Here is a 56,514-nt window from a genome sequence, read left to right as displayed (position 1 = left end):
GGGTCGGAGGTGTGCAGCGGGTTCCACAGGGCGTCCGCAGCCACTTCGAGCCGGATGGTGTCCCAGGGGCGGAAGGAGGCCAACGTCATGTAGGAGATCGGGTACTTGCCCGAGAGCAGGGCGGTGAGCACCTGGCTGGTGGGGATCTTGTCGATCTTGACCTTGATCCCGATGTCCTCCAGCTGCTGGGTCATGGCCGCCTGCTGGTCGGGGAAGAAGGTGGAGAAGTCGGGCATGGTGACCGAGAAGCCGTTCGGGTAACCGGCCTGCGCGAGCAGCTTCTTGGCCTTGGCCGGGTCGTACGTGTACTTCGAGTCCAGCGAGCTGTCGAAGGCCGGGCCGGCCGGGTTGAAGACCTGGGTGGTGGACTGCCCCATGCCCTGCTTGGCGGTCTTGACGATGGCGGACCGGTCGAAGGCGTAGTTGAGGGCCTGCCGGACCCGGACATCGCCGAGCGCCTTGACCTGCTTGCCCTCGCGGTCCCAGATGTAGACGCCTTCGACGTCGCCCGAGGTGTACTTGGTGATCCTGAGTCCGCTGCTCTGGGCCGGTGCGATGTTCTTGGCGCTGGTCAGCAGGGCGCCGCTGAGCTGGCCCGAGCGCAGCGCGTTGAGGGTCGCGGTGGGGTCGGTCATCGGCTTGAGGACGATCTTGTCGAACGGGAACGCCGACTTGTTCCAGTAGCTCGGGTTGCGGACGAAGGTGTACGTACTGCCGGCGACGGTGGCGGACTTGTCCAGGGTGTAGGGCCCGGAGCCGACCGGGCCGGACTTGAGGGCGCCGGAGGTGATGGCCTTGGGGCTGGCGATCATGCCAGCCACGTTGCCGAGGTTGGCGAGCAGCGAGGGGTCGGGGGCCGAGAGCGTGATCGCGACCGTGGACGCGTCCACCGCGTCGACGCTCTTGATGCCCTTGAGCTGGCCTGCGGCCTCGTTGGTACCGCCCTTGGTGTGCAGGAGGTTGGTCTTGACGGCGGCGGCGTCGAGGGCGGTGCCGTCGGTGAACTTGACGCCGGTGCGCAGGGTGAGGGTGAGGACGGTCCGGTCGGCGTTGTACGACCACTTGGTGGCCAGGTTGGGCTTGACCTCGGCGCTGGGCGAGAGCCGCAGCAGGGAGTCGTATACAGGCTGGTAGTACTGCGTGTTGTTGCCGAGTCCGGCGTCGGCCAGGTCCCACGGCTGGGCCTCGACCACGGGGGCCAGGGTGAGGGTGCCACCGGCGGCTGAGCCGCCCGAACCCGCCCCTGAGGCCGAACTGCACCCGGCCACGGACAGCATCAGGGCTGCAGACGCGGCCGTCAGCGTGATTCTTCGCATGTCGTGCTCCGCTGGTGAGTGGATGACCGGGCGGCGTGAAGTCGATGCCGCCTTCGCGGGAACGGGGAGGGGGAGAGGAGAGGCGAGGAGAGGGCCAGGGCCGGTAGCGGCCTGGACCGTTCGTGTCGGTCGGGCGCTTCCTGGCGGGTCTCTCGGGTCGGCGGGCTCGTCAGGTTCGCGGGCCTGTCACGTTTCAGCCACTTCGATTCGGTGGCCGAGATCAGGTACTGATACGTACAAGTGAAACGTATGCGTAACGTAGGCCGACTTCAGCGGGACGACAAGACCCCGGCAGCGGATATTTCTCCGGAGGGGGCTTCGGACCGGGGGAGGGCGGACGTGTCAGGCGGATTCGCGGACCACGAGACTCACCGGGACCGACTGCGGCGCGGCGGAGACGGTGTCGTCGGCGATACTGCCGACGATCAGGCGCGCCACGCGGCCGGCGAGGATGTCCAGGTTGTTGTCGATCGTGGTGAGCGGCGGTACGGCGAACGGCGCCAGTTTGTCGTTGTCGACGCCGATGACGGCCAGGTCGCCGGGGGCGCTCAGGCCGACGCGGCGCATGCCGGCGAGGAGCGCGAAGGCGGTCTCGTCGTTGTACGCGCAGACCCCGGTGACGGCGGGGACGGCCGAGTGCCACTGGTCGGCCGCGGCGGCGGCCGCCGCCGCGTCGAGCGGGACGTCGAGCACGGCCGGGGCCTCCAGGCCGAGTTCCGCGCAGGCGGCGCGGACGCCGGCGAGCCGCGGTTCGAGGAAGTCCCGCAGCCGGGGCTGGCGGGGTGCGGCGTAACCGATGCGGGTGTGGCCCGTCGCCGCCAGCCGCTCCACCTGCATCCTGCCGATGAGCGTCTGGTGGATCGGCAGGCCGAGCGGATGCGTCGCCGCGTCGATCTCCACGCTCACCACGGGGATGCCGGCCGCCCGCATACCGGCCATGTCCTCGGCGGAGACACCGAGGGACGTCAGCACGGCGGCGGGCATGAGCTCCCGCCACAGCGAACTCACCGGGGCGTGCTGGGTGCGCCGGGTGATCAGGCTGAGGCGGTGCCGCTCCAACTCGTCGCCGAGCAACTCCACCAGGGTCGCCAGGGAGTCGCCCACGGGCACGTCGGGCAGCAGCATGAGCACCAGTTCGCTGCGGCCCAGGCGCAGGGCACGGGCCGCGGCCGACGGCTGGTAACCCAGCTTGGCCACGGCGTCCAGCACCTTGCGGCGGGTCGACTCGGAGATCTTCTGGTGCGGCGCGTCGTTCAGCACGTAGCTGACCGTGGTCTGCGAGACCCCCGCCTCCCTGGCGACATCGGTCGCCGTCACGCGGCCGGACCTGCTCGCCATGGGGGCCTCCTGGAGGATGTCTGGGAGCGACCGTCACGATGCGCCGGACCGCGCCCAGAGCCTAACTGAATCGTAACAGTGAGGGAGGCGGGTTCTCCGTGTCCGGAGTGCGGGAGCCGGGTGCTCAGCCCGCGTGCCGGAAGTTGTAGATCGGCGGCACGGCGGCGTAGGTCTGCGGCGTGAACGTGATGTCCTTGCTCGTGGCGTAGGCGTTCTGCACCGAGTCCCAGGGGGCGTTCCAGGCCTGGTCGACGAGGTAGGTGTTGATCTCCTTGAACAGGGCGTCCTGCTTGGCTCCGGTGGCCTGCTGGGCCTTCGCGGCCAGTGACTCCACCTCGGGGTCGGCGGTGTGCAGCGGGTTCCACAGCGAGCCCTTCGTCACCTCGGTCGAGATGGTGTCCCAGGGGCGGAAGGAGGCCAGCACCATGTAGGACATGGCGTACTTGCCGGCCAGCAGCTTGCCGAGGACCTGGTCGGTCGGGACCTTGTCGAGTTTGACCTTCACGCCGATGTCCGCGAGCTGCTGGGTCATGGCGGCCTGCTGGTCGGGGAAGACCGCGGAGAAGTCCGGCATGGTGACCGAGAACCCGTTCGGGTAACCGGCCTGCGCCAGCAGCTTCTTGGCCTTGGCCGGGTCGTAGGTGTACTTGGAGTCCAGCGCGCTGTCGAAGGCGGAACCGGCCGGGTTGAAGATCTGGGTCGTCGCCTGGCCCATGCCGCCCTTCGCGGTCTTGACGATGGCGGACCGGTCGAAGGCGTAGTTGAGGGCCTGCCGGACCCGGACGTCACCGAGCGCCTTGACCTGCTTGCCCGTGCGGTCCCATATGTACAGCCCCTCGACGTCGCCCGAGGTGTACTTGGTGATCCTGAGTCCGCTGCTCTGGGCCGGTGCGATGTTCTTCGCGCTGGTCAGCACCGCGCCGTTGATCTGCCCCGAGCGCAGGGCGTTGAGGGTCGCGGTGGGGTCGGTCATCGGCTTGAGGACGATCTTGTCGAACGGGAACGCCGACTTGTTCCAGTAGCTCGGGTTGCGGACGAAGGTGTAGGTGCTGCCCGCTGTGGTCGCGGACTTGTCCAGCGTGTACGGCCCGGAGCCGACCGGGCCGGACTTGAGGGCGCCGGAGGTGATGGCCTTGGGGCTGGCGATCATGCCGGCCACGTTGCCGAGGTTGGCCAGCAGCGAGGGGTCGGGCACCGAGAGCTTGACGGCGACGGTGGACGCGTTCACCACGTCCACCCCGCTGATGCCCTTGAGCTGGCCTGCGGCCTCGTTGGTGCCCTCCTTGGTGTGCAGGAGGTTGGTCTTGACGGCGGCGGCGTCCAGGGCGGTGCCGTCGGTGAACTTGACGCCGGTGCGCAGGGTGAGGGTGAGGACGGTCCGGTCGGCGTTGTACGACCACTTGGTGGCCAGGTTGGGCTTGACCTCGGCGCTGGGCGAGAGCCGCAGCAGGGAGTCGTACACGGGCTGGTAGTACTGGGCGTTGTTGCCGAGTCCGGCGTCGGCCAGGTCCCACGGCTGGGCCTGGACGAGGGGCGCCAGGGTGAGGGTGCCGCCCGAGGCGCCGGTTCCGCCGCTGTCGCCGGATCCGGATCCGGATCCGCAGGCCGTCGCGGCCAGGGCCACGACGACCGCCACGGTCGTCAGCATGATGCGTCGCATGGGTAACTCCGCGTTCGTGGCGGGCGGCATGGCAGGGCCGCCCGCGGTTCTGATGGGCAGGTGTGGGGGAGGTGAGGTGCGGTGCGGACTCAGTCGGCTGTCGTGGCGGGCGCCTGGGTGTCCTCGCACGCCCTGAGCCGGACCGCGATGTAGGGGCGGGCGGGCAGCGGCAGGGTGAAGACGCCCTCGTACGTGCCCGGGAGCCGGGTGACGGTCATGTTCCAGGTGTCGATGACCTCGGCCTCGTAGCGGATGCCGGGGGCCATCGCGAACGTACGGCGGCGCGGCTGGCCGAAGCCGAAGTACGTGAGGTGGTAGCGGCCTTCGACGCCGCCGGTCGGGACGTCCCAGTCGGAGGGCAGCGGGTCGATGCCGGCCCCCGGTGTCTCCTCCAGGATCCGCCGCAGGAAGGCGATCCTGGCGGGGCTCTCCCCCTTCAGCTCGCCGCCCTTGGACCACCACAGCACGTCGTCGTCCGCGAGATACGTCTCGCCGTGGGTGACATAGCCGCCGCGTACGGCGCCCTCCCAGCAGCGGCGCACCAGTTCCTGGGCGGTGAGGTTGCCCCAACCCTGGTCGAGGTCGCCCTCGTAACCGCACTCGTCGACGACCACCGGCTTGCCCCAACGGGCCCGCCAGGTATCGGTGTTCTCGGCCGTGCGGTAGACGTCGACGCGCTGCACGCTGGAGTGGGTCACCCAGTCCAGGCCGTTGTCCCAGAACTCGAAGCAGTTGTGGACGCCGAGGAGATGGCCGTGCGGATCGCAGCGGCGCACGGTCGCGGCCGTCCGGTGCCAGTGGTCGGTGTCCTTGGACCACATCAGGTCGTACTCGTTGGCCAGGGACCACCACACGTTCGGGTGGGCCGCCAGCCTTGACACCACGTACCGCAGATAGCGCTCGTCGGCGACGGGCCCCATGTCGGAGAAGCCCCAGCGGTCGTACGGGTGGAAGAGGATGACGTCGGCCTGGACGCCCAGCGCGTCGAGCTGGGCGACGCGGTGTTCCAGGTCCCTGAAGTACGCGGGGTCGGGCCGGGTGAAGTCCCAGCCGTCATCGGGCGACCCCTGGAACGGGTAGCGCACCGGCTCGTTGGTGTTGTGCAGGTAGGCCTTGGGGAAGACGCACATCCGCACCTTGTTGAAGGGGCTGCCGGCCAGGCTCCGCAGGGTTCGTTCCGCCAGTTCGTCGCCCTGGTGGGTCCAGGCGTAGGCGGTGGTGCCCACGGGCAGATGGCGGGTGCCGTCGGCGTGCCGGAAGTGGTGGGTCGCGTGCACCCGTACCGGTCCGTGGTCCCCGGCGGCGGCCGGGCCGCAGACGAAGGAGCCGGTGATCCCGTCGAGCGAGCGGGCGTTGCTGAAGGTGCGGTACGACCAGTCGCCCTCCTCGTCGGGCAGGAAGCGGACGCGCTGGACGCCCTCGCCGTCGTGGAAGCCGTACGCGGTGAGCACGCGGTCGCCGCGGCGGAACTCGGCGCGCAGCTCGACGTCCGTGAACGGGTTGCCGTGCGTCGGCCCGTGGAGTTCCAGCTCGAAGGTGCGCCAGCGGGTCGCCGCGGCCGGCCGTACCAGCCCGGCGCTGCCGACCGGCACGTCCGCGGACTCGTGGTCGGGGGAGGGGATGATCGCCCGCTCGGGCGGGCGGGGCGGCTCCGCGGCGGTCTCGTCGACGGCGGCCAGCTCGGCGAAGAAGGCGTCCCGGGCGGCGGTGTCGGCCCTGGTCTCCTCCAGGAAACCGACGACCCGCTCCAGCGGCGCGTACCTGAGCTGGATCTCCAGCGGCGCGTTGACGATTCCGGTGAGGTGCTTGCGCACCACCGCCTCGGCCCGCTTGTTGCGCAGGACGTCTCCGAGGATCGACGCGGGACCGTAGGGCATCACGGGCTCCCGCAAGGGAGGTTGCAGGGGTGGGACATGGCGGCTCCTGAGGGTGGGCCGGGCGGCCGGCGTCGCGGTGCGGCCGCCGCGGACGCCGGTCGGCTCAGCCGAGCAGTGCGGTGCGGACGATCCGCTGGACGGCCATCGCGTCGTGCGCGGCCTGGGCGGCCCGCAGCGCGTCGAGCGGGAGCGCGGCGGCCTTCGCCTCCAGCGCGCGCAGGGTGGCGACCGACTCGCGGACCGCGTCGCCGGGGTGCTCCCGGTAGGGGAAGAGGTCCAGCTTGAGCGGCTTGTCCCAGCCGATCTCGCGCACCACGTGCAGGAATTCGAGCGTCTCCACGAGGTGCAGGGCGCCCGCGGTGAGGTCGTCGTCCCACTCGCGGTAGTTGTCGTCCAGCTCGATGTCGACGAGCCGGCCCATCGAGTGGGCGAGGGTGAGCACCTCGGCCGGGTTCTCCTTGGCGAACAGCGAGTGGCCGAAGTCGACGACCAGCCCGACGTTGTCCACGCCCATCTGCTCGATCGCGAGCAGCGTGGCGGCGGCCGTGGACCAGAACAGCCGGTTGCGGGGCTCCTTGAGCTTGTACTCGATGGCGAAGGTGACGTCGGGGAAGGCGCGGGCGACGTCCCGGACGCCCTCGACGGCGTGCCGGCGCAGGGTGGCGTAGTCGACCTGGAACGGGTAGTCGTACCCGTCCTGTCCGGGCCAGAACTTCACGTAGCCGGCGCCCAGCCGGCGGGCCACGTCGACCGACTCGTGCGCCAGGTCCAGGGCGCGGGCCCGGGTGGCCGGGTCGGGCGCGGTGAACGAGCCGTTGCGAAAGCCCCGGTCGTAGATGACGGGCGTGACGCAGACCGCGGAAAGACCGTGCGCGGTGAGGGACTTGCCGACGTCCTCGACCGTCACCCCGCCGTCGAAGGGGTAGTTGAGATCCAGACCGACCAGTTCGCCTGATTCCGCGGCCAGTTCGATGGTGTCCAGGGTCGGTACGACGGGGCCGTAGCCGTCCGTCGCGTAGCGGTCGATGATGCGGCCGAACGTCCACATGCCACCGGTGAAGGTGCGGGGGACCGGGTGCGGGGCCACGGCAACTCCTTTTGAATATTTATTCTCGATGTGCTGTCTTCGATGGCCGGGACCGTAGATTCCGGCGAGGGTGCGCGTCAAGAGTGGTGCAACTGTAGATTTTCGGGCCCCGTTTCGAGGGGTTGACGGTATGGCGCGGCGCGGCGCATGATCCGACTGCGTAGAAATCACATAGCTGAATGGATATTCAGGTGCTCGCTGTTGATCACTCCGCCGCCGCGGACTACCGCGCACTCCGGCAGGCCGTCCGTGCCGCGGACCCCCCGGACGCCGAACGCCTGCTGCGGTCGCTGGCCACCGAGGTCCGGCTGACGGTCGTCGACATGATCGGCAGGGCCGGGATGGGGCACATCGGCGGCGACCTCTCCGTGACCGACATCCTCGTGACCCTCTTCGGCGCCGTCCTCGACGTCGACCCCGAACAGCCGCAGGCCCTGGGCCGGGACCGGCTCATCCTCAGCAAGGGGCACTGCGCCGCCGCCCTGTACGCCACCCTCGCGCGCTGCGGCTACTTCCCGAGGAGCGAGCTGACCGGCTACATGGCCCCGTACTCGCCCCTCAACGGCCACCCCAACCGCCGCAAGGTCCCCGGCGTCGAGACCAACACCGGCCCCCTGGGCCACGGCTTCCCGGTCGCCGTCGGCTGCGCGCTCGGCGCCCGGCTGCGCGGCGACGGCGCCCGCACGGTCGTCGTGCTCGGCGACGGCGAGCTCCAGGAAGGCAGCAACTGGGAGGCGGCCATGACCGCCGGCCACCAGCGGCTCGCCGCGCTCTGCGCCGTCGTGGACCGCAACCGGCTCCAGCAGGGTGCCCGCACCGAGGACACGGTCGCTCTCGATCCGCTCGCCGAGAAGTTCGCCGCCTTCGGCTGGGAGGTCCGGGAGACGGACGGCCACGACCACGGCGCGCTGCGCGCCGCCTTCGCCCCCTCCACCACCGGCCGGCCCGTCGCCGTCGTCGCCCACACCGTCAAGGGCAAGGGCGTGTCGTTCATCGAGGACCGCGCCGAATGGCACCACAAGGTGCCCACCAAGGAACAGGTGCACGCCGCCGTCGAGGAGCTGACCCGGTGACCGAGACCCACACCCCGCACGCCCCCGCCGCCGACTCCGCTGCTGTCCTCGCCGTCGAGGCGCCGGTGTACGACTGCCGGACGGTCTTCGCCGAGGAACTGGCCGCGCTCGCCCGTCAGGACGAACGCGTGGTCGTCGTCTGCAACGACTCCGTCGGCTCCAGCAACCTCGTCGCCTTCCGCGAGGAGTTCCCCGACCGGCTCGTCAACGTCGGCATCGCCGAACAGAACATGGTCGGCGTGGGCGCCGGCCTCGCCAACGCGGGCTTCGTCCCCTTCGTCTCCGCCGCCGGGCCCTTCCTCACCGGACGGGCACTGGAACAGATCAAGGCCGACTGCGCCTACAGCGGGTTCCGGGTGATCCTGTGCGGTCAGAGCCCCGGCATGGCCTACGGCGAACTCGGCCCCACCCACCACTCCGTCGAGGACCTGTCCTGGCTGCGTGCCGTGGCCGACCTCACGGTGGTGGTCCCGGCCGACCGCGCCCAGACCCGGGCCGCCCTGCGCTGGGCGTACACCCACGACGGCCCCAGCTACCTGCGCGTCCCCCGCTTCAAGGTCCCCGACGTCACCCCGCCCGACGCCCCCTTCGAGTTCGGGCGCGCCCAGGTGCTGCGCGACGGCGCCGACGTCACCCTCGTCGCCGTCGGCACCCTGGTCTCCCGGGCCCTGACCGCCGCGGACCGGCTGGCCGCCGAGGGCATCTCCGCACGCGTCCTCAACGTGCCCTTCGTCGACCCGCTCGACCGGGCCGCGATCCTGCGGGCCGCCGAGGAGACCCGCGGCCTGGTGGTGGCGGAGGAAGCCACCCTCAGCGGCGGCCTGGGCGCCGCCGTCGCCTCGCTCACCGGTCAGCACCACCCGGTCCCGCTGAGACTCCTCGGCGTCACCGGGTTCGCCCCGACCGGCAGCCCCGAAGGGCTCCTGGAACACTTCGGGCTCACCGCGGACGGCGTCCACCGCGCCGCCCGCGAGGTCCTCGGCCTGACATCCTCGGCGTCATGAACCAGCCGCTGCTGCTTGCCGTCGACCAGGGCACCTCCGCGACCAAGGCGCTCCTGGTGCGCGCCGACGGCGCGGTCGTCGCCTCGGCGTCCGCCCCGCTCGCCATCGGCCATCCCCGGCCGGGCTGGGCGGAGCAGTCGCCCGACGACATCTGGGACAGCGTCCTGACCGCCGTGGCGAAATGCCTGGCCGGACACGATCCGGGCCTCGTCGTCGGCGTCGGGCTGACCAACCAGCGGGAGTCGTGTCTGCTGTGGGAGCGTGCCACCGGCCGCCCGCTCGGCCCGGTGATCGGCTGGCAGGACCGGCGCACCGCCGACCGGTGCGCCACCCTGCTCGCCGACGGCCTCGGCGAGCACGTCCGCGCCGTCACCGGGCTCCCCCTGGACCCGATGTTCAGCGCCCTCAAGGCCCAGTGGCTGCTCGACACCCACGACCCGGACCGCAGCCGGGCCCGGCGCGGCGAGCTGTGCCTCGGCACCGTCGACTCCTGGCTGCTGTGGCGCCTGGGCGGCGGCGGGGACCACCTCGTCGAAGTGGGCAACGCGGCCCGCACCCAGCTGCTCGACGTCCGCCGCCGGGACTGGGACGAGCGGCTCCTCGACGTCTTCGACGTCCCCCGGGAAGCGCTGCCCCGGATCACGGCGTCCACCGGACCCTTCCCCGCCGTCCGCGGCCTGCCGCCGCTCACCGACGGCACCCCCGTGCTCTCCGTGCTCGGCGACTCCCATGCCGCGCTGTTCGGGCACGGCGTCTTCCTCCCCGGCAGCGTCAAGGTCACCTACGGCACCGGCTCCTCGGTCATGGGCCTGATCTCCGGACCCGACCGGGCCGAGGACTCCCCGCTCTGCCTGACCATCGCCTGGGACGACGGCATTCCCGCCTACGCCCTGGAGGGCAACATCCGCTCCTCCGGCGCCACCCTGCGCTGGCTCGCCGGGCTGTTCGGCGTCGGCGAGGCCGAACTGGCGGGGCTCGCCGCGCCCGACGCCGCGGGCGTGCACCTCGTCCCGGCCTTCGGCGGCCTCGCCGCTCCCTGGTGGGACAACGACGCCACCGGCCTGCTCAGCGGACTCACCTTCGGCACCGGCCTGCCCCAGCTGGCCCGCGCGGCCCTGGAGTCCGTCGCCTACCAGATCGAGGACGTGGTGGCGGGCCTCGACACCGCGAACGGACGCGTCACCGCGCTGCTCGCCGACGGCGGAGCCACCGACAACGCGGCCCTGATGCAGCTCCAGGCGGACGTCTCGGGGCGGATCGTGCGCCGCCCCCGGGACCGCGACCTGTCCGCCCTCGGCGCGGCCCGGCTGGCCGGCTGCGCACTGGGGATGTTCACCAGGAACGGACTCGCCGGCCTGACCCGTGCCGAGGAGGTGTACCGCCCGCGCCTGCCGGAGCAGGAACGGGAACGCGGCCTCCGGTCCTGGCACGAGGCGGTCGCCCGGGCCCGCGGTGGTGGCGCCGCCGGGGATCCGGCAGCCCACGGAGCTGTCGCCGCCGGGGATCCGCGGACCGCGGCACACCATGAACACTCCGAGCGTCGGCCCCCGGCCCAGTAGGGTGCGACCTGTGTTCCAGCATGCCGACCTCAGCAGCAACGAATCCGCGGACAGGCTCCGGCTGATCGTCCGGGTGGCGCGCATGTACCACGAGCAGGGGCTGCGGCAGGCGGAGATCGCCAAGGCCCTCGGACTCTCCCAGGCGGGTGTGTCCAGGCTGCTGCGCCAGGCGGCCGAACGCGGTGTCGTGCGGACGATCGTCGTGTCGCCACCGGGCATCCACAGCGAACTGGAGGACGCGCTCGCCGGCCGCTACGACCTCACCGACGTGGTCATCGTCGAGAGCGACGACCTGCCGGACCACCCGCGCACCCTGCTGCGCGCACTCGGCTCGGCGGCGGCCACCTACCTGGAGACGGCCTTCCGGCCGGGTGACGTGATCGGCGTCTCGACCTGGAGCGAGACCCTCCTCGCGGCCGTCGAGGTCATGCAGCCCGCCCGGGTGCGGGGCGTCGAGAAGGTCGTCCAGCTGATGGGCGGCATGGGCGACCCGCAGGGCCAGGTGCAGGCGACCCGGCTCACCGCGCGGCTCGCCGAACTCATAGACGCCGGACCGCTGTTCGTCCGGGCCCCCGGACTGGTCGGATCGGCCCAGGCCCGGCTCTCCCTGCTGCACGACGCGACCGTCCTGGAAGTGGGCCAGGCCTGGGACCGGCTGACCGCCGTCCTCGTCGGCATCGGCAGCCTGCAGCCCTCCCCGCTGCTGCAACTGAGCGGCAACGCGGTCGCCGACGAGGAGCTCACCCGGCTGCGCCGGCTCGGCGCGGTGGGAGACATCTGCCAGCGCTTCTTCGACGAGGACGGCGTGCACGTCGACGCGGGCCTGGGGGAGCGGACCATCGGCGTCTCCGTGGACCAGCTCCGCAGCGTCCCGCGCCGGATCGCCGTCGCCGGCGGCGACCGCAAGTACGGCGCGGTGCGCGGCGCGGTGCGGGGCCGCTGGATCACCACGCTGGTCACCGACATCAGCACGGCCCGTCGCCTGCTCGACGAGCCCTGACCCCGCCGCGCCGCCCGCCCCGGGTGCGCGAGACTGGTGCGGCGGCGGTGCGGACCTGCCGCGCGTCGTGTCCGACCGTCGTTGTGAAGGTGAACCACAGATGCCTCCCGCCACCCCCGAGCTCATCTCCCCCCGTTCCCCCCGTGTCTCCGCCGCCCGGCGGCTCGGGCGGCGCAACTTCCGGGGGAAGGAGCGTCTGTTTCTCGCGGAGGGGCCGCAGGCCGTGCGGGAGGCGGCGGCCCATGGCGCCGGGACGCTGACCGAGCTGTTCGTCACCGTCGAGGCCGCGGAGCGGTACGCCGACATCCTGGGCGAGGCCCGGCACGCCGGCGCGCGGATCCACCTCGCCGACGAGCAGGTCATCGCCGACATCTCCACCACCGTGACGCCCCAGGGGCTCGTCGGGGTCTGCCGGTTCCTCGACACCGCCTTCGAGGACATCCTCGCCGCCCGCCCCCGGCTGGTCGCCGTGCTCGCCAACGTGCGCGACCCCGGCAACGCCGGCACCGTGCTGCGGTGCGCCGACGCCGCCGGCGCGGAGGCGGTCGTCCTGACCGACGCGTCCGTGGACCTGTACAACCCGAAGGCGGTCCGGGCCTCCGTCGGCTCCCACTTCCACCTCCCCGTCGCCGTCGGGGTGCCCGTCGAGCAGGCCGTGGCCGGGCTGAAGGGCGTCGGCGTGCGGATCCTCGCCGCCGACGGGGCCGGCACCGACGACCTCGACGACGAACTCGACAAGGGGACCATGGGCGGGCCCACGGCATGGGTGTTCGGGAACGAGGCCTGGGGGCTTCCGGAGGAGACCCGCGCGCTGGCGGACGCCGTCGTGCGCGTCCCGATCCACGGGAAGGCCGAGAGCCTGAACCTCGCCACCGCCGCCGCCGTATGTCTCTACGCATCGGCCCGTGCACAGCGCGCCTCCGGAGGGTGCCGTTCCGTCACCCTGAGCTAGTAGGGTGACCAGCTCGGGGGCCTGCTGCGCCGTCTGAGAGGTGGAGTACGGGGTATGAGTGTCGGCACCAGCAACGCGCCGGGGGGCCGCGGCACCGGCCGTGTGCCCGCGCCCCGGCACGGCGACCTCACCGGGCTCGGCGTCGACCCCGACGAACTGCCCGACGGCCTGGTGGTCGCCGACGAACACGGTCTCGTCGTCTGCTTCAACGCCGCCGCCGCCCGCATCACCGCCACCGCCGCCGACGACGCCCTCGGACAGCGCCTGGAGAAGGCCCTGCCCTTAGAGGACCTGGAAGGCCGGCGCTGGTGGCAGCTCACCGACCCCTACGGCGGCCTCGCCATCCGGGTCGGCCAGCCCGAGCGGAACCTCCTGCTGCCCGGCGGCCGGGAGGTGCTGGTGACGGCCAGGTACGTGCGGGCCGAGCCGACCGGGCCGGTCCACCGGGTCGTCGTGTCGCTGCGGGACACCGAGGCCCGGCGCCGTACCGAACGCAGTCACGCCGAACTGATCGCCACCGTCGCCCACGAGCTGCGCTCGCCGCTGACCTCCGTCAAGGGGTTCACGGCCACCCTGCTCGCCAAGTGGGAACGGTTCACCGACGACCAGAAGCGGCTGATGCTGGAGACGGTCGACGCGGACGCCGACCGGGTCACCCGGCTCATCGCCGAGCTGCTGGACATCTCGCGGATCGACAGCGGGCGCCTTGAGGTGCGCCGGCAGCCGGTGGACATAGGCGCGGCCGTCGGACGGCACATCCAGGCGTACGTCGCGGCCGGGCAGCCCGCCGACCGCTTCCTGCTCCGTGTCGAGCAGCCGCTGCCCGCGCTCTGGGCCGACCCCGACAAGGTCGACCAGGTGCTCAGCAACCTCATCGAAAATGCCGTGCGGCACGGCGAGGGAACCGTCACCATCGACATCACGGCCACGGCGTCCCCGCGCGAAGGGGAAGGCCAGGAGAACGCAGCCACGTCGGTCACGGTGAGCGACGAAGGGCCCGGCATCCCGGAGGAGTCCATGAACCGCGTCTTCACCCGCTTCTGGCGGGGCAGCAAGCGCGGCGGCACCGGCCTCGGGCTCTACATCGTCAAGGGCATCGTCGAGGCCCACGGCGGCACCATCACCGTCGGACGCGCCCCGGGCGGCGGCGCCGAGTTCCGATTTACGTTGCCCGTGAGCACGCCGGCGTATCTCGCCTGACGGCCCGCGGGCTCCTCGTACACCTCCACCCCGTTAGACTCGGCCTTTGGCACTTTTGTGTCCTTCACACGGCCCGCCACAACGGTCACGGGGACCATCCGCCAGCCAACCGGAAGCACGGGAAGAGATGTCGGCACCGAATAAGTCGTACGACCCTGTAGAGGTCGAGGCCTTGAAACCGGAAGAGATCGAGCGCATGCGGGACGAGGCGCTCGCCGCCTTCGGCGCCGCGGACTCCCTCGACGCGCTCCAGGAGGCCAAGGTCGCCCACACCGGCGGCACCTCCCCGCTGGCCCTCGCCAACCGCGAGATCGGCGCCCTGCCCCCGCACGCCAAGGCGGCCGCCGGCAAGCTGGTCGGCCAGGCCCGGGGCGCGGTGAACAAGGCCCTCGCCGGCCGCCAGGAGGAGCTGGAGGCCGAGCGCGACGCCCGGGTGCTGGTCGAGGAGGCGGTGGACGTCACACTGCCCCACGACCGGGTCCCGGCCGGCGCCCGCCACCCGCTGACCACCCTGTCCGACCGCATCGAGGACATCTTCGTGGCCATGGGCTACGAGGTCGCCGAGGGTCCGCAGGTCGAGGCCGAGTGGTTCAACTTCGACGCCCTCAACATCGGCCCGGACCACCCGGCCCGCGGCGAGGCGGACACCTTCTTCGTGCGGGGCCCCGAGGGCGGCACCGAGTCCGGTGTCGTGCTGCGCACCCACACCTCGCCGGTCCAGATCCGCTCGCTGCTCGACCGCGAGCTGCCGGTGTACGTGATCTGCCCCGGCCGCGTGTACCGCACCGACGAGCTGGACGCCACCCACACCCCGGTCTTCCACCAGGTCGAGCTGCTCGCCGTGGACCAGGGCCTGACCATGTCCGACCTCAAGGGCACCCTGGACCACATGGTCCAGTCGCTGTTCGGCGAGGGCATGAAGACCCGGCTGCGGCCGAACTTCTTCCCCTTCACCGAGCCGTCCGCCGAGATGGACATGCTCTGCTACGTCTGCAAGGGCGAGTCCGTCGGCAACCCCGACCGCCCCTGCCGTACCTGCTCCTCCGAGGGCTGGATCGAGCTGGGCGGCTGCGGCATGGTCAACCCGCGGGTGCTCACCGCCTGCGGCGTCGACCCGGAGAAGTACAGCGGCTTCGCCTTCGGGTTCGGTATCGAGCGGATGCTGATGTTCCGCCACAACGTCGAGGACATGCGAGACATGGTCGAGGGTGACGTCCGGTTCACCCGGCCGTTCGGGATGGAGATCTGATGCGGGTCCCGCTTTCCTGGCTGCGGGAGTACGTCGACCTGCCGGCCACCGAGACCGGCCGCGATGTGCAGGCCAAGCTGATCTCGGCCGGTCTGGAGGTCGAGACCGTCGAGCAGCTCGGCGACGGCCTCAAGGGCCCCCTGGTCGTCGGCAAGGTCCTGACCATCGAGGAGCTGGAGGGCTTCAAGAAGCCGATCCGCTTCTGCACCGTCGATGTCGGCACCGCCAACGGCACGGGCGAGCCCCAGGAGATCGTCTGCGGCGCGCGCAACTTCGCCGTCGGCGACAAGGTCGTCGTCGTGCTCCCGGGCGCGGTGCTGCCCGGCGGGTTCGCCATCGCCGCCCGCAAGACGTACGGCAGGACCTCGCACGGCATGATCTGCTCCAGCGACGAGCTGGGCATGGGCTCCGACGGCACCCACGGCATCATCGTGCTGCCGCCGGAGACCGAGGTCGGCAAGGACGCCGTCGAGCTCCTGGAGCTGGTCGACGAGGTCCTGGACATCGCCGTCACCGCCAACCGCGGCGACTGCCTGTCCATCCGCGGGGTGGCCCGCGAGACCGCCATCGCCTACGGCCTGCCGCTGCGCGACCCGGCCCTTCTCGACGTGCCCGGACCGAACGCCTTCGGGTACCCGGTCCAGGTCTCCGACCCGCTCGGCTGCGACCGTTTCACCGCGCGCACCGTCATCGGCCTGAGCCCCGAGGCCCGCTCCCCGATCTGGCTGCAGCGCCGCCTGCAGAAGGTCGGCATGCGCCCGATCTCGCTCGCCGTCGACGTCACCAACTACGTGATGATGGAGCTCGGCCAGCCGCTGCACGCCTACGACCGCTCCCTGGTCCAGGGCACCATCGGCGTCCGCCGCGCGGCCGAGGGCGAGAAGATCGTCACCCTCGACGGTGTCGAGCGGAAGCTGCACGCCGAGGACCTGGTGATCACCGACGACCGCGGCCCGATCGGCCTCGCGGGCGTCATGGGCGGCGCCGATACCGAGATCGCCGACCACGAGGACACCGAGAACGCCACCTCCGACGTGGTGATCGAGGCGGCCCACTTCGACGCGGTCGCGATCGCGCGCACCGCCCGCCGGCACAAGCTGTCCTCCGAGGCCTCCCGTCGCTTCGAGCGCGGGGTCGACCCGCAGGCCGCGGCCGCCGCCGCGCAGCGCACGGTCGACCTGCTGGTGCTGCTCGCCGGCGGCACCGCCGAGGCCGGGGTCACCGAGGTCATCGCGCCGTCCGCGCCGCACACCATCACGGTCGCGGCGGACCACCCCGACAAGGTCGCGGGTGTCGCGTACGGCCGGGAGACCGTCGTCCGCCGCCTCCAGGAGGTCGGCTGCGACGTCTACGGGCAGGACGAACTGCTCGTCACCGTCCCGTCCTGGCGGCCCGACCTGCTGGAGCAGAACGACCTGGCCGAAGAGGTCATCCGGCTGGAGGGCTACGAGAACCTGCCCTCCACGCTGCCCAAGCCGCCGTCCGGCCGTGGCCTCACCCACCGGCAGCGCCTGCACCGCAGGGTCGGCCGTGCGCTCGCCGGGGCCGGCTACGTCGAGGCGCCGAACTACCCGTTCATCGGCGAAGGCGTCTTCGACCAGCTGGGGCTGGCCGCCGACGACCCGGCCCGCCGGGTCGTCAGGCTGACCAACCCGCTCAACGACGAGGAGCCGGCGCTGCGCACCTCGCTGCTGCCGGGCCTGCTCGGCGCGCTGCGGCGCAACGACGGGCGGGGCGCGCACGACCTGGCGCTCTTCGAGACCGGCCTGGTCTTCCTGCCGCGCGCCGAGCGGGGCGTCGCCGGTCACCTCCCGGTCGACCGCCGCCCGACCGAAGCGGAGCTCGCCGCGCTGAACGCCGTGCTGCCCGAGCAGCCGCGCCATGTCGCCGTCGTCCTCGCGGGCGCCCGCGAGCAGGCCGGCTGGTGGGGCAAGGGCCGTCCGGCCGACTGGGCCGACGCGGTCGAGGCGGCGCGTGCGGTCGCGCGTGAGGCCGGGGCCGAGCTGACCGTCCGGTCCGGCCAGTACGGGCCGTGGCACCCCGGCCGGTGCGCCGAACTGGTGGTCGTCGCCGACGGTGCCGAGCAGGTCGTGGGCCACGCCGGTGAGCTGCACCCGCGGGTGCTCAAGGCGCTGGGGCTGCCGGCCCGCACCAGCGCGATGGAGCTGAACCTGGACGCGCTGGAGCGGGTCGGCGACGGCACCCCGCAGGCGCCGAGCATCTCCACGTTCCCGGTGGCCACGCAGGATGTCGCCCTCGTGGTGGACGGGCCGGTGCCGGCGGCGGAGGTCGAGGCCGCGCTGCGCGAAGGCGCCGGTGAACTCCTGGAGGCCATCCGGCTGTTCGACGTGTACGAGAACGCCGCGCAGCTCGGCGAGGGCAAGAAGTCGCTGGCGTACGCGTTGCGGTTCCGGGCGGGGGACCGGACGTTGACCGTCGAGGAGGCGTCGGCCGCGCGGGACGCGGCCGTCGCCCTTGCCGGGGAGCGTACGGGAGCGGTGCTGCGGGGCTAGGCGCCGTCGGGGGAACTGTCGTCGGCCGGCTGCGGGTTGTGTGTGGCTGGTCGCGCAGTTCCCCGCGCCCCTTTCGGGGCGCTTGAGTGCGGTGTCTTGGGATGGATCACTCATTTGGGTGAGATCCAACCTGGACATGGTCCTTTCGGGGCATGCCGTCGACAGAATCGGACCGGCCTCTCGGGGTCGGTCCGTCTGTTCTGGCAGGGCCTATATGGGGGCCATCGGCATGATCCGCATCAAGGCTGGGGTTCCCCGCGGCAGGCGGCCCCGGACGAACCCACGGCCCACCCGTCGCGCCCTCGACCTGGGGTTGCCCACGGTGTGGGGCGCCGTCGCGGTCGGCTACAGATTCGGCTGCCCGCTGGCCGAGCAGCACGGGCTCGGTGCGCGGATCGTCACCAGCGCCGTGTTCTTCGCGGTCGGCACCGGGCTGATACTCCATGTCCGCCGGGCCCTGCTCCGGGAGTTGCGGCAGGCCCGTATGGTCGCCGGTGCCGCGCAGAGCGTGCTGCTGCGGCCGCCGCCGCCCCGGCTCGCCGGACTGAGCCTGGCCGCGGCCCAGCTCTCCGCCGACCGGGGCGCGAGCATCGGCGGCGATCTCTACGAGGCCGTCGCCACCGAGTACGGCGTACGGGTGGTGATGGGCGACGTACGCGGGCACGGGCTGTCGGCGATCGGTACCGTCGCCGCGGTCCTCGGCAGCTTCCGCGAGGCCGCCCACGACGAACCCGAACTGGGCCGCGTCCTGGGCCGCTTGGACCGCGCCCTCGCCCGACACCTGCGAGAACGAGCCAGGGCCGAACACCCCGCCGTCGGGGCCCAGGACCCGGACAGCCCGGTCGCCGAGGAGTTCGTCACGCTGCTGCTCCTGGAGATCGCGGGGGACGGCGAGCTCCGGGTGATCAACTGCGGACATCCCTGGCCGTATGTGCTCAGCGGTGCGCGGGTGGAGCCACTGTCGACGGCCGATCCGCTGCCGCCCCTCGGCCCGTTCCCGCTGCCGTCGGACCTGGCCGCCACCGACTGCGGCCACCTGCACCCCGATGAGTCCCTGGTCCTCTACACGGACGGCGCGGAGGACGCCAGAGACGCGAGGGGACGCTTCTTCCCGCTGCGGGAGGCACTGGAGAAGTCCGTACGAGACCGGCCGGTCTCCCCCCAGGCCATCCTGAGGACCGTCTTCACCGCCCTGCTCCACCACGCGAACGGCCGCCCGACCGACGACATCGCCCTCCTGGTCCTCCACAACGAACGCCGGCACCAGCGCGCCCCCTTGGGGGCGCGGGGAACTGCGCGAGCAACCCCCGCCCAGCCGCAGTCGACGAACTGCCTTGAGTGGCCCCTTCTTTGATCGTCGGCCAAGCCAACGGCCAGGCCACCGCACTGTACGAGGGGGGAGCCGGCGGCCCGGCCGGCCTCTTGCGAGGCGATTAAGTCAACCGTCCCGACACGCTCCGCGACAGTGTGCGCACGCTACGGATACGCGCACTCGGTTCACACCCCGTGTGAACGCAACCGCACTACGCTGACCGCACCAGGCCACTCGGGGGGCATCCATGCAGCCCAACTCTCTGCTCGACGCGATCCTGGACGAGGCGGGGATCTCGCACGCCGGGCTCGCCGCCCATGTCAACCAGGCGGGCCGGGCCCGTGGACTCGCGCTGCGCTACGAACACACCGCCGTCGCGCGGTGGCTGAAGGGCCAGCGGCCGCGCGGCCAGGTGCCGGACCTGATCTGCGAGGTGCTCGCCGCCCGGCTGCACCGGCCGGTCACCCTCGACGACATCGGCCTCGGCGTACCCGGCGAACCCAGCGTCCCGCACGCCACCTCGCTCTCGGGCTTCGTCGAGCGGGCCACCGCCCTGTGGCGCTCCGACGAACAGCAGCGCCCGCACATACTCGGCGCCCCCGCGGTCACCGGTACGCCCGCCGTGATGCCGGTGTGGGAGTGGGAGAACCCTCCGGAGGACGTCGACGTCTCACGGGGCGGCCGGCACCGGGTCACCCCGTCCGACCTGGAGATGCTGCGCTCCGCGCGGGCGCACTACGAGCAGATGTACCGCAAGGCCGGCGGCATGGCCACCCGCACCCGGATCGTCGGCTTCCTCAACGCCGAGGCGGCTCCGCTGCTGCGCGGCAGCTACACGGATGCCACGGGCCGTCAACTGCACCGGGCGACCGGCGGGTTGGTGGCGATCGCCGGTATCTGCGCATACGACTCGGACGCGCACGGCCTCGCCCAGCGCTACTTCCACCAGGCGCTGCGGCTGGCAAAGGCCAGCGGGGACCGCGGACTCGGCGCCTACGTCATCGCGCTGCTCGTCAACCAGTCGCTGTTCATGCGGGAGTTCCGGCAGGCCGTCGCCTTCGCGGAGGCCGCGCTGCGCACCGCGGGCAAGCACATCACCCCCGCCCTCGCCTCCGACCTCTACGCGATGCAGGCCAAGGCGTACGCCCACCTCGGCGACGGCACGAGCGCGCTGTCCTGCATCCGGCGGGCCGAGACGGCCGCCGAACGCATCCGGCGGGGCCACGAGCCCGACGAGACCGGCTATGTCCAGCCCGGTCTGGTCAATGTGCAGGTGGCCGAGGCGCTGCTCAGCCTCGGCGAGCTGGCCGCCGCCCGCGAGCATGCCGCGGCCGCCGTCGACAACCCCGCCCACGACCGGGGCCGGGTGCACCGGCTGGCCATGCTGAGCACCATCGAACTGCGCCAGGGAAACGCCGACAACGCGGTGGCCACGGCCGTGCAGATGGCCGAGCAGGCCCGCGGAATGGAGTCCCAGCGCCTGCGCGACAGACTCCGCGCGGTACGCGAGCACCTCGTGCGCAGCGGCGGCGTGGGAACCGCCGAGGCCGCCGAACTGATCGACGGTGCACTGCGCGTACCGCTCTAGGCGCGGTAGGCCTTCGAAGCCGCTGCTGCGATATTGCCACTTACTCGGCGGAAGGTGGCAGAACCATGCAGTGGACGAAACAGAACGAACAAACTGTGTATGAAAACCGCTGGTTCAGCGTCAATCTCGCAGATGTCGAGCTGCCGGACGGCCGGCACCTCGACCACTTCCTGATACGGCTGCGGCCGGTGGCCGTGGCGACGGTGGTCAACGAGGCGGGCGAGGTCCTCCTCCTGTGGCGCCACCGTTTCATCACCGACAGCTGGGGCTGGGAACTCGCGGCGGGAGTCGTCGAGGACGGCGAGGACATCGCCGTCGCGGCCGCCAGGGAACTGGAGGAGGAGACCGGCTGGCGGCCGGGGACCCTGCACCATCTCATGACCGTGGAGCCGTCCAACGGCCTCACCGACGCCCGGCACCACATCTACTGGTCCGATGAGGGCGAGTACGTCGGACACCCCGTGGACGACTTCGAGTCGGACCGCCGGGAGTGGGTCTCCCTCAAGCTCGTCCCGGACATGATCGCCCGCGGGGAGGTCCCGGCCGCCAACATGGCGGCCGCGCTACTCCTGCTGCACCACCTGAGGCTCACCGACGACTAGTGGGCCAGCGCCTGCCAGACCGTGACGACCAGGGCGCCCAGTGCGGTGAGCGCGGCGATCGAGGGCAGCGGCCAGCGGGCGTGTTCCAGCGAGGCCAGGCGGGTGTTGAGCTCGTCCAGTTCCTTGGCGGTCTCCTTGGTCCGGTGGCTGAGCAGGTTCAGCCCTCCCTCGACCTGGGCGTAGGCCACATCGAGGCGACGACGTAACTCTGCGAGTTCTCCTTGGACCACGGGATGCTCCGGTTCGGCGGTCACGGGTCCACTCCTTTGCGTGATCGAGGGTGTTGTTCCGCATCCCTGTGCATGCGCATGAAGAGTGAACTCGCCTGGTGAGCGCGTGGGGAGAGTGTGCGACGGGCATATGCGTGCCCACGGTGCACACGGTGTGTGAAACACGCGGGCCCGGCACCGTCACCGGTGCCGGGCCCGTGGCGCATCGCTCACCGTGACCGCCGGGGTGTGCTCACGCGTAGGTGTAGAACCCCGACCCCGTCTTCCGCCCCAGCCGCCCCGCCTCGACCATGCGCTGGAGCAGCGGGGGAGCGGCGTACAGCGGCTCCTTGTACTCGGTGTACATGCTGTTCGCGATGGAGACGATGGTGTCCAGGCCGATCAGGTCGGACAGCTTCAGCGGGCCCATCGGGTGGGCGCAGCCCATCTCCATGCCGTTGTCGATGTCCTCGCGGCTCGCGATGCCGGACTCGAACATCCGGATGGACGAGAGCAGGTACGGCACCAGCAGCGCGTTGACCACGAAGCCGGAGCGGTCCTGGGCGCGGATCGCGTGCTTGCCGAGCGTCTTCTCGGCGAACACCTGGGCCCGGCTGATGGTGCCCTCGGAGGTGGTGAGCGCGGGGATCAGCTCGACCAGCTTCTGCACCGGGGCCGGGTTGAAGAAGTGGATGCCGATCACGTGGTCGGGACGGGAGGTCGCGACCGCCAGCTTCACCAGCGGGATCGAGGAGGTGTTGGAGGCCAGGATCGCGTCCGGGCGGGTCACCACCTGGTCGAGCACCTGGAAGATCTCCGTCTTCACCTGCTCGTTCTCCACGACGGCCTCGATCACCAGGTCGCGGTCGGCGAACTCGCCGAGGTCCGTGGTGAAGCTCAGCCGGGCCAGCGTGGCGTCCCGCTCCTCCGCCGAGATCTTGCCGCGCTCGGCGGCCTTGGTCAGGGAGTTGTACAGCCGGGTGCGGCCGATCTCCAGGGCCTCGCCGGTGGTCTCGGCGACCCGCACGTCCAGGCCCGCGCGGGCGCAGACCTCGGCGATGCCCGCTCCCATCTGGCCGCAGCCCACGACTCCGACCTTCTCGATGTCGGTCACATCGTCCCCTTCGCTGATCTACGGGCGGCCCGCAGGCCTCCGGATCCGGCGCCTGCTCCGTTCGTGCACGTTACCCGTAAGTATCGATGATCGATCGTCCGGGTGGGGGCATCCTGTGCCGCGGAGGCGATCCGTGACCGAACGGATCCGGAGAGTGAGAGGGTCTGACGATGGCACGAGTGTCTCGCAGGGCGTTCGCGCTGGCCGCACTGTCCCTGGCGGCGTCGGCCGCACCGGGCGCGTCGGCGGCACCGGGCGCGGACGCGCCGCCGGGACGGCCCCGCCGGGCGGTCACCGAGATGCGCGGCATGTGGCTGGCGACCGTCTCCAACCGTGACTGGCCCTCACAGGCCGGGCTGTCGGCCGCGGACCAGCACAAGGAGCTGACCGCCCTCCTCGACAAGGCGGTCCACTACCGGCTCAACACCGTGATGTTCCAGGTGCGGCCCACCGCGGACGCGTTCTGGCCCTCGCCGTACGAGCCCTGGTCGCAGTACCTCACGGGCACCCAGGGCAAGGACCCCGGCTGGGACCCGCTGGGCACCGCCGTCGCGGAGGCGCACGCCCGGGGCCTGCAGCTGCACGCCTGGTTCAACCCGTACCGGATCGCCAACAACACCGACCCGGGCAGGCTCGTCGCCTCGCACCCGGCCCGCAAGCACCCGGACTGGGTGGTGCCGTACGGCGGCAAGCTCTACTACAACCCGGGCATCCCGGCCGTCCGCACCTTCGTGGAGCAGGCGATCCTCGACGCGGTCGCCAGGTACCCGGTGGACGCGGTCCACTTCGACGACTACTTCTACCCGTACCCGGTGGCCGGCCAGACCTTCGACGACGACGCCGCGTTCGACGCCCACGGCGGCGACTTCTCCTCGCGGGCGGCCTGGCGGCGGGACAACATCGACAAACTGGTGACCGAGACCGCCGACGGGGTGAAGAAGCTGCGGCCCGGCACCCGGTTCGGGATCAGCCCGTTCGCGGTGTGGCGCAACGCCACCACCGACTCCCTGGGTTCGGACACCAGGGCGGGTGTCGAGACGTACGACGACCTCTACGCGGACACCCGGAAATGGGTGCGGGAGAACTGGATCGACTACCTCGTCCCCCAGGTGTACTGGCAGATCGGCAACTCGGCCGCGGACTACGCCAAGGTGGTCGACTGGTGGGCGGGCGTGGCCGACGGCTCCGGGACCCGGCTGTACATCGGGGAGGCGCTCTACCAGGCGGGGGCCGCGGGTGCCGCCTCGGCCTGGCAGGACCCGGCCGAGCTGTCCCGGCACCTCACCCTGGCCGGCCGCTACCCGCAGGTCGGCGGGCATGTGTACTTCGCGGCGAAGGAGGTGGCCGCCGATCCGATCGGGGCGCTGTCACGGGTGGTCGCCGACCACTACCAGCAGCCGGCGACCGTCAGCGCCCCGTAAGAGGCGCGGGGCTGTATCCGACATGCGGCTACCGCCGCGTGAGCGCGACCAGCCCCCACCGGCCCGCAGCAGGCGAACGGCCCGACCGGCGGAGCGCTCAGCGCTGTTCGTGGGTCTCCCGATGCCTGACCTGGCAGTCCGGACCGGGGGACATGATGGCCTCGTGACCGTCCTCGAAGCGGACCCGGTAGGGCGGACTGCCCTCGGGGCCGAGTACCTGGACGATTTCCGAGACCTGGTCGTGCTGTCCGACCACCCTGCCGTGCTGGACAAGCTGGTCGCCCTCGGATGCACGCATCTCCAGGGCCTCCTCATGATCGCGATCGTTGGGTGACGGCGATGCACACGAGCACGGCGGCGGCCGTGAGTGGAGCGGCCGCGGTGAGGTGCTCACCCAGCAGCAGCACCGACCACACCAGTGTGAGCAGCGGCTGGGCCAACTGCAACTGGCTGGCCTTCGGAATGCCGACGGCCGCCATGCCCCGGTACCAGACCACCAGGCCGAGGAACTGCGAGCCCACCGCCACCCACAGCACACCCGCCACCCCGTGCGCGTTCCAGACGACCGGCTGGTACGACAGCGCGACCACCGCGGCCGGCACGGTCAGCGGCAGACAGCCCACCAGCGCCCAGCCGATGACCTGCCAGCCCGGCATGATCCGGGCCAGCCGGCCGCCCTCGGTGTAGCCGGCCGCGCACACCACGAGGGCCGCGAACAGGTAGCCGTCGGCGGCCGTGAGCGCCCCGCCGCTCTGGGCGACGGTGAACGCCAGCACGGCCGCCGCGCCCGCCAGGGCCGCCGCCCAGAAGGTGCGCGAGGGGCGGATGCCCATGCGCAGGGCCGAGAAGAGGGCGGTGGTCAGCGGGAGCAGGCCCACCACGACCGCCGCGTGCGAGGTGGTGGAGGTCTCCAGGGCCAGCGTGGTCAGCATCGGGAAGCCGAGGACGACTCCGGCCGCGACGACGGCCAGCCCCGCCCAGTGCCGGCGCTCGGGCAGTCGCACCCGGAGGAACAGCAGGCAGCCGCCCGCCAGGACCGCCGCGAGCACACTGCGCACCGCCACCAGCGCCCACGGCCCGAAGCCTTCGAGGCCCCAGGCGGTGGCCGGGAAGGTGAGGGAGAAGGCGACGACACCGAGCGCGGCCTGGAGGGTGCCGCTCCGCGGGGAGGAGCCGGCGGCCGGGGAGCGGGCCGGGGCGGGGGCCGCGGCGTCGGCCGGGGGTGTGCTGACCGCTATCGAAGTCGAACTGGTAGCGCTACTCTGTGCTCTCATGCAAGAGCGTAGCAGTGTGGCAGAACTGGCGGAACAGCTGCGGCGGGACCTGGACCGCTACTCGGAAGGTGGAAAGCTCCCGTCGAGCCGGACCCTCGTCGAACGATTCCGGGTGAGCCCGGTGACCGTCTCCCGGGCGCTGGCCCAGCTGGTCGCGGAGGGCCTGGTCGTCACCCGGCCCGGCGCCGGCGCCTTCAAGGCCCCACCGCGCGCCGCGGCCGAGCCCACCGGTGACACCTCCTGGCAGGAGGTGGCGCTCAGCGCCGACGGAGCCCTCGACGTGGTCCCGCGCACCGTCGACGCCTCCGGGGTCACGGTGTGCCTGGCCGCCCCGCCGCCCGGCGTGCTGGAACTCAGCGGCGGTTACCTGCACGCCTCCCTGGAGCCGGAGCGTGCCATGGCGGCGGCGCTGGCCCGGGCCGGCCGCCGCCCCGGCGCCTGGGGCCGGCCGCCGCTCGAAGGCCTGCCCGAGCTGCGCGAGTGGTTCGCGCGGGACATCGGCGGCGCGGTCACCGCCGCCGAGGTGCTGATCGCGTCCGGCGGTCAGTCCGCGCTGGCCACCGCCCTGCGCGCGCTCGCCCCGCCCGGCGCCCCGGTCCTGGTCGAGTCGCCCACCTACCCCGGCATGCTCGCCATCGCCCGTGCCGCCGGCCTGCGCCCGGTGCCGGTCCCGGTCGACCCCGACGGCGTGCGGCCCGCCCTTCTCGCCGACGCCTTCAAGGCCACCGGCGCCCGGGTCCTCGTCTGCCAGCCGCTCTTCCAGAACCCGACCGGCGCGGTCCTCGCCCCCGACCGGCGCGCCGAGGTGCTGGGCATCGCCCGCCGGGCCGGCGCGTTCGTGATCGAGGACGACTTCGTACGACGGCTGGTGCACGCGGACGCGGGCCCGCTGCCCCGCCCCCTTGCGGCCGACGACCCCGACGGAGTCGTCGTCCACGTCGGCTCGCTCACCAAGGCCACCTCGCCGAGCTTCCGGGTGGCCGCCCTGGCCGCCCGCGGCCCGGTCCTGGAACGCCTGCGCGCCATCCAGATCGTCGACACCTTCTTCGTGCCCCGCCCCCTCCAGGAGGCCGCCCTGGAACTCGTCGGCTCCCCGGCCTGGCCCCGCCACCTGCGCAACCTCGCCGCCGAACTGAAGACCCGCCGGGACACCCTCACCGGCGCCCTCGCCCATCAGATCCCCGAACTCGCCCTCCCGCACATCCCCTCCGGCGGCTACCACCTCTGGCCGCGCCTCCCCGAGGGCACCGACGACGTGACCCTGACCGCCGCCGCCCTGCGCGCCGGCGTCGCCATCACCCCCGGCCGCCCCTACTTCAGCGCCGAAGCCCCGGCCGCCCACGTCCGCCTGAGCTTCGCGGCGGTCGCCGGGACCGGGGAGATCCTGGAGGGGGTACGACGGCTGCGCGCCGCGTGCGACGAGGTGCTGCGTCCCGGACCCTGAAATCCGATCGACGCCGGGGCACGGACCGGCGAGGATCCCCGCATGAGCGACACACCCGGCCTCCCCGAGGGCTACGAGTTCTCCGCCGACACCGACCGCGTGGACGTCGAGCGTGTCCACCGCTGGCTGTCGACCGACGCCTACTGGGCGACCGGCCGCCCGCCGGAGCAGCACCGGCGCGCGATGGCGGCCTCGCTCAACTTCGGGGTCTACGACATCGTCACCGGGGAGCAGGTGGCCTATGCGCGCGTGGTGACCGACCATGCGCTGTTCGCCTGGCTCTGCGACGTCTACGTCGACCCGTCGGTGCGCGGCAAGGGCGTGGGCACGGCGATGGTCGGCGCGGTCCGCGAGCACCTGCGGCCGTCCGGCGTGCGGCGTGTGCTGCTGGCCACCCATGACGCCCACGGGGTCTACGCGAAGCTCGGATTCGCCCCGCTCGAACACCCGGACCAGTGGATGGCGCTCTACTACACGTCGCCCGAGTGACATTCCGGCTGACTTGTCGGACACCTCCTGACCTTTGGGTAACATTTCCTCCACGTCCGAGAACTCATCGCCCGATCGCCCTTGACCTGCGTACATGCGCGTCACACCATCGCCGCATGCCACTTCGGGTCACGTTCGTCGCGGCCGCGCGCAGCTCGCCGCTGCTCGCGGAGCGTTTCGAGGACGACCGCCCGCTGGACACGGCGGGCTGGGACGAGGTGCAGCGCGTCGCCGCCGAGCTGGTGCCCCTGGCGGCGGCCGAGCTGCGCTACTGTTCGCCGACCCCGCGCAGCCGGGCGACCGGCGACGTGCTGGGGTACGCCCCGCTGGTGCAGCTCGCCCTGCGCGACTGCGACATGGGCCGCTGGCGTGGGCTGACCCTGGGTGAGGCGATGGCCAGGGAGCCGGACCAGGTGGACGCCTGGCTCACGGACCCGCGCGCCACCCCGCACGGCGGCGAGTCGCTGCTGTCGTTCATCTCCCGGGTCGGCGGCTGGCTCGACACCCGCCCCGTGGACGACGGCGGCCGTATCGTCGCCGTGGCCGAGCCCTCGGTGATCCGGGCCGCCCTCGTCTACGCCCTGAAGGCACCCCCCTCGACCTACTGGAACATCGACGTGCGCCCGCTCTCGACGACCACGGTCACGGGCCGCGGCGGCCGCTGGAACCTACGCTTCGACACGGCGGCGGCGCAGGCCTCCCGCACGTAGCGCTCCGCTGGGAGAGGCCGTGTCGGGGCGCCGGCCGACTACGGCGCCGGCCTGTCCGGTCGGTCCGCAGGAAGTGCCGGGACGCGTCGTCGTTCAGGTGCCGCGTCGTCGTGGCCGGTCGCGCAGTTCCCCGCGCCCCTTCCGGGGCGCTGGTGTGACGGGTCGGTTTGCAGGGGGTGCCGGGATGCGTCGTCATTCGGGTGCCGCGCCGTGGTGGCTGGTCGCGCAGTTCCCCGCGCCCCTTCGGGGGCGCTGTTGTGGCGGTCCGCGTGTGCGTAGTCGGTCGTCAGGAGCAGGTTCTTCGCCGGGCCGGCGACCCGCCAGACCGTGCGCCAGTGGTCGGGGTCCAGGACCGTGAACTCGCCGCGGTAGAGGTCGGCCGCGCAGGGGTGGTCGGTGACATGGCGGCCTGACGTCAGGTCCAGGTCGTGGAAGGGGCGGTCGTCGGAGAAGCGCACGTCCGCGGTGCCCGGCCGGGCCCCCGGCAGGAAACGCAGGGTGCGCTCGGCGGGCCGGGCCACGCCCTGCCAGGTGAACGTCCCCGACTCCTCGTGCAGCAGACCGCCCCCGTCCAGGGGCCGGAACGTCGTGACCCCCTCGAAGCGGCCCTCGTCCCCGCTCGCCAGATCCCGCACGGTCCGGTCCACCCGCCACCGTCCGGCCAGATGGGCCAGCACATCCGCCACGGGCCAGAACTCACCCACGGTCATCCCTTCGTCGGCCACCACCCTACGTCGCCCCGCCCCATTGACGCGCTCATGACCTTTTACCTATCTTGCCGTTCGAAGTGCTGACCGTTGTCCGATATTTCGAATGACGCACATCTCCTCACGAGCCGCGGAGTATCCATGTCACGCACCACGCGCACCCGGCTGAGACTCGGCCTTGGGGCAAGCGCTTTCCTGCTCGCCGCCGGCCTTCTCCCGGCCCCCGCCCACGCCGAGGACGTCACCGACTACGCGATCACCGTCGACCCGGCCACCCAGGGGGCCAGGATCGACAGGACGATGTACGGCGTCTTCTTCGAGGACATCAACCGCGCCGCCGACGGCGGTCTGTACGCGGAACTGGTCCAGAACCGGTCCTTCGAGTACACGACCGACGACAACAAGTCGTACACCCCGCTCACCGCCTGGACGGTCACCGGCGGCGCCCAGGTCGTGGACGACGACGGCCGCCTCAACGCCCGTAACCGCAACTACCTGTCCCTGGACGCCGGTTCGGCCGTCACCAACTCCGGCTACAACACCGGCATCCGGGTCGAGGACGGCAAGAAGTACGACTTCTCGGTCTGGGCCCGCGCCGCGGGCCGTACCGCACTGACCGTGTCGTTGCAGGACTCCGGCGGCGCGCTCGCCACCGCCCGGCAGGTGGCCGTGAAGAAGAACGGCTGGGCCCGGTACCGGGCGACCTTCACCGCCACCCGGACCAGTTCCGCCGGCCGCCTCACCGTGGCCACGGCCGACGCCGCCGCGCTCGACATGGTCTCCCTCTTCCCGCGCGACACCTACCAGCACGAGCCCAACGGTCTGCGCGAGGACCTCGCCGAGAAGATCGCCGCCCTGCACCCGGGTTTCGTCCGCTTCCCCGGCGGCTGCCTGGTCAACACCGGCTCGATGCAGGACTACAGCGAGGACTCCGGCTACCAGCGCAAGCGGTCGTACCAGTGGAAGGACACCGTCGGCCCGGTCGAGACCCGCGCCACCAACTCCAACTTCTGGGGCTACAACCAGAGTTACGGCCTCGGCTACTACGAGTACTTCCGCTTCGCCGAGGACATCGGCGCCATGCCGCTGCCCGTCGTGCCGGCCCTGGTGACCGGCTGCGGCCAGAACAAGGCCGTGGACGACGACGCGCTGCTCAAGCGGCACATCCAGGACACCCTCGACCTCATCGAGTTCGCCAACGGGCCGGTGACCTCGAAGTGGGGCGGGCTGCGCGCCGAGATGGGCCACCCGAAGCCCTTCCACCTCACCCACATCGAGGTCGGCAACGAGGAGAACCTGCCCGCCGCGTTCTTCGCCCGCTTCACGCAGTTCCGGGCGGCCATCCAGGCGAAGTACCCCTACATGCAGGTCATCTCCAACTCCGGCCCGGACGACTCCGGTACGACCTTCGACACGGCCTGGCAGCTCAACAAGGACGCCAAGGTCGACATGGTCGACGAGCACTACTACAACAGCCCGCAGTGGTTCCTCCAGAACAACGACCGCTACGACTCCTACGACCGCAGCGGGCCGAAGGTCTTCGTCGGCGAGTACGCCTCCGGCGGCAACACCTTCAAGAACGGCCTCGCCGAAGCCGCCTACATGACCGGCCTCGAACGCAACGCGGACGTCGTCAAACTGGCCTCGTACGCCCCGCTGTTCGCCAACGAGGACTACGTGCAGTGGAGCCCGGACATGGTCTGGTTCAACAACCACGCCTCCTGGGGCTCGGCGAACTACGAGGTCCAGAAGCTGTTCATGAACAACGTCGGCGACCGGGTCGTGCCCTCCACGGCCACCGGCACCCCCTCCCTGCTCGCCCCCATCACCGGCGCCGTCGGCCTGTCCACCTGGAACACCAGCGCCGCCTACGACGACGTCAAGGTCACCGACGCCGACGGGAACACGCTGCTCACCGACGACTTCTCCGGTGACGCCGGGCAGTGGACGCACACCGGCGGCGGCAGCTGGGCGGTCCAGGACGGGCAGTACGTCGAGACCTCCGACACCGCGGAGAACACCATGGTCCAGGCCGGCGACCCGTCCTGGCACGACTACGACCTGCACGTGAAGGCCGTCAAGAAGTCCGGCAAGGAGGGCTTCCTCGTCGCCTTCGGCGTCAAGGACACCGGCAACTACTACTGGTGGAACATCGGCGGCTGGAACAACACCCAGACCGCGGTCGAACAGGCCGTCGACGGCGGCAAGTCGACGCTGATCGCCAAGCCCGGGTCGGTCGACACCGGCCGGGCCTACGACGTCGACATCAAGGTACGGGGCCGGCAGGTCACCCTCCTGCTCGACGGCCAGGAGTGGGGCAGCTTCACCGACGACAAGCCGGCCGAGCCGTTCCGGCAGGTCGTCACCGAGGACCGGAAGACCGGCGGCCTGATCGTCAAGGTCGTCAACGCCCAGTCCGCGGCGGCCCGTACGGCCCTCGACCTCGGCGGCGTGAAGGTGGCCAGGAAGGCCAGGGTGACCACGCTCGCCGCAGCGCCCGACGCGGTGAACACCGAGACGGCCACCGCGGTCGCCCCGGTCACGTCCACCTTCACCGGGGTCGCCGACCGGTTCACGTACACCTTCCCGGCGGACTCGATCACCTTCCTGCGGATCAGGCAGAAGTAGCGTGCGGCGCGGGCTGCCGTCCGAGCGGCGGCGGCCCGCGCCGGGTCACCCCGACGCGCGCAGTGCGGCGACCCGTTCGGTCAGGTGGCGGCGGGTCCAGTCGGCGTGGTCCCCCTGGTAGCCGCGGGGGCCGCACTCCACGACGAGGATCAGGCCCAGATAGAGGCCGTAGAGGGCGAGCCGACGGCGCACGGCGGGGGAGTGGTCGAGGCGGCCGCCCGCCGCACGGTATCCGGCCATCAGGTCGCTGTCCGGGCCGATGTCCCCGCCGAACTCCAGGGAGACCAGTTCGGCCGCCGGGTCGCCCCAGAAGGCCCGTTCGTGGTCGATGAGGCCGGTGATCCGGGGGGCGTCCGCGCGGTCGTCGACGAAGATGTTGCCCGGCCAGAGGTCGAAGTGGACCAGCCTGGGCTCGGTGACCTCGTCGAGAGCCTGGCCGCCCTCGGCCACCAGGTCCCGGATCCCGGCGGCGGGCACCCCGAGGTCGGAGCCCCAGCGGACCGCGTCCTCCAGTACGGCGTCCACCATGGCCGTGAAGGCGGTGCGCCAGTCGGCGGCGGACAGCTCCGCCTCGGGCGCCGGATAGCCGAACCGGCCGTCCTCGGAGGTCAGGGTGTGCAGCCGGGCGGTGACCGCGCCCAGTTCACGGCGCAGCGCCGCTTCGGTGGCGGCCGGCAGGCGCTCGGCGGCCTTGTCCCAGGGGGTCCCCTCCAGCACCGAGACTGCGAGGAAGCCGGTTCCCCGGTGGAGCAGTTCGGGGGCCGGCACCGCGCCGTCGGCCAGGCCCGCCAGGCGCCGGTAGACCATGGCCTCGGTGCCCATGATCCCGCGCTCGTACCGCAGCACGGGGGCCTCGGCGGGCGGCGCGAGCTTCACCACCGCGGCGCGTCCGTCGTCGAGGCGGACCAGATAGGCGGCGTTGAACCAGCCGTCGGTCAGTTCGCTCTCCAGCCGGCAACCGGTGCCCGTCGCCTCCCGGAGGAGGGCGTCGAGTCCGGCGGCGGACAGCCGACGCTTGGTCAGGCTCTGCATACGGCGACTCGCTCTCGTCCGGCGGTGCGGTGCGTGCGTCCGTGCGGTGTGTGGGAGCGCTCCCGAAGATACGGGATCCGGGTCAGCCGTGGCCCCGGCTCCGGATGACCTCCGCGGCTTCGAGGAGTTCGCCCAGCACGCTCCGCACCGCCCTGCGGGCCGTCCGCTCGGGCCGGTGCAGTACGTCGATGTGGCGGTGGGCCTCGATGCCGTCGAGCGGTCTGAGGACGACACCCGGGTGCGGTCGGGACGTCCAGCGGGGCATCAGGGCGACTCCGCCGCCCGCCGCGACCACCTCGGCGACCACGGCGATCTCGTTGACGCGGTGGACGATGTCGACGCCGTGCCCGGCCGCCGCCGCGATGGCCTCGACCGTGGCCAGCAGGGGGAACCCGTCGTGCACGGTGATCCAGGGCTGCCCGGCGACGTCCCGCGCGGTCAGGGCGGGGCGCGCGGCCAGCGGGTGGCCGACCGGCAGGGCGATGTCCAGCGGCTCGCGCAGCAGCGGGGTGGCCGTGGCGGTCCGGGGCCAGGGCGGCGTGTGGTCCATGCGGTGGGCCAGGACCAGGTCGTAGCCGCGGGTCAGGGGCGGGAAGTCGGCCTGGGCCACGTCCTCGTCGTGCAGGGCGAGCCGGGGGGACCCCGGCTCGCCGAGCCGTCGTAGCAGCAGCGGGAAGAACGCGGCGGCCCCGCTGTGGAAGGCCGCCAGCGACACCGTGCCGTCGGGTTCGTCGACGTACGCGTCGATGGTGTGGCGGGCCCGGGCCAGCGCCGTCTCCACGCCGATCGCCGCGTCCGCCAGGGCCTGCCCGGCCGGCGTGAGGACCAGCCGGCGGCCGGCCCGTTCGGTGAGCGGGACCGGGATCGAGCGCTGGAGCAGGCGCAGCTGCTGCGAGATCGCCGAGGGCGTCACCCGCAGCGCCTCGGCGACCGCCGTGACGCTGCCCAGTTCGCCCAGCTCCCGCAGGACCCGCAGCTGCCGTTCGTCCACGGTGTGAGTGTAGCTTCGCTAAAGGGTTGGTCGAGAAGGACGTCGTCCACTTCAACATCCCGGCCACGGGTCGTGAACGGCACGTCCCGCGGCCGCGTTAACCTCCGAATCATTTTCCAGAAATCTTCTGTTTCCTTTGAAGTCGTGAATTCTTTCCCGTGTCGCGCGTGGATTCGGAATTCGATTTATTACTTCACAGGCACGGCACAACCATCAGGAACGTGTACCCGTCTAAGTCGGCGAAACACCGACCTGCGGGGAGTGACGCCCCGTTTTTATCTGGGGGCCGCGCAGAATGAATCGCACCACGCTCGCCGGACGCGAACTGGGGGCGAAACCGGCCGGGGGCGAAGCGGGCCGGGAAACCGGCCGCGTGAAATGGTGGAACGCCCGTCCGGGAGCGGCCGCCGCGCTGCTCGCGGCCCTTCTCACCACCGTGGCGTTCTGTGCCGCGGACGTGATCGCCCGCAGCTACCCGTTCGGGCCCCGCACCCGCGGCGTCAACGACCTCGGCAACCAGTACGTGCCCTTCCACGCCCACCTGTGGGACCTGCTGCACGGCAGGGCCGACGGCGGACTCCTCGTCAACTGGCAGTCCGGCTACGGCTCCAGCTTCCTGCCGGACCTCGGCACCTATGTGAGCAGTCCGTTCGCGCTCCTCGTCGCCCTCTTCCCGCGCGACGAGATCGACCTCGCGGTGTACGCGATCACCGTGCTGAAGACGGCGGTCGCCGGCGCCGCCATGGCCTGGCTGCTGCTGAGCCTGCGCAGCGGCCGCTGGTGGGCGGCCGGCCTGCTGGGCGCCTCCTACGCCCTGTGCGGCTGGACCCTCGCCCTCGCCTCCTACAACCCGATGTGGCTCGACGGCCTGATCGCGCTGCCGCTGTTCTGCCTGGTCGGTGAGTGGGCCATGGCCGGCCGCCGCCCGCTGCCCGGGGTGCTGATCGTGGCGCTCGCCTGGATCGCCAACTTCTACACCGCCTACATGGCCACCCTCGGCGCCGCCCTGGTGCTGCTGCTGAGGCTGGTGCTCGCCGAACTGCCGTGGCGACGTGCCCTGGCGGTGGCCGGGCGGGCCGCGGTGACCGTCGGGCTCGGCACCGGCCTGGCCGCGCCGCTGGTGATCGTCGTGTACTCCGGCACCCGGCACGCCTATCCGGGCCGTGCCGGACACTTCGTCCCGGCCGGGACCGAGGACCTGCTCGCCCGGCTGCTGCCGACCACCTACAGCTACAGCTCCCCGGCCCTCTACGTCGGCGTCACCGCGCTGGTGCTCGCCCTGGCCCTGCCCTTCCACCGGAAGGTGCCGGTCCGGGTACGGGCCGGCTGGACGGTGCTGGTGCTCGCGGTGGCCCTGTCGTTGCAGTGGGCGCCGACCAGTCTGGCCTGGCACGCCTTCGCCGTCCCGAACGGCAGCTCCTACCGGCAGGCCTTCGTGCTCTGCGCCCTCCTGGTCATCGCCGCCTGGCACGCACTCGCGTACGGGCCGCCGGACCGGCGGGCACTGGGCGCGGCCGCCGTGCTGCTGGTCCTGATCGTCGCCGTCGCCGGCCGCAGCAATCTGACCCGGCACCACAGCCACCACACCTGGCCGGTGGTGCTGCTCGCGGTCGCGGGCACGCTCGCCGGACTCGCGCTGCTCGGCCTGGGGGACGGCAGACCGGTACTGGCCGGGCTGGCCGTGGCACTCCTGATCGGCGCGCAGTTCGGCGAGGCCGCCGCCACCTCCGCCGTGGCCACCGGGGCGCGGCTCGGCCAGATGGACGACTACGCGCCCTGGGGCGACCGCCAGCAGCAGGAGGCGGACGCGGTCGCGGCGGCCGACGCCTGGCCCGTGTACCGCACCGAACCCGGCCGCGACCAGACCGTCGGCAACGACCCCATGATGGTCGGCGGCCAGGGCGCCCAGTACTACAGCAGCCTCACCGCCGACGTCCTCAGCCGCACCCTCACCGCGCTCGGCGACGGCTGGACCTCGCGCGGCCGCAGCCTCCAGAGCCTCGACAACCCGGTCACCGACGCCGTCTTCGCGGTGGGCGCCCGGGTGCACAACCCGCCGGACCCGCACCAGAAGTGGCTGCCCCAGGGCGGCGGCCCGTCCACCGTCACCCGCGAGGACGTCCCGCCGCTGGTCACGGTACGGCCCACCGCCGCGCACAGCACCCCGGCCGCCTTCGGCCCGTCCCCCTACCGCAACCAGGAACTCCTGCTCGGCGCCCGTGTCTACACCCTGCCCCGCACCACCCTCGGCGGTGCGCGCGGGGGCGACGCGGCGCGGGGCCTGCTGGTCGACGGAGCGGGGACGATCACCGCGCGGTGCAGGCCCGGGAGTTCGGTCTTCCTGTGGGCGCCGCACTACTCCGGTACCGCCCGACTCGTCGGCGGCGGTGAGCGGAAGCTGTTCCGGTCCGACGCCGAGAACACGAAGATCGCCGCGATGCAGCCGCTCGGCACGGTGCGCGCGGCGGGGCAGGTCCGGATCGACCTCAGGCCCGACCGGCTCAGCCGCGTCCCGGCACAGGGCGCGGTCGGCTGCCTCGACACCGCGCGGCTGCGCACCGCCGTACGGCACCTGAGGTCCACCGGCGCGACCAGGGTGACCGTCTCCGACGGCACCCTGCACGCCCAACTGCCCGCCGGCAGCAGGGGGACCGCCGTGGTGGCCGTCCCGCGGATCGCCGGCTGGCGCTGCTCGGCCGGCGGTCACGAGGTCGCCGCGGGCGAGTTCTACGGCCTGATCGCCGTCCCGCTGGGTGCCTCCGTGACCAGCCTGACCTGCACCTTCCACCCACCCGGTCTGCGCTTGGGGGCCGCTGTGGGCGGCGCCGCGCTGCTGGCCCTGATCCTCATCGGCACCGTCCCGGCCGTCCGCCGCAGAACCGCCGGCCGCTCCCGCGAGCGCATGACCACCGCTCACTGACCCGTCCCCAGGGGGAAGCACCCATGCTGATATCGATCGTCGCGCCCTGTTACAACGAGGAAGACGTCATAGAGCGCTTCCACGAGCAGGTCCAGAAGATCGCCAACGAACTCCTCCCGCTCGGCCACGACATGGAGTTCGTGTACATCGACGACGGCAGCCGCGACCGCACCCTGCCCCTGCTCAGCCGGCTCGCCGACCGCGACGCGCGCGTGCGGTACGTCTCCTTCAGCCGCAACTTCGGCAAGGAGGCGGCCCTGCTGGCCGGTCTGAAGCACGCCACCGGCGACGCCGTGATCGTCATGGACGCCGACCTCCAGCACCCGCCCGAACTCATCAAGCGGATGGTCGAACTGCGCGGCGAGGGCTACGACCAGGTCATCGCCCGGCGTACCCGGCAGGGCGACCGTCTCACCCGCACGCTCACCGCCCGCCTCTACTACCGGCTCGTCAACCGGCTGGTGGACGTCGAACTGGTCGACGGCGTAGGTGACTTCCGGCTGATGTCGCGCCGGGTGGTGGACGCGATCGTGAACCTCACCGAGTACAACCGGTTCTCCAAGGGCCTGTTCGCCTGGGTCGGCTTTCCCAGCACCACCTTCGAGTACGAGAACGCGGTGCGCGAACACGGCAGCAGCTCCTGGTCGTTCCGCAGCCTGCTCAACTACGGCCTCGACGGGCTGCTCTCCTTCAACAACCGCCCGCTGCGCGCCGCCCTCTACCTCGGCATGACCCTGCTGGCGCTGGCCGGCGCGTACACGGCGTGGATCGTGGGCGCCGCGATGGTCAACGGCGTCCAGACGCCCGGCTATGTCACCATCATTACAGCCGTCACCGCCCTGGCCGGCGTACAGATGATCATGCTCGGGGTCATCGGCGAGTACACCGGCCGGATCTACTACGAGGTCAAGGGGCGCCCGCACTTCCTGGTGAAGGCGACGAACGTGGACCGAACGGAAGACCGCAGCCGCGGCACGACGAAGGACCTCATCCCCTGATGCCGAACGCCACCCTGTCGACCTCCACCGCACCCGCCCGCCCGATATCCGGGCAGATCATCACCTTCGCGCTGGTGGGCGTCGTCAACACGGCCACGTACTACGGCCTCTACCTGCTTTTTCTCAGGTATTTGCCGTACCTGGCCGCGCATATTCTCGCATTCTTTCTGAGCATGATCGGCTCGTTCTTTCTCAATGCCCGGTTCACTTACCGGACGCGTCCCACCTGGCGGAAATTCCTGCTGTTCCCGCTGACCAACGCGACGAATTTCGTGATCACCACGGTGGGGGTGTACGTGATCGTCGACATGCTGCATGCGGGGAGCACGTTCGCTCCGCTGATGGCGTCGGCGGCGGCGATTCCGGTGACGTTCGTGGTGTCGCGATGGGTGATGCTGCCGAAGGTGAGGGCCGTCTAGTCGTCTGCGGCGTTGCATAAACGTGCATGCTCTCGTATAGTCATGCCATCTGGAGGAGGATGGACATGGCGGTACGTGCGGCGGTGGCCGGAGCGAGCGGATACGCGGGCGGAGAGGTCCTGCGGCTGCTCCTCGCGCACCCCGAGGTCGAGATCGGCACCCTGACCGGCAACTCCAACGCGGGCCAGCGCCTGGGCGCGCTCCAGCCGCACCTGCTGCCGCTGGCCGACCGCGTGCTGGCGGAGACCACCCCCGAGGCCCTCGCCGGGCACGACGTCGTCTTCCTCGCGCTGCCGCACGGACAGTCCGCCGCCGTCGCCGAGCGGCTCGGCCCGGACGTCCTCGTCGTCGACATGGGCGCCGACTTCCGCCTCAAGGACCCGGCCGACTGGGAGCGCTTCTACGGCTCCCCGCACGCCGGCACCTGGCCCTACGGCCTTCCCGAACTGCCGGGTGCCCGCGCCGCGCTGGAGGGGTCCAAGCGCATCGCGGTACCCGGTTGCTACCCCACCGCCGTCTCCCTCGCCCTGTACCCGGCCTACGCCGCCCAGATCGCCGAGCCCGAGGCGGTGATCGTCGCCGCGTCCGGCACCTCCGGCGCCGGCAAGGCGCCCAAGGCGCACCTGCTGGGCAGCGAGGTCATGGGCTCCATGTCGCCGTACGGTGTCGGCGGCGGCCACCGGCACACCCCCGAGATGATCCAGAACCTCGGCGCGGTGGCGGGGGAGCGGGTCGCCGTCTCCTTCACGCCGACGCTCGCGCCGATGCCCCGGGGCATCCTCGCCACCTGCAGTGCCAAGGCCGCGGCCGGCGTGACCGCCGAGTCCGTGCGGGCCGCCTACCAGAAGGCCTACGCCGACGAGCCCTTCGTCCATCTGCTCCCCGAGGGCCAGTGGCCCGCCACGGCGTCCGTCCACGGTTCCAACGCCGTTCAGGTGCAGGTCGCGTACGACGAGGCCGTCGGCCGCATCATCGCGATCAGCGCCATCGACAACCTGACCAAGGGCACCGCCGGTGGTGCCGTGCAGAGCATGAACATCGCCCTCGGACTCGACGAGTCCACCGGGCTGACCACGATCGGAGTTGCGCCGTGAGCGTGACGGCAGCGAAGGGATTCACGGCCGCGGGCATCGCCGCCGGGATCAAGGCGAACGGCAACCCGGACCTGGCCCTCGTGGTCAACACCGGACCCCGCCGTGCCGCCGCGGGCGTCTTCACCTCCAACCGCGTGAAGGCCGCGCCGGTGCTGTGGTCCGAGCAGGTGCTCAAGAGCGGCCAGGTCTCGGCCGTCGTCCTCAACTCCGGTGGCGCCAACGCCTGTACGGGCCCCAAGGGCTTCCAGGACACCCACGCGACGGCCGAGAAGGCCGCCGAGGTGCTGGGGCGGGGCGCCATCGAGGTCGCCGTCTGCTCGACCGGCCTGATCGGGGTGCTCCTGCCCATGGACAAGCTGCTCCCGGGCGTCGAGACCGCCGCCGCGCAGCTCTCCGAGCACGGCGGCGAGAAGGCCGCCATCGCCATCAAGACCACCGACACCGTGCACAAGACGGCCGTCGTGACGAAGGGCGGCTGGACCGTCGGCGGGATGGCGAAGGGCGCCGGCATGCTCGCCCCCGGCCTCGCCACCATGCTGGTCGTCCTCACCACGGACGCGGTCGTCGGGAGCGAGGCGCTCGACCAGGCGCTCCGGGCCGCCACCCGCACCACCTTCGACCGGGTCGACTCCGACGGCTGCATGTCCACCAACGACACCGTGCTGCTGCTCGCCTCCGGCGCCTCCGAAGTCACCCCGGAGTACGCGGAGTTCGCCGAGGCGGTGCGCGCGGTCTGCGACGACCTCGGGCAGCAGCTGATCCGCGACGCCGAGGGCGCCAGCAAGGACATCAGGATCGAGGTGGTCAACGCCGCCTCCGAGGACGACGCCGTCGAGGTGGGCCGCTCCATCGCCCGCAACAACCTCCTCAAGTGCGCCATCCACGGCGAGGACCCCAACTGGGGCCGCGTGCTCTCCGCGATCGGCACCACCAGGGCCGCCTTCGACCCCGACCGGCTCAACGTCGCCATCAACGGCGTCTGGGTGTGCAAGAACGGCGGCGTCGGCGAGGACCGCGAGAAGGTCGACATGCGCTACCGCGAGGTGCACATCGTCGCCGACCTCGCGGCCGGCTCCGAGACCGCCACCATCTGGACCAACGACCTGACCGCCGACTACGTCCACGAGAACAGCGCCTACTCGTCATGAGCACCACGCGTAAGCACACCGCGCTGCCCAAGGCGCAGACCCTCATCGAGGCGCTGCCCTGGCTGGTCCGTCACAACGGCAGGACCGTCGTGATCAAGTTCGGCGGAAACGCCATGATCGACGAGGACCTGAAGGCCGCCTTCGCCCAGGACGTCGTCTTCCTGCACCACGCCGGCCTCAAACCGGTCGTCGTGCACGGCGGCGGCCCGCAGATCAGCGCCGCCCTCGACCGGCACGGCATCGTCAGCGAGTTCAAGGCCGGGCTGCGGGTCACCACCGAGGACGCCATGGACGTCGTACGGATGGTGCTCGCCGGGCAGGTCCAGCGCGAGCTGGTCAACCTGCTCAACCAGCACGGGCCGCTCGCCGTCGGACTGACCGGCGAGGACGCCCACACCATCTCCGCGACCAAGCACCGGCCCGAGATCGACGGCGAGTTGATCGACATCGGGCGGGTCGGCGAGATCACCGCGATCGACACGGGCGCGATCGAGGCCCTGCTCGCCGACGGCCGGATCCCGGTCGTGTCCTCCATCGCCCGCTCCCAGGACGACGGACATGTCTACAACGTCAATGCTGATACGGCGGCTGCGGCACTCGCTGCCGCGCTGGGCGCCGAGACCCTCATGGTCCTCACCGACGTCGAGGGCCTCTACGAGGACTGGCCCGACTCCGACGAGGTGATCAGCCGCCTCACCGCTTCCCAACTGGAGAAGCTGCTGCCGGAGCTCAGCTCCGGCATGGTGCCGAAGATGCAGGGCTGCCTGCACGCCGTGCGCAACGGCGTCACCACCGCCCGGGTCATCGACGGCCGGGTCCAGCACTCGATCCTGCTGGAGATCTTCACCGACGAAGGCATCGGCACGATGGTCGTGCCCGACGAGCAGGAGGGGAAGCAGCCGTGAGCAACCAGGAGCTGACCACGCGGTGGCAGGGCGCGCTCATGAACAACTACGGCACCCCGCGGCTGCCCCTGGTACGCGGCGAGGGCGTCCGGGTCTGGGACGCCGAGGACCGCCAGTACCTCGACTTCGTCGGCGGGATCGCCACCAACGCGCTCGGCCACGCCCACCCCGCGATCGTCGAGGCCGTCGGCAGGCAGATCGCGTCCCTCGGCCACATCTCCAACTTCTTCATGGCCGAGCCCACCGTCGCCCTCGCCGAGCGGCTGCTCCAGCTCTTCGGCCGGGACGGCAGGGTCTTCTTCTGCAACTCCGGCGCCGAGGCCAACGAGGCCGCCTTCAAGATCGGCCGGCTGACCGGGCGGACCCACATGGTCGCCACCGAGGGCGGCTTCCACGGCCGGACCATGGGCGCCCTCGCGCTCACCGGCCAGCCCGCCAAGCAGGACCCGTTCCGCCCGCTGCCCCCCGACGTCACCCACGTGCCCTACGGCGACGCCCAGGCGCTGGCGGCGGCGGTCACCGAGGAGACCGCCCTGGTGATCATCGAGCCCGTCCAGGGCGAGAACGGCGTCGTCGTACCCCCGCCCGGCTACCTCAAGGCAGCCCGCGCGATCACCGCCGCGACCGGCGCCCTGCTCGTCCTCGACGAGGTGCAGACCGGCACCGGCCGCACCGGCACCTGGTTCGCCTACCAGGCCCACGAGGGCGTGCTGCCCGACGTGGTCACCCTCGCCAAGCAGCTCGGCGGCGGGCTGCCGCTCGGCGCGACCGTGGCCTTCGGCCGGGCCGCCGAACTGCTCCGGCCCGGCCACCACGGCACCACCTTCGGCGGCAACCCGGTCGCCTGCGCCGCCGGCCTCGCCGTCCTCGACACCATCGAGAACGAGGGCCTGCTGGAGAACGTCAAGCGGCAGAGCGAGAGGCTGCGGGACGGAATCGAGGGTCTCGGCCACGGGTTGATCGATTATGTCCGGGGCGCGGGTCTCCTCCTGGGTATCGTGCTCACCGAGCCGCTGGCCGCGCAGGTGCAGCAGGCGGCTCAGGAGGCCGGGTTCCTGGTGAACGCGCCCGCCCCCGACGTCGTACGGCTGATGCCGCCGCTGAACCTCCGCGACGCCGAGGCGGACGCGCTGCTGAGCGCCCTGCCCGGCATCCTCGACGCAGCGAGCGGGGACGGACTATCCGGAGCATGATCCGGAGAATGAGACGACGATGAGCCAGGCGCAGGAGTTCGACCAGTCGGGCGGGGCGGGGCCCGCGGTACCGCAGACCCGGACCGCCCGGCACCGCCGGATCGTGGACATCCTCAACCGGCAGCCGGTGCGCTCGCAGAGCCAGCTCGCCAAGCTGCTCGCCGACGACGGGCTCACGGTCACCCAGGCGACGCTCTCCCGGGACCTCGACGAGCTGAACGCGGTGAAGATCCGCAACACCGACGGCGAGCTGATCTACGCGGTGCCGAGCGAGGGCGGCTTCCGCACGCCCCGCGCCCCGCTGGGGGAGTCGGCCAAGGAGGAGCGGATGCGCCGCCTCTCCCAGGAGCTGCTGATCTCGGCGGAGGCCTCGGCGAACCTGGTGGTCCTGCGCACCCCGCCCGGCGCCGCGCAGTTCCTCGCCTCGGCGATCGACCAGGCCGAGCTGCACGACATCCTGGGGACCATCGCCGGGGACGACACACTGCTGCTGATCAGCCGTGAGCCGACCGGCGGCCAGGCCCTCGCGGACCACCTGCTGCGCCTGGCCCAGAACGGCCACTGACGGCCACCGGCACCCGCGTGCGGGTCCGGGGCGGCCGACGGACAATGGCGGTGTGATCTTCCGCGGCGAGCGGTCAGGCGGGCGGGCAATCCCCTGGCGGCCGTCGAACGTACACCGGGGTGTGTCGGGATTGCGGTTCCCCGTCGGCCGTCTCCCGGACGAGGCTCTGCTGTCCGGGCTGGCCACCGGAGACCCGGAGCTCGCCGAACTCTTCGTACGGCGATTCCAGCACCGGGTCTTCGGAGTCGCCATGGCGGTCACCGGGGACCCGCAGCTCGCCGAGGATGTCGCCCAGCAGACGTTCGAGCGCGCCTGGCGCCATGCCCAGATCTACGACTCGCGCCGCGGCTCGGTCGGGACCTGGCTGACGGCCATCGCGCACAACCTCGCCGTCGACGCGGTCCGCGCCCGGCGGACGGAACCGATGGCACCCGAGGACCTCGACCCCCTCCTCGACGCCGTCACCGAGACCCCCGAACGATGGGCGCTGGCCGACGAGGCCTCCACCCAGCTGCGGGCCGCGCTCGCCCGGCTGCCGCGCGAGCAGGCCCGGGCCCTGATGATGGCCGGCATCTACGGCATGACGGCCCAGCAGATCGCCGACGCGGAGCGGATCCCGCTGGGCACGGCCAAGACGCGGATCAGAGCGGCGATGGCGAAACTCCGCACCGCGCTCGCGTCCCCCGAGGGAGGCGACCATGTCCGGTGACACGCACTGCGAGAAGCTGCACGAGGTCGGCGCCGAACTGGCGCTGGGCGTCCTGCCGGGCCGCGAGCGGGCCGAGGCGGTCGCCCATCTGGACGGCTGCGCGGACTGCCGGGAGTACGTGCGTCAACTCACCGGGATCGGTGACCGGCTGGTCGGCCTGCTGCCGGAGAGCGAGCCGCCGTCCGGCTTCGACACCCGGGTGGCCGCAGGTCTGGCCGAGCAGGCGGCGGGGGCGGCGGGGGGCCGGCCCGCCCGCGCCGCGGCCCAGGGCCGCCGCAGCCGCGTCCGGCGCGTCCGGCCGCGGCTCGCGGCGGCGGCCGCCGCCCTCACCGTCGCGGTCGGCTTCGCCGGCTGGGCGGTCGGCAGCGCGGTCGAGGGGGCCGTCACCGCCTCCTCGTCGCCCGCCGTCGAGTCCGAGCCCGTGCTGGTCGGGGACATGATCCCGGCCGGCGGCGGACAGCCCGTCGGCGAGGTGTACGCCCACCCCGGCAGCCCCGCCTGGATCTTCGTGTCCGTCGCCCTGCCCGGCACCCCCTACAACGGCAGGGTGACCTGCCTGCTGGCTCGCGCCGACGGCACGACCACGCGGGTCGGCGACTTCCCGCTGCGCGCCGGACGCGGCAACTGGGGCGTCGCGGTCCCCGTCGACCTCACCCGGTACTCCGCCGCCCGCCTCACCGCTGCCGACGGGACCGTCCTCGCCACCGCCCAGCTGCAGCAGGGCAAGGTGCTGGCCCCGGAGACATGACCGGGGATCAGGACAGCGCCGCTCCCGAGCCGAGCCGGTGCAGCCGGGCGTACGGCCCGTGCCGGCCGAGCAGATCGGCCGGCGTGCCGTCCTCGACGACCCGGCCGTGGTCGAGCACCACGATCCGGGTGGCGTCGCGGACGGCCGCCGGCTGGTGCGAGACGACCACGGTGGTCCGCCCGGCCATGAGCCGGCGCAGCGGCTCCATGACCCGCCCCGCCGAACGGGCGTCGAGCCCGGCGGTCGGCTCGTCCAGGAGCAGCACCGGCGCGTCCCGGATCATCGCCCGCGCGATCGCCAGCCGTCGGCACTGTCCGCCGGAGAGCGTCCGGCCGCGCTGTCCGACGAGGGTGTCGTAGCCGTCCGGGAGCCGCTCGACGAACTCATGGGCGTCAGCGGCCCGCGCCGCCGCGACGATCTCCGCCTCGGTGGCCGCCGGCCGGCCGTAGGCGATGTTCTCCCGCACGGTGCCGTGGAAGACCAGCGTCTCCTGCAGCACCACGGAGATGTTCTCCCGGACGTCGGTCAGACTCAGTTCGCGCAGATCGGTCCCGTCGAGCCGGACCGCGCCCCGGTCGGGGTCGTAGAACCGCAACTGCAGCTTCGCGAGCGTGGACTTGCCCGCCCCGCTCGCCCCGACCAGCGCCAGCGTCTCCCCGGGAGCCGCCCGGAACGACACGTCCGACAGCACCCAGGCCGTCGTACCGGGATAGCGGAACCACACCCGGTCGAACTCCACGGCGCCCCGCGCCCGGCCGATCCGCCGGGCCCCGGCCGCCTCGGTCACCTGGGGCCGCTCGTCGAGCAGTTCGATGATCCGCTCCGCGGCGGCGGAGGCCGCGTAGAAGGTGGAGCCCAGCCCGGACAGCCCGTGCACCGGGCCGTACAGCTTGCCGATCAGCGCGAGGAACACCAGCAGGCCGCCGAGGGTGAGCTGGCCCTGGGCCAGCTTCCAGGTGCCGAGGGCCAGCACCGCGAGGCCGCCCGCCACCTCCACGAACTCGACCACGGGCGCGTACACGGCATGGATCCGCGCCGAGGCCATCGTCGCCCGGAACCTGCCGGTGTTCTCCCGCTCGAACCGGTCCGCCTCCCACGACTGCCGGTTGTACGCCTGCACGAGCAGGACGTTGCCCAGCGACTCCTCGGCGATCGCGCCGAGCGCCCCGCCGCGCCGCCTGCGTTCCCGCGAGGCCGCCCGGACCAGCCGCGAGAACCGTCGCGCCGCGCCCCAGAACAGCGGTACGACGACGAGGGCGAGCAGGGTGAGGTCCCAGCGGAGGTAGAGCAGCAGGCCGAGGTAGACGCCCAGGCTGATCGCGTAGTACAGGGCGTCCGCGACGCCGGAGAGCAGGAACGTCTCCACCGCGTCGACATCGCCCGTGACCCTGGACAGCACGTCGCCGAGCCGCCGGCGCTCGAAGAAGCCGAGCGAGAGTCCCTGGACATGCCGGAACACCCCGGAGCGCAGCGTGAGCAGGAAGCGTTCGCCGACCCAGGCGGACGTCACCTCGTCGGCGAACCCGAGGGCGCCGGAGCAGAGGACGAGGCCCAGGTAGGCGGGGGCGATCCACAGCAGCGGCCGCAGCTCCCGGGCGACGAGCACGTCGTCGACGACGAACTTGAAGAGCCAGAGTTCCGCGGCGTCGACGGCGGGGGTGGTCAGGCTCAGCAGGACGAGCGGCAGGAGCCAGCGGCGGCCGCCTCGGGTGTACGGCCAGAACCGCCGGAAGACCTCGCGCGGGGAGACCGGGGGAGCGGCCGCGACCACGGTGTCGGAGGGGGCGCCGGCCGACAGCAGACGCCGCAGCACGTGCGCCATGTGAGGGTTCCTCGGAAACCGCCGGCGAGCGGACCGGCCGACCCGGCGCCGGTCCGCTCGGCCTTCAGGGGTGGTCAGTAGTGTCCGTGACCGTGCCGGTCGCCGTGGTCGTGCCCGTGGCGGTCGTGGTCGTGGCCGTGACGGTCGTGGTCGTGACCGTGCCGGTCCCCGTGACCGTCGTTGCGGTCGCGGTCGCGGTCCCGATGGTTGAACGGCATGAGGTTGCTGAAGACGGCCATGGTGTTCCTCCCGGAAATCGCTTCACAGGGGGTACGGCCGAAGGGGTGGGAGGGATGCCGTTGTGGGGGAGAAAATCAGAAAACATTGCGGTCGGTGTTCGGCTGCGGGTGGGTGGGGGCTGATCGCGCGGTTCCCCGCGCCCCTGACGGGGCGCTGCAGTCGCCGTTTCTTCCCAGCCACGGGCACCCTGTAAGCGCCGGCAAGCGTCCCCCGCCTCAGCCCAGACGCGCGGCCAGACCCCCCGTGCACCGCACCTCGTCGCCCGCCGTGATCAGCAGGCCCTCCACGCCGGGCAGCGACTCCAGCCACGCCAGCCCGGCCCGCGACCCCATCGCGAACGCCGCCGTGGCCCAGCAGTCCACCCACGTCAGCCGCGGACCCACCACCGTGACCGCCACCAGGTCCGTCACCGCCGACTTGGCCGTGCGCGGGTCGACGATATGGGCGCCCCGCTCGGCCGTACCGGACGTGGCGACCGCCAGTTCCGCCACCCCAGCCGCCGAGATCACCGCCGCCAGGCCACCCGGCCGCAGCGGATCGGCGATCCCCACCCGCCAGGCGCGCGTCGGTTCGGGCGCGCCGAACATCTGGACGTCGCCGCCGCCGTTCACGCTCACCCCACGCACCCCGGCCACCTGCCGGAGCGAGCGCGCCGCCCGCTCGGCGGACCAGCCCTTCACGATCCCGGTGGGATCGAGCCGTCCCCGGTAGCGGGCGCTGAACCAGCCGTCGCTCACCCGCTCCGCCTCGGCCGCCAGCTCCAGCACCTCGGCCACCTCGGGATCGCACTCCGCGACGCCGATCTCCTCCCGCGCCAGCCGGGACACCTGGCTGTCCTCGCGGTAGGTGCTGAACACCTCGTCGACCCGGTGCAGGCCGGCGACCGCCTCGTCGAGGGCCGCCCGTACCGCATCCGGATCCCCGCCGCGGACGTCGAAGGAGAAGACCGTCCCCATGACCTCCTCCGCGTGCCGCACCGCGGCGGGAGCTTCCGCGGACTCCGCCACGGCCTCAGCCACCGGCCTGGTCCAGCGCCGACTGCAACGACTGCTTGTAGCCAGTGCTGGTGTAGGTGGCCCCGGAGACGGAGTCGATGTCGGCGTTGCCGGCCGCCACCGCCTCCTGGTTGAGCTTCGGGACGGAGAGCGCGGTCTTCTGGTCGCTGGTGCCGCCGCTGGGCGCCTGTACCGCCTCCGCCTTGGTGATCTTCCCGCCGGAGACGGTGATCCGGACCTGGACCGGCCCGTACTGGGTCTGCGCGACCTGCCCGGTCACCGTCTTGGCCTGCGCCTGCGCGGACCCGGAGGAGGACGAGGAGCCGGACGACGAACCCGACGAGGAGCCGGAAGAGCTGGACGCGGCGGCTTCCTTCATCTTGTCCAGCGCCGACTGGAGCGACTGCTTGTACCCGGTGCTCGTGTACGTCGCCCCGGAGACCGAGTCGATGTTCGCGCTCTGCGCCGCCACCGTCTCCTTGTTCAGCGTCGGTACCGACAGCGCGGTCTTCTGGTCGCTGGTGCCGCCCTTGGGCGCCTGGATCGCCTGGGCCTGGGTGATCTTCCCGCCCGCGACGGTCAGCCGGACCTGCACGACCCCGTACTGCGTCTGGGTGGCGTCCCCGTCCACCGTCGTGGTCCCGGCGGTCCCGGTGCCGCCCTGCGGCGACTCCTGTCCCGCGGCCGCGGCCGACGGAGCCGCGCCGGCCGCCGACGCGGACGTCGGGTCCGACGACGGCTTCAGCGACAGCAGCAGCACGACACCGGACACGGTCGCCGCGGTTGCCAGCACCACACGCCTGATGGGGTGACTCTTCCTCATCGTTCCCGAACTCCCGATTCCCTGGATTCCCGTGTGGTCCCGTCGCTCACATCTCGAACGACTCGTGATGGATGCGGCGGGCGGGAACCCCCGCGCCGCGCAGTGCTTCGTACACGCCCTGCGCGAACCCGGGCGGGCCGCACATGAAGACGTCGTGGTCGACGATGTCCGGGATCTTCCGCTGGAGGTTCTCCGCGGAGATGTCCGGCCGCTCGCCCTCCGGGCTGTTGACCGCGTACATCAGGCGGGCCCCGCGCTCCTTGGCGATCTTGGCCAGCTCGTCCCACAGGGCCAGGTCCTGGGTGGTGTTGGCCCGGTAGAGCAGGGTCAGGTCGCCCGCGGCGCCGGGCAGCGTCTCGAACAGCGCCCGCATGGGCGTGATCCCGACGCCGCCCGCCACCAGCAGGACCTTGCCGCGGCTGCGCCGGGACGCGGTCATCGCCCCGTACGGCCCTTCGGCCCACACCCGGGTTCCGGGCCGTAGTTCGCGCAGCCGCGCGCTGTGGTCGCCGATCGCCTTGACGGTGATCCGCAACATGTCGGGGCGGGGTGCCGCCGACAGGGAGTACGGGTGCGAGCTGAACCGCATCCCGGGGGCCAGGAACCGCCAGCGGAAGAACTGGCCGGCCTCGGCGCCCATCCGGTGCAGCTTGCGCCCGCCGATCAGCACCGACACGATGCCCGGCGTCTCCTCGATGACCGCCTCGACCCGCATCCGGTGCCGCAGGTTGAGCCGGATCGGGGTGAGGATCCGGTACCAGACCACCAGCGCGGTGACCACGCCGTACAGCCCGTACCAGAAGGTCTTGGCGATCGGGGTGAGGGCGAAGTCGTTGCCGGTGGTGATCTGGTGCCAGAAGGTCAGGAACACCGCCGCGTACGTCAGCAGGTGCACGTGGTACCAGGTGTCGTACGGCATCCGGCGCCGCACCGGGCCGATCGAGGTCAGGCCGATGACGACGAACAGGCCGGTGCCGATGGCGGCCTTGCCCATGTCGGGGAGCTGGTTCACGGAGTCGATGGTCTGCTGGACGATGTCGTTCAGCGTCTTGCCGGCCTGCAGCGCGTAGCCCCACATGATGAGGAAGACGTGCGCGAAGACCAGGCAGAGCGTGTAACGGCCGCTCATCGCGTGCCAGCGGGCCACCCGGTCGGAGCCGACCCGCCGCTCCAGCGCCGGCACCCGGGCCATCTGGAGCACCACCAGCGCCATCAGGTACCCCGCCAGCAGGCCGGTGATCCGGCCCGCGTTGAGGATCTTGCCGTTCTGGTCGGCGATGGACGGGGTGTTGTGCCACCACAGCCACAGCACGGCCGCCGCGCCCGCCCATACGGCGAGCAGCAGCGGGACTGCCGGGGAGCGGCGCGGGCGGATGCGGCGCATCGTCTGTCGTCGGGCGGCACGTCCGCCTGCGAGCGTGGTGGTCACGGTTCCTCCGTAGGGAATTGACCCTTGGCCCACAGATACGTGCCGTACTGCCCGAGTGTTCAGAGACCCGCGGAGTCCAGTGCGGACTGGAGTGACTGCTGGTAACCCTCGCTGGTGTAGGTGGCCCCGGAGACGGTGTCGATGCTCGCGCTCTGTGCCGCCAGCGCCTCGCTGCGCAACTGCGGGATCGCGTAGCTGTTGATCTGCTGGTCCCGGGGGTTCTCCGAGGGGTACTGCACGGCCGTGACGTCGGTGATCTTGCCGTTCTTGATGGTCACCTTCACCTGGACGGGGCCCCAGCGGGTCTGGACGGTGTCCCCGGTGACCGTCCTGGTGCCGGTGCTGCTGCTCCCGGACTTGCCGGAGCTGCCGGTGGTACTCCCGGAGCCGCTGCCCGCGCCCGGTGAGGCGCTCGCGGAGGCCGACGGGACGGGCGCCGCCGAGCCGGTGACCACGGTCGGGGCGGTGTGCGGCTTCAGCGCCAGCAGCATCACCATGCCGGAGACGGTGGCGGCACTCGCCAGCATGATCCGGCGCAGCGGACGGTTCTTGTTCAGTGCGTGCACAGCAGCGGCCTCACAGCTCGAACGACTCGTGGTGGATACGGCGGTCCGGGACCCCGGCGGCCCGCAGCGCGCCGTACAGCTCCTGGGCGAAGCCGTGCGGGCCGCAGATGTACACGTCGTGCCCGGCGAGACCGGGGACGGTCGCCCGCAGCGCGTCCGCGGTGAGGGCGGGGCGTTCGCCCTGCGGACCGTTCAGCGCGTAGAGCACCCGGGCGCCCCGCCATCGCGCGATCGCCTCCAGCTCGCCGCCCAGCGCCAGGTCCTCGGCCGTACGCGCCCGGTAGAGCAGGGTGACCTCGCCGGGCAGTGTCTCGAAGAGCGCCCGCAGCGGGGTGACCCCGACGCCGGCCGCGATCAGCAGGGACCGGTGACCGGTGGCCCGGTCGGCGGTGAGCGAGCCGTACGGCCCCTCCGCCCAGACCCGGGTGCCGGGCCGCAGCAGCGACACGGCCGCGCTGTGGTCGCCGAGCGCCTTGACCGTGATCCGCAGCAGGTCGCCGCGCGGCGGCGCCGACAGCGAGTACGGCGTGGACGTCCAGCCCATGCCGTCGCCGCCGAAGAACCGCCAGCGGAAGAACTGTCCGGCCCGCGCGCCCAGCTCGTCGATCCGCCGGCCCCGCACCACGACGGAGTACACACCGGGCGCCTCCTGCCGCACGGACTCCACCCGCAGCCGGTGCCGGAGATTGAGCCGCACCGGCGCCAGCACCCGGAACCACAGCACCAGCGCCGCGACCCCCAGGTACAGCGCGTACCAGAAGGCGGTGGCGACCGGCTTGCCGTTGAAGTCGTTGCCGAGCGTCAGCTGGTGGAAGAAGGCCAGGAAGACGGCCGCGTAGGTGAGCAGGTGGACGTAGTACCAGAACTCGTAGCTGGTACGGCGGCGGGCCGCGCGCATCGAGGTGATGCCGACGGCGAAGAGGATCACTGTGCCGGCGGTCGCCTTCAGCATGTCGGGGTAGTCCAGGACGACGTTCAGCGTCTCGTGGACGATCGAGGCATGGTCCTGGGCCGCGTACCCGGTGAGGATCAGCGCGATGTGCGCGACCAGCAGACACACCGTGTACCGGCCGGCCATCGCATGCCACCGGGCCACCCGGTCGGAGCCGACCCGCACCTCCAGCAGCGGCACCCGGGCCATCAGGCCGACCAGCACCGCGCAGGAGTATCCGCACAGCAGCCCGGCGATCCGCCCGGCCCCGGTCAGCCAGCCCGCCGCACCCACGACGGAGCCGGTGTCCGACCACCACAGCAGGGCCACGGCGGCCGCCCCGGCCCACAGCACGGCGAGCACGGCGGCGGCGGGGGAGCGGCGCGTGGCCACGGCGGGCACGGCCGAGGCCGTGCGCCGTTCGTCCACGGTCGTCATGAGGCGCGTCCTTTCTCCGTTCGGTCCCGCCACTGTGCAGCGCGAACCTCTGAGCTCCCTCTCAGTGACCACCCTGCTCAGCCGACTCAGAGCAAACTCAGAGGGCGGCCGGTCACCGCCCGCCACCCGCAGGGGCGATGCTGGATACGCGATGAACACGACCCGCTCCGGCCGCCCCGCCCTCACCCGCCCCGACGGCACCCCGCTCCGCGTCCTCGTCGTCGACGACGACCCCGACCTCGCGGAGGTGCTCACCGGTGCGCTGCGCTACGAGGGCTGGGAGGTCCGCGAGGCCGGCGACGGCGCGACCGCGCTGACCGCCGCCCGCGAGCTGCTCCCGGACGCGGTGGTCCTCGACGTGATGCTCCCGGACACCGACGGCTTCGCCGTGCTCCGCTCGCTGCACCAGGTCAAGCCGGACGTCTGTGTGCTCTTTCTCACCGCCCGGGACACCGTCGAGGACCGGATCGCCGGCATCACCGCGGGCGGCGACGACTACGTCACCAAGCCCTTCAGCCTGGAGGAGGTGGTCGCCCGGCTGCGCGGCCTGCTGCGCCGCGCCGGCATGGCCCGCCAGCAGGAGGACGGCCCCCGGCTGGTGGTCGGCGACCTGACCATGGACGAGGAGGCCCGGGAGGTGACCCGGGCGGGCGAGCTGATCGAGCTCTCCCCGACCGAGTTCGAACTCTTGCGCTTCCTGATGCGCAACCCGCGCCGGGTCCTCAGCAAGGCCCAGATCCTCGACCGCGTCTGGTCCTACGACTTCGGCGGCCGTGCCCATGTCGTCGAGCTGTACATCTCCTACCTGCGCAAGAAGGTGGACGCGGGCCGTGAACCCATGATCCACACGGTCCGCGGCGCGGGCTACGTCCTCAAGCCGGTGACCAGGTGACCACCGTGAACCTCCTACGACGGCTACGGCACCTGCCCCGCCCCCGCACCCCCCGCACCCTCCGCGCCCGCCTCACCGCGGGCCTGGTGGTGCTGCTGGCGGTGAGCTGCGCGGCCGTGGGCGTCGCCGCGGTGGTCGAGCTGAACGGCTTCCTCACCGGGCGCCTGGACCAGCAGCTCCAGCAGACCGGCCCGAGCTTCCCGCAGTCCCTCGAACACGGGAAGTTCAAGCCCAGCGACCGGGACGGCGACGAGCACGGCGACACCCGCCGGCAGGCCGCCGGCACCTTCGGCGCCCGCCTGCTCAAGGGCCAGGTCACCAACGCGGCCGTCATCCCCTCCGGTGCCGACCCGGACCTGACCGTCGCCCTCACCGCCCGCGACCGCGCCGCCCTCGCCGCACTGCCGGTCGACGGCCGCGGCCACACGGTCCGGCTCTCCTCGATCGGCGGCTACCGGCTGCTGGCCTGGACGGGCCGCGACGGCGACATCCTGGTCACCGGTCTGCCCCTGGAGCCGGTACGGGCCACCGTGCACCGCCTGGAACTGGTCGCCGCCGGTGTCTTCGGCCTCGCCCTCGCCGCGGCCGGGGTGGCCGGCGCCCTCTGGGTCCGCTGGTCCCTGCGCCCGCTGAGCCGGGTCGCGGACACCGCCACCCGGGTCAGCGAACTCCCGCTCGCCAGCGGTGAGGTGGCGCTGCCGCCGCGCGCCCCCGAACCCGACCCGCACAGTGAGGTCGGCCGGATGGCCACCGCCTTCAACCGCATGCTGGGCCACGTCGAGGACGCGCTCACCAAACGCCACGCCAGCGAGGAGCGCCTGCGCACCTTCGCGGCCGACGCCAGCCACGAACTGCGCACCCCGGTCGCCTCGGTCCGCGGCCACGCGGAACTGGCCCTGCTCCACCCGGGCCCGGTACCCCCCGAGGTCACCCGGGCCCTGCGACGCATCGCCGCGGAGTCCTCCCGGATGGGCGAGATGGTCGACGACCTCCTCCTTCTGGCCCGCCTGGACGCCGGCCGCCCGCTGGAGCGCCAGCCGGTCGACCTGACCCGTCTGATCCTGGACGCCGTCACGGACGCGCGGGCCGCCGGCCCCGACCACCGCTGGACCCTCGACCTCCCCGAAGAACCGGTGACGGTGACCGGTGACACCCACCGCCTCCATCAGGTACTGGCCAACCTGCTGGCCAACGCGCGGCTGCACACCCCGGCCGGCACGAAGGTGACGGTGACCCTGGAGACGGACGGCCCCGGGGCGGTCCTCCATGTCCACGACGACGGGCCGGGCATCCCCGCCGACATCCAGCCCGGCGTCTTCGAACGCTTCACCCGAGCCGAACACCGCCGCCGTGCGGACGCCCCCGGCGGGGGAGCGGGCCTGGGCCTGTCGATCGTGTCGGCGGTGGTGGAGGCACACGGGGGAACGGTCGCCTTGGAGAGCCGCCCAGGTGCGACGACTTTCACCGTGAAACTGGCGACAACCGCCACCCCCTAGGGGCGCGGGGAACTGCGCGACCAGCCACAGACGACCCGCACCCGCCCACGCGCCCGCAGTCTCCGTACCGGGGAGGACTCAGTACCGGGTAAGAGCGGTGTCCCCGCCCACCGTCCCGATGGCGATGTGCGGCCCCTTCTTGGGATCCGCCCACTGCAGGATCCGCCGCATCGCGTCCTCCGGTACCGACACGCACCCGGCCGTCGCCCCGGCCCCGTTGACGTGCAGGAAGATCCCGGCCCCCCGCCCCCGCACCGGCTGCTGGTAGTTGAACCCGATCACCAGCGCGTACCCGTACTGCGTCGTGAACGACGACAGCTTCTCCGACTCGGCGGCCCGGCAGTCGGACGGCAGCGGTTCGACCCAGCGGTTGTAGGAGGCGGAGTCGTTGTCCTGGCACCACCACGAGTCCGCCGTCACCGGCCGGTACTCGACGGAGGTCCCCGCCGGCGCCGCCTGGAGGCCGAACCCGAACGGCAGGTCGTACAGCCCCGTCGGGGTCGTGTTCGTGCCCTGCTGCCGCGCGGTCCCCTCGACCAGCCCCTTCGCCCCGAACCGGGCATCGGCGGACCCCATCTGCACCCACTCCCCGTCCCGGCGCTCCCACCAGGTCAGCGTCCCCGACGTGGAGCTCAGGGCGGACGCCTCGGCGGTGATCAGCTGGGTGCCGCCGCCCGGGTCGGCCATGAGCGCGGGCAGCGGTTGCGGGTCCCCGGCCCCCGGTGCCGCACCGAGCAGCAGCAGGGACGCGGAGACAAGGGTGACGACGACGCCTGGACGCATGGCTCAGACGGTAGACGGGGGCAGCGGCAGCGGCAGCCCGGGTAGACCGTCCAGGCTCACCGCGATGTGCTCCTTCTTCTCGAAGTACGCGCTCAGCGAGGCGTCGTCCTCGCGCGCGAAGCGCTTCCCGTGCAGTTCCCGGTCGGCCTCGTACGCCATGTAGGGGACCGCGTAACCACAGCTGTCCCGGACGAGTTCGGCGTGCACGACGATGATCGCGCGCAGGCCGTGCCGGGAGGGATCGATGTCCGGGAAACGGGTGAGGAGTTCCCCGAAACCGGGGTCGTCGCGGAAGACCGCCTCGCCGTGGCCGTGCACCCGCACGATGTTCGGCGGGCCCTGGAAGGCGCACCACATCAGGGTGATGCGGCCGTTCTCCCGCAGATGGGCGATGGTCTCGGCGTTGGAGCCGGCGAAGTCCAGGTAGGCGAGGGTGAGTTCGTCGAGTACGACGAAGGAGCCCTTGAGGCCCTTGGGGGAGAGGTTGACCGTGCCGTCGCCCGCGAGCGGGGCGGTGGCGGTGAAGAACAGGGGCTGTTCCTCGATGAACGTGCGGAGTCTGCCGTCTATGCGCTCATAGGTCTTTCCCATACCTGGGAATTATCGGCGCCGTTACTTCGCGTGTCTAAGGAATTCCGTGATCCGGACAGGCCCCACTGTGGCCGCCCCGGCCGGCGCTGTACACGGGGCGGCCACAGCTGCCTGTCACGTCACTTGGTGAGCGTGCAGGCGGCCAGGGAGTCGAGGCCGGTCGGCTTGGTCGAGGTGCGGCCGATCGCGATGGCGATGCGGTCGATGGTCGACTTCCGCTTGTCCGCCAGCGGGCCGAGGATCGCGTTCTGCACGAAGTTCGGGCCACCCTGGCCGACCGTGTTCTGGAGCCGGGTGTTGGCCTCCTGGATCTGGGTCTGGAGCAGGGTGAGGTTGCGGGTGACCTCGGCCTGCGCGGAGGCGGGGATCGCGGGCAGCTGCGAGGCGACGTCCGGGCAGGTGATCGTGCCGACGGCGCTGGTGTTCGTGTTCGTGCTGCCCGTCGACTGCTGCTGGGTGGCGGCGGTGCTCGGCGTGGCCGAGGCGGTGCCCGTCGCCGTGCCGCTGCCCGTGTTCGTGCTGGTCCCGCTCGCGTTCAGGGTGCACGGCGCCAGCGAGTCCAGACCCGTCGGCTTGGCGGCCGTACGGCCGATCGCGGTCGCGATCCGGTTGATGGTCGCCACCCGCTTGTCCTTGAGGGGGCCGAGGATCGCGTTGTTCACGAAGTTCGGTCCGCCCTGGCCCACCGTGTCGACCAGCCGCTTGTTGGCCTCGGTGATCTGCGTCTGGAGCAGGGTGAGGTTGCGGGTGACCTCGGCCTGCGCGGAGGCGGGGATCGCGGGCAGCTGCGAGGCGACGTCGGGGCAGGTGATCGTGCCGGGCGAGGCGGCGGCGAAGGTGCGAGCGTTGCTCGTGTCGCTGCTCTTGTCGGGCGTACCGGCGAGGGCCGAACCAGCGATGACCGCACCGGAGAGCGCCACGGCGGCGGCTCCGCCGATGAACACGACGCGACGCTTGTTGTACTTCGGGAGAGCCCTGGACATGCGGATGCCTCACTCGGGTCAGAGGTGGGTTTACAAACGCGGCGCCTGCGTTCAGGCATGGGTACGGGTAAGCGGTTTCGTTTGTTCAAACCTTTTTCACATCTGTTCGGCGAACCCCGCCGGATTGACGAATCATGCAGAGCTCTGCATACTCATGCATGGCAAGCGGATGTACGTAAGGAGGGACCCATGACCGAGCGCGTCGTACTCGCCTACTCCGGCGGGCTGGACACCTCCGTCGCCATCGGCTGGATCGCCGAGGAGACGGCCGCCGAGGTCATCGCCGTCGCGGTGGACGTCGGGCAGGGCGGCGAGGACCTGGACGTCATCCGCAAGCGCGCCCTGGCGTGCGGCGCGGTCGAGGCCGAGGTCGCCGACGCCAGGGACGAGTTCGCCGAGGAGTACTGCCTCCCGGCGATCAAGGCCAACGCCCTCTACATGGACCGCTACCCGCTGGTCTCCGCCCTCTCCCGGCCG

The 56,514-nt window shown here is 72.0% G+C and carries 50 protein-coding genes and 1 pseudogene (2 of these 51 running past the window's edge); 29 read left to right on the top strand and 22 right to left on the bottom strand.

Features of this window, described 5'->3' with window-relative positions:
* From IEZ11_RS23095 to IEZ11_RS23075, 5 genes are all read right to left on the bottom strand, one after another.
* A protein-coding gene (locus tag IEZ11_RS23095) for an ABC transporter substrate-binding protein (RefSeq protein ID WP_189264749.1) crosses the window boundary here: on the bottom strand, nt 1–1,316 show its 5' portion. It extends 214 nt beyond the left edge of the window; only the first 1,316 of its 1,530 coding nucleotides appear in the window; it begins with the start codon at nt 1,314–1,316; its stop codon lies off the left edge, out of view.
* 342 nt (nt 1,317–1,658) lie between these two features.
* Nucleotides 1,659–2,654, bottom strand: a complete 996-nt coding sequence (locus IEZ11_RS23090) for a LacI family DNA-binding transcriptional regulator (protein WP_189264748.1) — start codon at nt 2,652–2,654, stop codon at nt 1,659–1,661.
* Nucleotides 2,655–2,778: 124 nt separating this feature from the next.
* Nucleotides 2,779–4,314 carry an ABC transporter substrate-binding protein gene (locus IEZ11_RS23085; RefSeq protein WP_189264747.1) on the bottom strand — a complete coding sequence of 512 codons (1,536 nt, stop codon included), beginning with the start codon at nt 4,312–4,314 and terminating at the stop codon, nt 2,779–2,781.
* 89 nt (nt 4,315–4,403) lie between these two features.
* Nucleotides 4,404–6,191 (bottom strand): DUF5605 domain-containing protein, encoded by a 1,788-nt coding sequence (locus IEZ11_RS23080; RefSeq protein WP_189264746.1) that lies wholly within the window; start codon nt 6,189–6,191, stop codon nt 4,404–4,406.
* Nucleotides 6,192–6,294: 103 nt separating this feature from the next.
* On the bottom strand, nt 6,295–7,278 hold the full coding sequence (locus IEZ11_RS23075; RefSeq protein ID WP_229713296.1) for a sugar phosphate isomerase/epimerase family protein: 984 nt from the start codon (nt 7,276–7,278) through the stop codon (nt 6,295–6,297).
* Between the two features lie 179 nt (nt 7,279–7,457).
* Here IEZ11_RS23075 and IEZ11_RS23070 point away from each other — a divergent pair, with 179 nt between their 5' ends.
* The 11 genes from IEZ11_RS23070 to IEZ11_RS23020 all read left to right on the top strand — a co-directional run bounded on the left by IEZ11_RS23070 (nt 7,458) and on the right by IEZ11_RS23020 (nt 21,330).
* Nucleotides 7,458–8,351: a transketolase gene (locus IEZ11_RS23070; protein WP_189264745.1), complete on the top strand. Its 894-nt coding sequence runs from the start codon at nt 7,458–7,460 to the stop codon at nt 8,349–8,351.
* Complete coding sequence (locus tag IEZ11_RS23065; protein WP_229713295.1) at nt 8,348–9,355, top strand: transketolase family protein; 1,008 nt, start codon at nt 8,348–8,350, stop codon at nt 9,353–9,355. The genes IEZ11_RS23070 and IEZ11_RS23065 overlap by 4 nt, the downstream gene beginning before the upstream one ends.
* On the top strand, nt 9,352–10,914 hold the full coding sequence (locus tag IEZ11_RS23060) for an FGGY family carbohydrate kinase (RefSeq protein WP_189264743.1): 1,563 nt from the start codon (nt 9,352–9,354) through the stop codon (nt 10,912–10,914). The genes IEZ11_RS23065 and IEZ11_RS23060 overlap by 4 nt, the downstream gene beginning before the upstream one ends.
* 10 nt (nt 10,915–10,924) lie before the next feature.
* Nucleotides 10,925–11,914 carry a sugar-binding transcriptional regulator gene (locus IEZ11_RS23055; RefSeq protein ID WP_229713294.1) on the top strand — a complete coding sequence of 330 codons (990 nt, stop codon included), beginning with the start codon at nt 10,925–10,927 and terminating at the stop codon, nt 11,912–11,914.
* A gap of 100 nt (nt 11,915–12,014) precedes the next feature.
* A complete protein-coding gene (locus tag IEZ11_RS23050; protein ID WP_189264741.1) occupies nt 12,015–12,866 on the top strand; it encodes a TrmH family RNA methyltransferase in 852 nt (283 codons plus the stop codon).
* A gap of 54 nt (nt 12,867–12,920) precedes the next feature.
* On the top strand, nt 12,921–14,066 hold the full coding sequence (locus tag IEZ11_RS23045; RefSeq protein ID WP_189264740.1) for a sensor histidine kinase: 1,146 nt from the start codon (nt 12,921–12,923) through the stop codon (nt 14,064–14,066).
* Nucleotides 14,067–14,193: 127 nt separating this feature from the next.
* A complete protein-coding gene (gene pheS / locus IEZ11_RS23040) occupies nt 14,194–15,315 on the top strand; it encodes a phenylalanine--tRNA ligase subunit alpha (RefSeq protein WP_189264739.1) in 1,122 nt (373 codons plus the stop codon).
* Nucleotides 15,315–17,828, top strand: a complete 2,514-nt coding sequence (gene pheT, locus IEZ11_RS23035) for a phenylalanine--tRNA ligase subunit beta (protein ID WP_189264738.1) — start codon at nt 15,315–15,317, stop codon at nt 17,826–17,828. Before pheS ends, pheT begins: the two co-directional genes overlap by 1 nt.
* 229 nt (nt 17,829–18,057) lie before the next feature.
* Entirely contained in the window at nt 18,058–19,182 is a 1,125-nt protein-coding gene (locus IEZ11_RS23030; RefSeq protein WP_189264737.1) for a PP2C family protein-serine/threonine phosphatase, read from the top strand.
* Nucleotides 19,183–19,387: 205 nt separating this feature from the next.
* Nucleotides 19,388–20,728 (top strand): NsdA family TPR-like regulatory protein, encoded by a 1,341-nt coding sequence (locus IEZ11_RS23025; RefSeq protein ID WP_189264736.1) that lies wholly within the window; start codon nt 19,388–19,390, stop codon nt 20,726–20,728.
* A 65-nt stretch (nt 20,729–20,793) separates the two neighbouring features.
* Nucleotides 20,794–21,330: an NUDIX hydrolase gene (locus IEZ11_RS23020; RefSeq protein ID WP_189264735.1), complete on the top strand. Its 537-nt coding sequence runs from the start codon at nt 20,794–20,796 to the stop codon at nt 21,328–21,330.
* Here the strand turns inward: IEZ11_RS23020 and IEZ11_RS23015 are convergent.
* Nucleotides 21,327–21,584 carry a hypothetical protein gene (locus IEZ11_RS23015; protein ID WP_189264734.1) on the bottom strand — a complete coding sequence of 86 codons (258 nt, stop codon included), beginning with the start codon at nt 21,582–21,584 and terminating at the stop codon, nt 21,327–21,329. The genes IEZ11_RS23020 and IEZ11_RS23015 overlap by 4 nt on opposite strands.
* Nucleotides 21,585–21,792: 208 nt before the next feature.
* Entirely contained in the window at nt 21,793–22,653 is an 861-nt protein-coding gene (locus IEZ11_RS23010; protein WP_189264733.1) for a 3-hydroxybutyryl-CoA dehydrogenase, read from the bottom strand.
* Between the two features lie 170 nt (nt 22,654–22,823).
* Here IEZ11_RS23010 and IEZ11_RS23005 point away from each other — a divergent pair, with 170 nt between their 5' ends.
* Complete coding sequence (locus IEZ11_RS23005; RefSeq protein ID WP_189264732.1) at nt 22,824–24,074, top strand: glycoside hydrolase family 10-like protein; 1,251 nt, start codon at nt 22,824–22,826, stop codon at nt 24,072–24,074.
* A 97-nt stretch (nt 24,075–24,171) separates the two neighbouring features.
* Here the strand turns inward: IEZ11_RS23005 and IEZ11_RS23000 are convergent, their stop codons facing one another.
* Both IEZ11_RS23000 and IEZ11_RS22995 read right to left on the bottom strand, forming a co-directional pair.
* A complete protein-coding gene (locus IEZ11_RS23000) occupies nt 24,172–24,372 on the bottom strand; it encodes a DUF1918 domain-containing protein (RefSeq protein WP_189264731.1) in 201 nt (66 codons plus the stop codon).
* Nucleotides 24,373–24,385: 13 nt separating this feature from the next.
* A complete protein-coding gene (locus IEZ11_RS22995) occupies nt 24,386–25,348 on the bottom strand; it encodes a DMT family transporter (protein WP_189264730.1) in 963 nt (320 codons plus the stop codon).
* Here IEZ11_RS22995 and IEZ11_RS22990 point away from each other — a divergent pair.
* From IEZ11_RS22990 to IEZ11_RS22980, 3 genes are all read left to right on the top strand, one after another.
* A complete protein-coding gene (locus tag IEZ11_RS22990) occupies nt 25,347–26,792 on the top strand; it encodes an aminotransferase-like domain-containing protein (RefSeq protein ID WP_189264729.1) in 1,446 nt (481 codons plus the stop codon). The two genes, IEZ11_RS22995 and IEZ11_RS22990, sit on opposite strands and share 2 nt — an antisense overlap.
* Nucleotides 26,793–26,834: 42 nt before the next feature.
* Nucleotides 26,835–27,281: a GNAT family N-acetyltransferase gene (locus IEZ11_RS22985; RefSeq protein WP_189264728.1), complete on the top strand. Its 447-nt coding sequence runs from the start codon at nt 26,835–26,837 to the stop codon at nt 27,279–27,281.
* 116 nt (nt 27,282–27,397) lie between these two features.
* Nucleotides 27,398–27,991 carry a histidine phosphatase family protein gene (locus tag IEZ11_RS22980; RefSeq protein WP_189264727.1) on the top strand — a complete coding sequence of 198 codons (594 nt, stop codon included), beginning with the start codon at nt 27,398–27,400 and terminating at the stop codon, nt 27,989–27,991.
* A 272-nt stretch (nt 27,992–28,263) separates the two neighbouring features.
* On the opposite strand, the pseudogene IEZ11_RS52230 reads toward IEZ11_RS22980, so the two are convergent.
* Nucleotides 28,264–28,695: pseudogene (locus IEZ11_RS52230) on the bottom strand (DUF6314 family protein); the annotation flags it as partial.
* A 144-nt stretch (nt 28,696–28,839) separates the two neighbouring features.
* On the opposite strand from IEZ11_RS52230, the gene IEZ11_RS22970 reads away from it, so the two are divergent.
* On the top strand, nt 28,840–31,326 hold the full coding sequence (locus IEZ11_RS22970) for an alpha-L-arabinofuranosidase family protein (protein WP_189264726.1): 2,487 nt from the start codon (nt 28,840–28,842) through the stop codon (nt 31,324–31,326).
* Between the two features lie 45 nt (nt 31,327–31,371).
* Here the strand turns inward: IEZ11_RS22970 and IEZ11_RS22965 are convergent, their stop codons facing one another.
* Entirely contained in the window at nt 31,372–32,358 is a 987-nt protein-coding gene (locus IEZ11_RS22965; RefSeq protein ID WP_189264725.1) for a phosphotransferase family protein, read from the bottom strand.
* An 82-nt stretch (nt 32,359–32,440) separates the two neighbouring features.
* A complete protein-coding gene (locus IEZ11_RS22960; protein ID WP_189264724.1) occupies nt 32,441–33,349 on the bottom strand; it encodes a LysR family transcriptional regulator in 909 nt (302 codons plus the stop codon).
* A gap of 295 nt (nt 33,350–33,644) precedes the next feature.
* Between IEZ11_RS22960 and IEZ11_RS22955 the strand changes: the two genes are divergently transcribed.
* From IEZ11_RS22955 to IEZ11_RS22910, 10 genes are all read left to right on the top strand, one after another.
* A complete protein-coding gene (locus tag IEZ11_RS22955; RefSeq protein ID WP_189264723.1) occupies nt 33,645–36,269 on the top strand; it encodes a YfhO family protein in 2,625 nt (874 codons plus the stop codon).
* Between the two features lie 23 nt (nt 36,270–36,292).
* Nucleotides 36,293–37,267: a glycosyltransferase family 2 protein gene (locus tag IEZ11_RS22950; RefSeq protein ID WP_189264722.1), complete on the top strand. Its 975-nt coding sequence runs from the start codon at nt 36,293–36,295 to the stop codon at nt 37,265–37,267.
* Nucleotides 37,267–37,686, top strand: a complete 420-nt coding sequence (locus IEZ11_RS22945) for a GtrA family protein (protein WP_189264721.1) — start codon at nt 37,267–37,269, stop codon at nt 37,684–37,686. The genes IEZ11_RS22950 and IEZ11_RS22945 overlap by 1 nt, the downstream gene beginning before the upstream one ends.
* Nucleotides 37,687–37,751: 65 nt before the next feature.
* Nucleotides 37,752–38,780 (top strand): N-acetyl-gamma-glutamyl-phosphate reductase, encoded by a 1,029-nt coding sequence (gene argC / locus IEZ11_RS22940; protein WP_189264720.1) that lies wholly within the window; start codon nt 37,752–37,754, stop codon nt 38,778–38,780.
* Entirely contained in the window at nt 38,777–39,928 is a 1,152-nt protein-coding gene (gene argJ / locus IEZ11_RS22935; RefSeq protein ID WP_189264719.1) for a bifunctional glutamate N-acetyltransferase/amino-acid acetyltransferase ArgJ, read from the top strand. The genes argC and argJ overlap by 4 nt, the downstream gene beginning before the upstream one ends.
* Nucleotides 39,925–40,833, top strand: coding sequence for an acetylglutamate kinase (argB, locus tag IEZ11_RS22930; protein ID WP_189264718.1), 909 nt, complete (start codon nt 39,925–39,927; stop codon nt 40,831–40,833). Before argJ ends, argB begins: the two co-directional genes overlap by 4 nt.
* 38 nt (nt 40,834–40,871) lie before the next feature.
* Nucleotides 40,872–42,026 carry an acetylornithine transaminase gene (locus tag IEZ11_RS22925; RefSeq protein ID WP_229713307.1) on the top strand — a complete coding sequence of 385 codons (1,155 nt, stop codon included), beginning with the start codon at nt 40,872–40,874 and terminating at the stop codon, nt 42,024–42,026.
* A gap of 19 nt (nt 42,027–42,045) precedes the next feature.
* On the top strand, nt 42,046–42,591 hold the full coding sequence (locus IEZ11_RS22920; protein WP_189264716.1) for an arginine repressor: 546 nt from the start codon (nt 42,046–42,048) through the stop codon (nt 42,589–42,591).
* A gap of 121 nt (nt 42,592–42,712) precedes the next feature.
* The gene (locus IEZ11_RS22915; protein ID WP_189264715.1) at nt 42,713–43,300 is read left to right on the top strand and encodes an RNA polymerase sigma factor; all 588 of its coding nucleotides are present in this window, start codon (nt 42,713–42,715) and stop codon (nt 43,298–43,300) included.
* Nucleotides 43,290–44,048, top strand: a complete 759-nt coding sequence (locus tag IEZ11_RS22910; protein ID WP_189264714.1) for an anti-sigma factor family protein — start codon at nt 43,290–43,292, stop codon at nt 44,046–44,048. Before IEZ11_RS22915 ends, IEZ11_RS22910 begins: the two co-directional genes overlap by 11 nt.
* 7 nt (nt 44,049–44,055) lie before the next feature.
* Here IEZ11_RS22910 and IEZ11_RS22905 read toward each other — a convergent pair whose 3' ends face one another.
* The 7 genes from IEZ11_RS22905 to IEZ11_RS22875 form a co-directional block, all read right to left on the bottom strand.
* Nucleotides 44,056–45,870 carry an ABC transporter ATP-binding protein gene (locus IEZ11_RS22905; RefSeq protein ID WP_189264713.1) on the bottom strand — a complete coding sequence of 605 codons (1,815 nt, stop codon included), beginning with the start codon at nt 45,868–45,870 and terminating at the stop codon, nt 44,056–44,058.
* A 74-nt stretch (nt 45,871–45,944) separates the two neighbouring features.
* Nucleotides 45,945–46,109, bottom strand: a complete 165-nt coding sequence (locus IEZ11_RS22900) for a hypothetical protein (RefSeq protein ID WP_189264712.1) — start codon at nt 46,107–46,109, stop codon at nt 45,945–45,947.
* 216 nt (nt 46,110–46,325) lie between these two features.
* Nucleotides 46,326–47,066: an FAD:protein FMN transferase gene (locus tag IEZ11_RS22895; RefSeq protein WP_373294960.1), complete on the bottom strand. Its 741-nt coding sequence runs from the start codon at nt 47,064–47,066 to the stop codon at nt 46,326–46,328.
* A gap of 55 nt (nt 47,067–47,121) precedes the next feature.
* The gene (locus tag IEZ11_RS22890; RefSeq protein ID WP_189264711.1) at nt 47,122–47,928 is read right to left on the bottom strand and encodes an FMN-binding protein; all 807 of its coding nucleotides are present in this window, start codon (nt 47,926–47,928) and stop codon (nt 47,122–47,124) included.
* A gap of 46 nt (nt 47,929–47,974) precedes the next feature.
* A complete protein-coding gene (locus tag IEZ11_RS22885; protein ID WP_189264710.1) occupies nt 47,975–49,357 on the bottom strand; it encodes a ferredoxin reductase family protein in 1,383 nt (460 codons plus the stop codon).
* Nucleotides 49,358–49,416: 59 nt separating this feature from the next.
* Entirely contained in the window at nt 49,417–49,923 is a 507-nt protein-coding gene (locus IEZ11_RS22880) for an FMN-binding protein (RefSeq protein WP_189264709.1), read from the bottom strand.
* 10 nt (nt 49,924–49,933) lie between these two features.
* Complete coding sequence (locus IEZ11_RS22875; RefSeq protein ID WP_189264708.1) at nt 49,934–51,292, bottom strand: ferredoxin reductase family protein; 1,359 nt, start codon at nt 51,290–51,292, stop codon at nt 49,934–49,936.
* Nucleotides 51,293–51,443: 151 nt separating this feature from the next.
* Here IEZ11_RS22875 and IEZ11_RS22870 point away from each other — a divergent pair, with 151 nt between their 5' ends.
* Entirely contained in the window at nt 51,444–52,184 is a 741-nt protein-coding gene (locus IEZ11_RS22870) for a response regulator transcription factor (RefSeq protein WP_189264707.1), read from the top strand.
* Nucleotides 52,181–53,680, top strand: coding sequence for a sensor histidine kinase (locus IEZ11_RS22865; protein ID WP_229713291.1), 1,500 nt, complete (start codon nt 52,181–52,183; stop codon nt 53,678–53,680). Before IEZ11_RS22870 ends, IEZ11_RS22865 begins: the two co-directional genes overlap by 4 nt.
* 78 nt (nt 53,681–53,758) lie before the next feature.
* Here IEZ11_RS22865 and IEZ11_RS22860 read toward each other — a convergent pair whose 3' ends face one another.
* From IEZ11_RS22860 to IEZ11_RS22850, 3 genes are all read right to left on the bottom strand, one after another.
* Nucleotides 53,759–54,463: a L,D-transpeptidase family protein gene (locus tag IEZ11_RS22860; protein WP_189264706.1), complete on the bottom strand. Its 705-nt coding sequence runs from the start codon at nt 54,461–54,463 to the stop codon at nt 53,759–53,761.
* A 3-nt stretch (nt 54,464–54,466) separates the two neighbouring features.
* Nucleotides 54,467–55,054, bottom strand: a complete 588-nt coding sequence (locus tag IEZ11_RS22855) for a pyridoxamine 5'-phosphate oxidase family protein (protein WP_189264705.1) — start codon at nt 55,052–55,054, stop codon at nt 54,467–54,469.
* Nucleotides 55,055–55,173: 119 nt separating this feature from the next.
* Nucleotides 55,174–56,037, bottom strand: coding sequence for a hypothetical protein (locus tag IEZ11_RS22850; protein WP_189264704.1), 864 nt, complete (start codon nt 56,035–56,037; stop codon nt 55,174–55,176).
* Nucleotides 56,038–56,226: 189 nt separating this feature from the next.
* Here IEZ11_RS22850 and IEZ11_RS22845 point away from each other — a divergent pair, with 189 nt between their 5' ends.
* Nucleotides 56,227–56,514, top strand: partial view of an argininosuccinate synthase gene (locus tag IEZ11_RS22845; RefSeq protein WP_189264703.1) — the start only. Its footprint extends 909 nt past the window's final position; 288 of the gene's 1,197 nt are visible here — the first part of the coding sequence; its start codon is at nt 56,227–56,229; its stop codon lies beyond the right edge, outside the window.

The organism is Streptomyces fuscichromogenes (assembly GCF_014645815.1).
Classification (GTDB): domain Bacteria; phylum Actinomycetota; class Actinomycetes; order Streptomycetales; family Streptomycetaceae; genus Streptomyces; species Streptomyces fuscichromogenes.
This window is presented reverse-complemented; position numbering and strand designations above follow the sequence as displayed.

What these genes read in the sequence shown, in the direction of transcription:
- IEZ11_RS23090 (WP_189264748.1), bottom strand. Translation starts at nt 2,654, where the DNA reads ATGGCGAGCAGGTCCGGCCGCGTGACGGCGACCGATGTCGCCAGGGAG.
- IEZ11_RS23085 (WP_189264747.1), bottom strand. Translation starts at nt 4,314, where the DNA reads ATGCGACGCATCATGCTGACGACCGTGGCGGTCGTCGTGGCCCTGGCC.
- IEZ11_RS23080 (WP_189264746.1), bottom strand. Translation starts at nt 6,191, where the DNA reads ATGCCCTACGGTCCCGCGTCGATCCTCGGAGACGTCCTGCGCAACAAG.
- IEZ11_RS23070 (WP_189264745.1), top strand. Translation starts at nt 7,458, where the DNA reads ATGGATATTCAGGTGCTCGCTGTTGATCACTCCGCCGCCGCGGACTAC.
- IEZ11_RS23060 (WP_189264743.1), top strand. Translation starts at nt 9,352, where the DNA reads ATGAACCAGCCGCTGCTGCTTGCCGTCGACCAGGGCACCTCCGCGACC.
- IEZ11_RS23050 (WP_189264741.1), top strand. Translation starts at nt 12,015, where the DNA reads ATGCCTCCCGCCACCCCCGAGCTCATCTCCCCCCGTTCCCCCCGTGTC.
- IEZ11_RS23045 (WP_189264740.1), top strand. Translation starts at nt 12,921, where the DNA reads ATGAGTGTCGGCACCAGCAACGCGCCGGGGGGCCGCGGCACCGGCCGT.
- pheS (WP_189264739.1), top strand. Translation starts at nt 14,194, where the DNA reads ATGTCGGCACCGAATAAGTCGTACGACCCTGTAGAGGTCGAGGCCTTG.
- pheT (WP_189264738.1), top strand. Translation starts at nt 15,315, where the DNA reads ATGCGGGTCCCGCTTTCCTGGCTGCGGGAGTACGTCGACCTGCCGGCC.
- IEZ11_RS23030 (WP_189264737.1), top strand. Translation starts at nt 18,058, where the DNA reads ATGATCCGCATCAAGGCTGGGGTTCCCCGCGGCAGGCGGCCCCGGACG.
- IEZ11_RS23025 (WP_189264736.1), top strand. Translation starts at nt 19,388, where the DNA reads ATGCAGCCCAACTCTCTGCTCGACGCGATCCTGGACGAGGCGGGGATC.
- IEZ11_RS23020 (WP_189264735.1), top strand. Translation starts at nt 20,794, where the DNA reads ATGCAGTGGACGAAACAGAACGAACAAACTGTGTATGAAAACCGCTGG.
- IEZ11_RS23005 (WP_189264732.1), top strand. Translation starts at nt 22,824, where the DNA reads ATGGCACGAGTGTCTCGCAGGGCGTTCGCGCTGGCCGCACTGTCCCTG.
- IEZ11_RS23000 (WP_189264731.1), bottom strand. Translation starts at nt 24,372, where the DNA reads ATGCGTGCATCCGAGGGCGACCAGCTTGTCCAGCACGGCAGGGTGGTC.
- IEZ11_RS22990 (WP_189264729.1), top strand. Translation starts at nt 25,347, where the DNA reads ATGCAAGAGCGTAGCAGTGTGGCAGAACTGGCGGAACAGCTGCGGCGG.
- IEZ11_RS22995 (WP_189264730.1), bottom strand. Translation starts at nt 25,348, where the DNA reads ATGAGAGCACAGAGTAGCGCTACCAGTTCGACTTCGATAGCGGTCAGC.
- IEZ11_RS22985 (WP_189264728.1), top strand. Translation starts at nt 26,835, where the DNA reads ATGAGCGACACACCCGGCCTCCCCGAGGGCTACGAGTTCTCCGCCGAC.
- IEZ11_RS22980 (WP_189264727.1), top strand. Translation starts at nt 27,398, where the DNA reads ATGCCACTTCGGGTCACGTTCGTCGCGGCCGCGCGCAGCTCGCCGCTG.
- IEZ11_RS22970 (WP_189264726.1), top strand. Translation starts at nt 28,840, where the DNA reads ATGTCACGCACCACGCGCACCCGGCTGAGACTCGGCCTTGGGGCAAGC.
- IEZ11_RS22965 (WP_189264725.1), bottom strand. Translation starts at nt 32,358, where the DNA reads ATGCAGAGCCTGACCAAGCGTCGGCTGTCCGCCGCCGGACTCGACGCC.
- IEZ11_RS22955 (WP_189264723.1), top strand. Translation starts at nt 33,645, where the DNA reads ATGAATCGCACCACGCTCGCCGGACGCGAACTGGGGGCGAAACCGGCC.
- IEZ11_RS22950 (WP_189264722.1), top strand. Translation starts at nt 36,293, where the DNA reads ATGCTGATATCGATCGTCGCGCCCTGTTACAACGAGGAAGACGTCATA.
- IEZ11_RS22945 (WP_189264721.1), top strand. Translation starts at nt 37,267, where the DNA reads ATGCCGAACGCCACCCTGTCGACCTCCACCGCACCCGCCCGCCCGATA.
- argC (WP_189264720.1), top strand. Translation starts at nt 37,752, where the DNA reads ATGGCGGTACGTGCGGCGGTGGCCGGAGCGAGCGGATACGCGGGCGGA.
- argB (WP_189264718.1), top strand. Translation starts at nt 39,925, where the DNA reads ATGAGCACCACGCGTAAGCACACCGCGCTGCCCAAGGCGCAGACCCTC.
- IEZ11_RS22925 (WP_229713307.1), top strand. Translation starts at nt 40,872, where the DNA reads ATGAACAACTACGGCACCCCGCGGCTGCCCCTGGTACGCGGCGAGGGC.
- IEZ11_RS22920 (WP_189264716.1), top strand. Translation starts at nt 42,046, where the DNA reads ATGAGCCAGGCGCAGGAGTTCGACCAGTCGGGCGGGGCGGGGCCCGCG.
- IEZ11_RS22910 (WP_189264714.1), top strand. Translation starts at nt 43,290, where the DNA reads ATGTCCGGTGACACGCACTGCGAGAAGCTGCACGAGGTCGGCGCCGAA.
- IEZ11_RS22905 (WP_189264713.1), bottom strand. Translation starts at nt 45,870, where the DNA reads ATGGCGCACGTGCTGCGGCGTCTGCTGTCGGCCGGCGCCCCCTCCGAC.
- IEZ11_RS22900 (WP_189264712.1), bottom strand. Translation starts at nt 46,109, where the DNA reads ATGGCCGTCTTCAGCAACCTCATGCCGTTCAACCATCGGGACCGCGAC.
- IEZ11_RS22895 (WP_373294960.1), bottom strand. Translation starts at nt 47,066, where the DNA reads ATGGGGACGGTCTTCTCCTTCGACGTCCGCGGCGGGGATCCGGATGCG.
- IEZ11_RS22890 (WP_189264711.1), bottom strand. Translation starts at nt 47,928, where the DNA reads ATGAGGAAGAGTCACCCCATCAGGCGTGTGGTGCTGGCAACCGCGGCG.
- IEZ11_RS22875 (WP_189264708.1), bottom strand. Translation starts at nt 51,292, where the DNA reads ATGACGACCGTGGACGAACGGCGCACGGCCTCGGCCGTGCCCGCCGTG.
- IEZ11_RS22870 (WP_189264707.1), top strand. Translation starts at nt 51,444, where the DNA reads ATGAACACGACCCGCTCCGGCCGCCCCGCCCTCACCCGCCCCGACGGC.
- IEZ11_RS22860 (WP_189264706.1), bottom strand. Translation starts at nt 54,463, where the DNA reads ATGCGTCCAGGCGTCGTCGTCACCCTTGTCTCCGCGTCCCTGCTGCTG.
- IEZ11_RS22855 (WP_189264705.1), bottom strand. Translation starts at nt 55,054, where the DNA reads ATGGGAAAGACCTATGAGCGCATAGACGGCAGACTCCGCACGTTCATC.
- IEZ11_RS22850 (WP_189264704.1), bottom strand. Translation starts at nt 56,037, where the DNA reads ATGTCCAGGGCTCTCCCGAAGTACAACAAGCGTCGCGTCGTGTTCATC.